Raw genomic sequence first — 55699 nt, 5'->3', positions numbered from 1 at the left:
TCCGGGGAACGGGCGCTTGTTTTCCGTCTGCTTGAAAACTATTGCGCCGGCAAGGGGCTGCGGCTGACGGCGGGCGATCCCCACGGGCATGCAGGCCTCATCGAAGCTCCGTCCGGAAAACGCTGGTTCTTCAAGGGCACCCGGTTCGACATCAATCCACTGGGCGCTTCGGAAATCGCCGGCGACAAGGCCTATACGGGCAAGTTCCTGGCAATGAACGGCATCGCCGTTCCCGCAAGCTATCTCGTTTCGAGCGCAGACATCCGGGACGGCAGAAGGCCGCCTGAAGACGTTCTCGATTTTGCCGAAGAGCAGGAATTTCCACTGTTCGTGAAGCCCAATATCGGCCAGGAGGGCCAGGGCGTCATGCGCGTGGACACCTATCACACCCTGCAGAACGCGCTGCATATCCTGGCAAAGAACCACGGACAGCTCTTGGTTCAGGAAGAAATCAAGGGCAAGGACCTGCGTGTAATTGTTCTGGACGGTGACGTGTTATGCGCGATTGAACGTCAGCCGCCTCAGGTGACCGGCGACGGCGTCCGCAGCCTTGCCCAACTTGTCGATGCCCATGAACGGATCAACGCCGCTGACGGGCGCATCGACTTCGAGCTGTCACAGCAGGGTCTGATGCTTGAAAGCGTTCCGGCCCGCGGCCAGATCGTGTCACTGCTACCGGTCTCGAACCTTTCCTCGGGCGGATCCGCACAAATTGTCACCGACACGCTCGCTCCGGAGATCCACACCATGGCGCGCCTGGCGGCAAAGACCCTGGGCTTGCGCTATTGCGGTGTCGACCTGATTATTCCGGAAGCAAGGCGCCCTGACACCGCCGCCGTGGTGCTCGAAGTCAACGCCTCGCCCGGGCTCAGTGTCCTGGCACGTCGGGGCGACAGCGAAGCGAACCTGGTCCGTGAGATTTACCAGAAGGTTTTCGCAGAATTCTTGTCAGCTTGAGTTCACCGGCCTTAAACGGAAGCCCCTGAACTGCATGTCCTTTTCTGAGTTGCCGTGACCGGCTAACGATCTGAAATGAGCGGGATGGACTTGACCAAGAGCGACCCTCAAAAGGGCGACCATCCGATTTTCGCGTAATCTAAAAGCTGACTTAGTACAGATATTTCACCGGTAAATAAGAATATATTTCAAACGAATTTCAAAATATATTTGTCCTTTTCTTAAAAATATGAAGTAATTCTCGCTTAAATCAAAAAACAGCCATTATTGGTGCATCTCTTTTCTATGCTCCGTCGATCGCGGTCGCAGGTGTCATGCTTCTTGTTCTTCCTCCCACTCAATTGGAGGCATGGCGGCCTGCGGCTGGTGATTGCGCGAGCGAGGTTGGGGTTAGGCGTCAGACCAGAAGGCCGCGCTGCCGGGTCGAGACCGCTCGTCAAGGAGATCAAGATAATGTCGAATGTATTGCCATTCCGGCAAAACAGCTTCGAGCTGCACAAGCAGTATCCAGCGCTGCATTTCCCGAAAGACGGATATGTCTTTGTGGTGGCCTTTGGGCGGTCCGGGTCCACACTGACACAGCATCTGCTGAATTCGATCCCCGGTTACTTCATCCGGGGCGAAAACTCCAATACGCTCATACACTTGAGCAGGTCAATCACCGCGATCCAGAACGAAGTCAATTTCAAGCAGCGCCAGGAGCCGAAACGCTCGGAACTGTCCGCCGAACGGCCCTATTTCGGCAAGATGGTCGGGACCTCGCTCGATCCCTGGTACGGCATGGAAGACGTCGACGTTGATGATTACGCCATGAGCCTGTTCGACACGTTCGTTTCCAAGGTGCTGTGCCCCAAAGGAGCGGCCCGCGTCCTCGGGTTCAAGGAAATCAGGTACCACAATGACCCGCGCTATTTCCCGAGGTTCCTTGATACGATCCGCAAGTACTTCCCGCACAGCCGGTTCATTTTCCAGAACCGCGACTTCGAAAATGTCGTCAAATCTTCCTTCTGGAAAAAAATGGAAGAAGGCGAGGTGAGACGGCGCTGGGACAACTTCGAGCGCATGACCAAGGCCTATGCGGAAGGACACGGAAGCTTCTGTTATCAGCTGCGCTACGAAGATTACCTGCAAGGGCCTGAAAAACTGGCTCCGCTGTTCCGCTTCTTGCGGGAACCTTTCGACGAAAAGCGCGTCAAGGCGATCCTGGACACGAAACTGCACCACTAGGTGCAGGAAAAGAGTGGCCGTGGTTCTGAACTGGCAGAACCGCGGCCGCATTCGTTCTCGGTTTCAATAATCACCGAGTTTCATGTCAGGCGAATACTCGCCTTCAATATCCTTGATGACCGCCTGACCACAGATCGTGGCACCTTTGGCCGCATCATAGGTGAGCGACGGCGGGCCGGAGAGTTCCCAGCCCTTGTTCAATGCCTGTGTCACCCGATGGCAGAATTCACTGTCGTCAACACCGGTGATCAGCCTGTAAAGCCTCATGATTGTCTCTCGTTGTCGTTCGCTGTGCGCGCCGCGACGGCGTTCGCAATCGCAATCACCCGCTTGCCCATCTCCGCATGTAGCCGCTCGACCATCTTGCCGTCCACCTGGATCGCACCCTTTGAGGCGTTTTCCGGAAGATCAAAAGCAGCGTTGATCTTGCGGGCCCATTCAATTTCCTCAGCCGACGGGCTGAAGGCGCCATGGCAGGCGGCAATCTGTTTCGGGTGAATCAGCGTCTTGCCATCCATACCCATGTCGGCGCCTTGTGCGCACTCGGCGGCAAAACCCACTTCATCCTGAAAGGCGTTGTAGACACCGTCCAGGATGTCAATGCCGCCCAGGCGTGCCGCGGCAACACAGGTCATGAGCCACGGCATCATCGCCGCACGTCCCGGCAAGAGGCGCGCACGGGTCTCCTTTGCCAGATCGTTGGTCCCCATGACGAAGCAGGACAGGCGGACCTCCGGATCCTTGCCGCACGCGCCGATCGCACCGGCGTTGAGCATGGCTTCAGGCGTTTCCATCATGGCCCAGAGCTTCAGGGATTCGGGGGCATTGTGGAGCGACAACGTATGCGCAATGCGCTGCAGGTCGGCCGGCGAGTTGACCTTCGGCACCAGGATCGCATCCGGCGCCGCTGTCACTGCCGCCTGAAGATCCGTCTCCCCCCAGGGCGTGTCGAGACCGTTGATGCGGATGACAACCTCCCGGTCGCCATATCCGCCGGCAGTGACCGCTTCAACGATCTGCTTCCGTGCAAGGTCCTTTGCGTCCGGGGCAACGGCATCTTCCAGGTCCAGCAACAGGCAGTCCACATCCAGCGTCCTGGCCTTTTCAAGTGCGCGCGCATTTGACCCCGGCATGTAAAGAGCGGAGCGGCGCGGTCTGAGCGGTACGGTCATCGGCAAATCCTAAGAATTTCACGGCGGTTGGGCGATACCCTAGTGGAATGTGTAACCAAGTAAAATCCGCCGAAGGGGGAAGATCGTTTTCTTGATCTCAGCTGGTCTCGGATTGGCGGCGCGATTTGAAGATCATGTCCTTGGCCGCAATGACGGCACCCAGCGTAATGGCAATGCAGGCAATTCCGACAGACAGTGTAAGGGCGCCGAACCCGAACGCGATCAACAGGAGCGTGGATAGCAACGGCGCCGAATAGGCGGCAGCTCCAAGAACCTGAATGTCGCCGCGCTTGACGCCGATATCCCAGGTGAAGAAGGCAAGTCCGACCGGAAACAGCGCAAGCGCAAGCACAGAACCCCATTCCAGCGACGTGGCCGGCCAGACGGTCGTCTCCAGGAACAGATGGCACGCCCCGGACAAAAGCGCCGTCATCAGGCAAAACCCGGCAACGGCCTCCGTCGGCACCGCGCCGAGCCTGCGGGACAAGACCGAATAGCTGGACCAGAACAGGGAAGACGCGACCGCTGCGCCATAACCGATCGCGTATCCGCCCGAAAACTGGATTCCTTCGCCGCCACTGATAAGAAGCGCCGCACCTGCCAGACCCAGGATCGTTCCGGCCACATGATGGATCCGCAAACGCTCACCCGGCAGAAGCGCGGAAAAGAGCACGATCAGGAGTGGCCAGGTATAATTGATCAGGTTGGCCTCGACCGGCGGCGCGTTCCGGATTGCCGTGAAATAGAAGAGGTGAAAGCCGAACAATCCGAATGTTCCAAAGGCCCATACTCTGAGCGGCTGCTTCAAAAGGGCGAGCTTCCCCGTGACGGCGAGCCAGACCAGGGCAAGTGTTCCCGATATCCCGAAGCACAGCGCATTCAACAGAAAAGGCGGCACTTTGCCTGAACCGGCACCAAAGACACCAAGGGTTGCCCACATCAGCACGGCGCTCAGCCCGATGGCCGTTGCCTTCACCCGTCCGCTATCCGCCATTGCCCCTCGACTGATCCCGTTGATGATCTGCTCATGACATGAAATCGCGGTCTAAGGAAGCCCAACGATCCAGGGTGGGCAGAATTTCATTCAGGTCCTTGATCCCGGCTCCGGTTTCGGGAATGTTGGGGCAACTTGATGTCTAACTATTCATTTCCGGGGACTACATGACCACAGCGGAAATCAGAGCCCTTGGGCAGGATGATGCCCATCAGCTCGCGCCACTTATTGCCGAAAACGCCCAGGCCCTGAAACGCGGAGCGCCCCGCCGTCCGGACGACTATTATGCCGAACGCATCCTGGCCGACAAGACAGCCGAGGTGCTTGGTGCCTTTGTCGGCGAAGACCTGGTTGGATTCGGTGTTTTTTTCGATCTTCCGGAGTTGATCACCGGTCTCAGGATCGGTCAGTTGGACGACATTTACGTTCACCCTGATCACCGGAACGCAGGGATTGGACGATCGATCATCGAAACACTGGTCAGTGAAGGCCAAAGGCGCGGCTGGCTGCACCTGCGCTGGATCGTTCCGGGCAAAAACGCGCCGGAAGTCGCGCTCTACGAAAAGATCGCAGAACCCGACCACCGCAAGAGCTATGTGATTCCGATCGACCGGATTGCCGGTGATTGATCATCCTGGGGGCACGTCGACAGGTCAGCCGACAAATCGACGGAGCCCCTGGTCAGGTGCCCGCTGAAAAGAATGGCGGAACGCGTCCAAGCGTCAGAAACCCGACCCGCACGATCCCCTCGTCGATGACCATCGGCAGCGTGATCGAGGGCACGCCTTCAACATCCGTTTCTGCCGCTTTCAGGCTTTGCACGACACTCTCGACCAGAGAAAAGCTGTTGTCCTGGGGTGGAAACAGCGGCTTGAGCATCTGAAGCAATCCGTCCGCATTTCCGATCGTCACGGCGACGTTCCCGGAAAGCGTCCCGTTTCCGTTGATCACGAGATCGCCCGACGCACCCAGGCGGCTTTCTCCGATGACGGTCTCCATCAGAACCAGTTTCACTGGAAGGCGTCCGTCGTTCATCCGCACCAGCGTTACAAGATCAGCACCCGCCAGCAGCGCGGCGCCACCCGGCACCTGAAGATGGCCGCGCAGATCGATGGTCTCGCCAATTTCCGGCAGTGATTTCAGCTGAAGCGCATCAACCGAGACGAAGCCGTCGACCGCGTCTGCCTGGTCAGGTGTCTTGCGAAGGTGAAGCTCTGCCTTGTCTGCGGAAAAGAGACCTGAGGAGACTGAGTTTTCGACCGCTGCTTCCGGTTTTTGAAGCACGGCGTCCAGCGCACCAAGAGCTGCATCTGAAAATTTGACGCTTGCCCGCGCTGTCTCCCACTTCATTTCACCCAGTAGACCGCTCAGCGGTTCCGCAACGGATGCCGGCGCATGGGCTTCAAAAATGATGTGACGGGGATTGTAGATCAGCGCAACGGCGTTGAGTGCACCAAGAGAACCTGCGGCTCCTGTCTGGTCGCGCGAAACGAGGTCACGGCAATAGACTTCATAGCGGAACGGATATCCGCCGATGGAAAGATCCGCGCAGGAGACGTCCACGCCGCCCCGCGCCATCGCCTGCAATTGCTGATCCAGCTGATCGGACAAAATGGACCTGCCGAACATCCAGGCGCCGGACCAACCGGCAATAACCAGGAAGATGATGCACAGAAGGATAATGTATCGGCGCCTTGAGGATTTGGCTGGTTTGTTCTGGTTTTCTGACACGGCTTCAATAACTCTTGCTTTTGGCGCTCTTGGCTCCGGCTCGGTCGCATACTCGGCGGCATTGCATTGAATAAGACCGCTGGTCTTGCTATCTCCGCTTCCGGTAAGAAAGTAGATAGGGCGATATGAGCGATTTTTGGGTTTTTGGCTACGGGTCTTTGATGTGGAACCCCGGATTTGATCATTTGCGCTCCGCCCCGGCCCTCCTGCGCGGTGCCCATCGGGCGCTTTGCGTCTATTCCTGGGTTCATCGCGGCACCCAGGAGCGCCCGGGTCTCGTGTTTGGCCTCGACAATGGCGGCGCATGCCGGGGCATGGCCTATCAGGTTGCCGAAGATATCTGGCCGAAAACGCTCGACTATCTCCGTGCCCGCGAACAAACCACCATGGTCTACAAGGAACACTGGCACAATATCGAGCTTGATGGTGGCGAAAAGGTCAATGCGCTGGTCTATATGGTCGATCACGGCCATGCGCAATATGCCGGCGCGTTGCCGTTGGAAAAGCAACTTGAAATCGTCGACGGCGCTGTCGGCAAGTCCGGTGAAAATCCGGAATATGTGATTAACACTGCCGCCCACCTGGAAGAAATGGGCATCGCCGACAAAAATCTTGCCTGGTTGGCCGAGCAACTGAAGAAGCTTTAGGGTACGGACCCTGGGGCAGACCGGAGAAAATCCTCAACCGGTTATGCCTGACTGGCCTTGTTGCGCACCTCAACCGATTGCAGAACCGGCGACGGGTCCGGTGCCTGGCGCGCTTCTTCGATCAGCCTGTCGCTGGCGGCCTCGATCTGGTCGACCAACTGCTCATAAAAGACTTCCGGTGCCAGACCGGGCTCGATCGGCGGCAGGATGTCGACAATCACCGTTCCCGGATAAACCTTCCAGGACGAGCGTGGCCAGTACAGCCCCGCATTGTGGGCGATCGGCACAACGGGGCAATTCAGGCCCTTGTAGAGATGCGTGATGCCGTATTTGTATTTCGGCTCCGCGCCGACGGGACGGCGGGTTCCTTCGGGAAAAATCATGATCTGGCGCTCTTCCTCGATGGCTTCCTTTGCGGCTTCCATCATTGCTGCCAACGCCTCGGAGCGCTTTCCGCGGTTGATTGGTATCTGCCTGTATTTGGCCGTGTACCAGCCGAAGATCGGAATCCAGCGCAACTCCCGCTTCAGGATGAATGTCGGGCTGGAAAACAACGGAATGAGGGTAACGGTCTCCCAGGCCGACTGATGCTTCATCGCGGCGATGTACCCGCCGCTTGGCAGATTTTCCCTGCCCCTGATTTCGACCTTGAGGCCCGCAACGACGCGCATCAGCCAAAGCAGCGATCGCGACCAGAAGGGCACGATCGGCCAGCCCCATTTGCGCGGCAGCAGCATGACCGGCGAAAACAGGATCATCTCGATGAATGTCACTGAGTAAAAAAGCACCTGAAACAGGGTAGAACGCAGAAGAACCATGGCACCAGAAAACCGAACGAAGCGAAGCTCACCGCCCGGTCGTGCGCCAATTCAAGTCAGCTTACGGCCTTCACGGTGTTGCGGAGTCGGGCGAGGATATACTTCACATATTCGCGCATGAGAAGCCGCATCGTTGCCGGTTCGCGATACCAGGTGTCCAGATTGAGGTCTTTCGAAAAGACCGGATAGGCAATCAGCTGGACGTCAGGCAGAACCTGGGACAGTTCGACCTGCGCCCGTGGCAGGTGATAAGCACTGGTCACGACAAGCAGGGAAGCAAAGCCGTTTTTCTGAACCCAGCTTGCGGTTTCAGTCGCGTTTCCTGCGGTGTTGAGCGCGACCCGATCCAGATCAACGCTGTTTTCTTCCAACGGCATGGTCGACGACGTGACGGCCGCGAGCTGCTCTCGGGTCGTTCCCGGATGAACGCCGGAAATGAGCAGGCGATCAGCGTGACCTTCCTCGAGCAGCCGGACAGCTTCGTTTATGCGGGCCTGACCACCTGTCAGCACGACGATTGCATCGGCATTGGCGGCGCGCGGGATATCTGCATTCACAATCTGGTGCGCAAAAAACAGAAACTGGCCAACGATGCCGCAGACCAAAGCCGCCAGAACCGCAATGAATGCGATCCGTAATCCGAACCGTTTTTTCCGGGGAGCAGGGCCCTTGGTGCCAGTGCATTCTTCAACCGACATGCCATGGGAGGCACGCACGCCGCGTTGCGCGTCGGCCGAAAGGCCGTCTTCCAAAGCAGGGTCTATGACTGTATCTGCGTGCGACATGGTGCGAATGTGATAGGTGATTCGGCCGATTTCACGGCATTCTACATTAAAATCAATCCACCTTTGCCAAATGAGCCTTGACTGCAAGCCCGGATGTCAATGCGGTGAGGATTGCAACCAGAAACACAACTGCAAAGACGCCGAAGTATCCAGGCAAACTGACGGACATCGTGCCGAAGAGCGCGGAAAGCTGGTCCGAACTTGCCTGCCCCGATCCCTGACGCGTCAGCAAATCCACCAGAACAAAGCACAGGATCGCCGCGACACCGCCGGAAACACCCCCCTTCAGGCCCAGAAGCAGAAAATGCCGTTGAAATTCCCGGGCGATGAAACTGTCTTCCGCGCCGACAAAATGAAGCACCGACACCACGTCCTTGTTGCCCGCCATGGCAGACTGGGTCGCAAAAACAACGCTGAGTACCATCGATCCGAGCACCAGGACCATGATGGCAAAGCCACCGGCCACCACAGCTCCAGCCATGGCAGACAGACGCGACGTCCAAATCGAATGGTCATCCACACTTGCTCCGGTCACTTGCTGTGAAACGGAGTTCCTGAGCTGGGCCAGATTAAGGACGGCGGGGTCACCGACCGTGATCTGGATAAGCCTTGGCACCGGCAGGCCATCGAGTTGAAGGCCTTCACCAAGCCACGGTTCCAGAAGGGCCTTCGTCTCCGCGTCCGACATCGCCCGCACGGAGGCTATGCCGGGAAATTCCTGCGCGAGCGCAACGGCCTTGTCGATCTCCCGCAGCATGTCGACCCCTTCGGTCGGGCGAATCTGGATGGTGATTTCCCTGACCAGGTCATTCTGCCAGGCATCGGCAGCATCCCAGACGATGGAAACGGCACCGACGGTCAGACACGCCAGGAAACTCATGATGGCAACGACGAGGGTAAGGGCCCGTCCGGCGACGGATTGCGGCGGTACGATTGCGGCGGCGGGACGAAGCTTCGCGTCGTCGCCCTGCTCTTGTTTCTTTGTTTTCGGCGCAGGTTTTTTCCTGGGCCGTTTCCCGCGCAGCGGTCGTTTCGGCCTCCCGATATCAACGGCTGGCGCCTGATTCTTGTCGTTGTTGTCGGTCTGGGCCATGTGTTGCCTGGTCGTATGCCTGTCGCTTAGGGTGCGGTCCTGCAAATGAAACCGTCTTTGTTTTGTTTCGTCCGTCTTCGAGAGTCAGGGTCTTAGTCAAAAATCGAGAGACGTCCTTCCGCCAGCACCATGCGCCGGGCATCCACCTGTTCCAGCAAGGCAATATCGTGCGTCGCAATCACAACGGAAGTGCCGAGTTTGTTCAATTCTATGAAAAGACGCAACAGACGGCGGGCGAGTGGCGGATCGACGTTTCCCGTCGGCTCGTCGGCCAGAAGCACTTCAGGCCGCGTGATCAGCGCCCGGGCGATTGCCGCACGCTGTTTCTCACCACCTGACAGAACCGGCGGCAGAACATGCATCCTGTCCCCAAGGCCGACCCATTTGAGGAGATCGATTACGTCGGAGCGATAGTCCGACTCGTTTTTGCCAACCACGCGCAGGGGCAGAGCCACATTTTCATAAGTCGTCAGGTGATCCAGCAAACGGAAGTCCTGAAAGACGACGCCGATCTTGCGCCTCAGCTTGGGCAGTTCCTGCTTTTCAATCACGCTCAGATCGCGATTGAACACCTTGATGAGACCGCGCGTTGGACGAAGGGACATGAACAGGAGCCTGATCAGGCTGGTTTTGCCCGCGCCTGACGGTCCGGTCAGGAACTGGAAAGACTGCGGTTCGATCTGAAAGGTCAGGTCCTGCAGGATCTCCGGTCCCATGCCGTATCTCAATCCGACATTCTCAAAGCGGATCACGAAATTGTCTCCTGTTGATGGACCGACGCTATAGCCAGGCCGTTAACGGTGCATTAATCATATATAGGTCCATTAGGTACCTGTAAGCCCGTCACTGGAATTGTCGGCACTTGTCCAACATTTCGTGCCGCCGTTCGACCGGATCGGTCATCAAAGAATACCGCTTGAGCATGCCATGGCGAAAGGTCTTCACGGATGAAGATCACATGTCCGGACTGCAGTACGTCCTACGAAATCAAGGCGGAAGCCCTCGGCCCGGAAGGGCGCAGTGTGAAATGCGCCAAATGCGGAAACCGCTGGTTCGTCTCGCCCAAGGAAGATGACGATCCCGTCGATTTCAAGGCGATGGAAAGCAGCACCGAAGAGGTTGCTTCCAGCGACGACGGCGACGTTGCCAAGGATGAGGCCGACTGGGCCGCAGACGCCATGGACGACACAGACTCCTCGCAGGAAACGGACAGCGACGCTGATCTTCCGGACGCGGACGAGGACATCGCCGATTTCACCCCACCGCCCGCGACATCGCGCGCCAGCACTGATGAAGACAGGTTCGCCGCCGATCTTGCTGACGATGAGGACGAGGGGAGCCCCGAGGACGACGACAATCAGGCCGATATCGAAAGCCACGCCAAACGGCCGAAAATTATCGTCAACCCCGACAAGTTCCGGCGCAATCACATCGGCGCTGTCCTGAACTGGCTCTCACGGCGCAACTATCGCCGTCTTGGCGGCATGCTGATCTTCACCGTTGCTGCGGCTGCTCTCGTCGGCTTCGTCTTTCTGAGAGACAGCATGGTCAAGCAGTCACCCGACCTGGCCAGCCTGTTCCAGACGATCGGATTTGACGTGAACCTTCGCGGCCTTGAGTTCCGGAACCTGCGCACTTTCACGGAAATCGAGGGCGGCAAGAGTGTTCTTGTGGTCGAGGGATCGATCCGCAATCTGCTCGAAGAAGGAAACTCGGTTCCGGCCGTTCGCCTGTCGCTTCGAAACTCGGACATGCAGGAAGTCTATGCCTGGACAGTAGAGCCCCGGACGAGAGCCCTGACCGGCCTGGATGAAACGCGGTTCAGAACGATATTGGCGGACCCGCCCGCGGAAGCATCGGACATCCAGGTCCGGTTCACTGACCGTGGCAGACGCCAGATAGTACTCGAGTGACCATGACAGCCAATATTCGAACCCTTTTCGACGAAAACACAATCGCCGTTCGTGTCGCGGCCCTGGCAGAAGAAATTGCGGAAGGAAAACCGCAAAACCTTCTTGTCGTGGCCGTTCTGAAAGGCAGTTTCATTTTCGCGGCCGATCTCGTCCGTGCCATGCACCGGGCCGGTCTGGAGCCGGAAATGGAGTTCATTCACCTGTCTTCCTACGGGGCAGGCACCGAGGGATCGGACAACATCCGGATTTTGCGCGATGTTGAAAGTGACGTTAACAACCGCGATATCATTTTAGTGGATGATATTCTGGAGTCCGGGCGCACACTGGCATTCGCGCGCGAGCGGTTGATCGGACGCGGCGCCCGGTCCGTAAAGATTGCAGCGCTTCTGGATAAACCGGAGCGCCGCAAAGCTGCCATATCTGCCGATTATGTCGGGTTTGCCTGTCCTGATAAGTTTGTCGTCGGATACGGTATGGATATGGGCCACGCGTGGCGGCAGTTGCCCTTTATTGGATACGTCGTTGCTTCATCTGATGAGGCGGCGACTGACGGCAAGACAGGAGAGTGAGCATGGCTCGCATTCTTCTCACGGAAGACGATGAAGCGGTTCGCAGCTTTGTAAAGCGCGCGCTGGAACTTGACGGGCATTCGGTAAACGTTGCCGAGGACGGCGGTGAGGCCGTTGAAGTGCTGGCCCACGAAAAGGGCGAATTCGATCTCCTCGTTTCCGATATCAAGATGCCGGTCATGGACGGTATCGCGCTTGCCCTCCACGCTGCACGCGACTTTCCCGACATGCCGATTCTGTTGATGACAGGCTTCGCCGATCAGCGTGAACGCGCTAACGGTCTGGACACTTTGGTTCACGATATCATTACCAAGCCATTCTCCCTGGCCGACATCCGCAAGGCCGTGCGCGATGCCATCGCCGGCGAACTGCCGCAGGACACGCGCCGCTACGCGTGATTGATTGCCGCTATCGGATCAATAAGATCCAGTCCAGGCGACGTGCTTGCGTTCCAAGCACATGAAGCCGCAGCCTAACCCTTCACTCCCAAAAGGATCGACATCAGAGCACTCGGCACGCACGCAGCGTCATGGCGACCTGTCATCAACCCGGTGCGAACGATGAAGTTGTCTTGCAGCGCAGCTGGCAGGGAGGCGAGTTCATGCTGCGCAACCATCCCCTTGATAGCCCCTGCAAAGGCTTTCTCGGCGGGGCTGCCCGGCTCGATCCTATTTCCCCGGTCGGCATTTCGCCGGTAAATCGTCTTGCCTTCTTTGATTGTCTCGGCCACCCGAAGGGTTTCAAGGTCCTCCGGGTCGATTGCCAGGGGATCGCTGGACAGGATCACAAAGTCGGCAAGTTTGCCGGTCTCGATGGATCCTTTCTCGTCTTCCTCGAAGTGTTGATAGGCGGACCAGAGGGTCATCGACTTAAGTGCCGTGATCACATCGACTCGCTGTGCGGGCCCGATAATGTCGCCGCTGCGGGAGCGACGGGTCACGGTCGCATCAAGGACACGCATGGAATCCGGGAAGGCAACCGGTGCATCATGGTGGCTGCCGAATTTCATACCCCGCTGCACCATCCATCCGGTCGGAGAAATATTGTCGGCGCGTGCGGGACCGACCGTGTGGTCGCGGTGCCAATCGCCCCAGTAGAAGGTGTGCATCGGGAAAAGCGACGGAAAGACACCCAGTCTCTTGTAGGAATCCACCTGATCCTCGCGCAGGAACTGGCCGTGGATGAGAACCGGCCGACGATCGGCGTCACCGTGCTTTTTCGTCGCCGCTTCGACGGCAGCGATTAACCGGTCTGACGCTCCTTCGCCGTTTGCGTGTGAAAGGAGTTGGACATTGTTCTCAAAGGCCCAGTCCACCATGTCGATTACCGTTTCCATGGTTTCGTAGGCAATTCCGGTGTAGCCGGGAGGATACTCGCCAACAGGATCGTAATAGGGCCGGTCTCTGAGTGCCGTGAAACCTTGCGGCGAACCGTCAAGGGTGAGTTTCCCACCTGCAATCCTGACCCTGTTGACGTAGTCACGTGATTGGTTGGCGGCCACGAAATCACGATCGACCATGACGTCCGGATAGACTGCCACATCAATCTCGAGTTCTTGCAACTCGGCAAGCTCGTTGAGGACATCGACAACAAGCGGAACAGCACGCCCTTCCTGCGCGGTCGTGAATCCATAGCTGGCCCAAAGCTTCGTGCCCGCCCGGCCAAGTTCGAGGAAGCCAGCCTGCCCAAGCGAACCGAAAAGGTTGCCAAGAGCACTGAAGTGGACGTTGCCTTCAAGGACACCGTCCGGATCGCCTCCCGGACCGCGCCGGATCACACCACCAGGAACATCTTCGGAAGCCGCGTTCAGCTCCAGAACCTCAAGGCCCTTGGTGTTCGTGACGCCGATGTGGCCTGACTGATGCACGATATAGACAGGAAAGTCCGTCGAAACTGCATCCAGGTCTTCCCGGGTCGGGTGCCGCTGTTCTGCAAGTTGAGCCGGATCATATCCAAAACCCACGATCAAGTTCACCGCTTCGACCGTCGACCTGTTGTTGCTGGCCCACTCCTTAAGCTGAACAACCAGACTGGCAATATCCTGAACCGTTCCATCGGGAGGCGCCAGCAGGTTCGCCGACAGTGCCTGAATGCCGCCCATGACGACATGTCCGTGGGAGTCGATGAACCCCGGAACCATGGCCCGTCCATCGAGATCGACAAGCTCGGTGGTATCGCCTTTGTGCTCCATGACGACATCTGCGGAACCAACAAAGAGAATGCGCCCGTCTTTCTCGGCAACGGCTTCCACCGTCATGGCCGCATCATTCATCGTGTGAATGGGACCGCCGAGCCAAATGCGATCGGCGACCTCCTGTGCCAGCGCCTGAGACGCGAACAGACACGCCAAAAGGCCAAGCCGGATGCTTCGGGTCGATTTCACGATGCTCCTCCAACTGTCGCGACTCGTTACGCTCTGCGCCGAATTCGTGTCTGGCGTCCTGAGCGTCGATATCCGTTAGATCTTAAGGCTTTCGCGATCCGTGAAGTAGTTGAGACTATTCCCAATTGACATTGGATCAACCACGGTCGCGGGGCGTTGGGTCAGTGCAGTTTGCTGACGCTACACGCCCATCCTTCGAGACGCGCGCTTCCGCGCACTCCTCAGGATGAAGTGGTTATTGTGGCTACTGATTTTAGCGACTTCTCAGTGTGCTAAATCCTCATCCTGAGGAGGATCGCAAGGTCCGTCTCGAAGAACGGGCAGCAATCACCGACAGCCGAACTCAATACCGCTTCAGGAGACGCTCCAGATAGTCGAGTTCCAGTTGCGGCCGGGACGGGTCGGAGAAGCGGCGGCGCAGCTCTTCGAGGATCCGGCGGGCTCGCTGGACATCGATTTCGTCGGGGATTTGCACCCGGTTGTTGAAATCCGGTCCTTCCGTGCGTCGCGGACGTCCCAGCGGGTCTTCGTCCAGCGGGGATGGTCCGTTCGGGTTTCCGGTTCCTTCGCCCTGACCCATCATCTGCTCGGTCATGCTCTGGGCACCACGACGAAGCGCGTCAAGCGCATCACCCTGCTGACCCAAGGCCTGCTGGCCCTGGCCTTCGCCAAGGGATTCCTGGGCATCTCCCATGGACTCGCCTGCCTGCCCAAGCGCTTCATTCTGGCCCATGCCGTTCTGACCAAGCTGTTCCATGAGTTCCTGCAGCTGCTGCGCCAGATTGCCCTGACCCTGCTGCAATTGCTGCAGCATCTGTTCCAGCTGCTCCTGGGTCATCTGCTGCTGACCTTGACCCTGTTGCTGCTGGCCCTGCTGTTGTTGCTGGTTGCCACGCTGGCGCTGCTGGTCCTGGTTGAACTGGTGGGTCTCGTCCATCAGCTGCTGCTGACGCTGGATCATCTCACCGAGCTGATTGAGCATCTCCATCATCTCGCTGTTCATGCCTTGCGGCATCATCTGCGGGCGCCCGGCCTGCAGGTTCTCCAGCATCTGCTGCATTTGCGCCAGAAGTTCACGGGCAGCATCCCGCGAGCCGGTCCGCGCCAGTTCCTCGATCCGGTCCAGCATCTCGCTCAGGTCTTGCTGGTTCAACGTCTGCTGATTGCCGTCGAACGGCTGCATGGCCTGAGGGTTCTGGCGCATCTGCTCGGCAAGCGCCTGCATATATTCGTTCAGCGCTTCACGAAGTTGCTGTGTGAGCTTGGCGATTTCTTCGTCGCTCGCGCCCTCTTCAAGTGCCTTGCGCAGTGCTTCCTGTGCTTCCCTGAGCTTGCGTTCGGCCGCAGACAGATCGCCATCCTCGATGGAAAGCGCCAGGTCCCAAAGCAGCGGAAGCATCGCCTTGAGGTCGTCATCCGTCTGGGCATTGACGAGCTCACCGTAGGCAAATCGCATGCCGAGATAGTCTCGCGCCTTGAAATCGAACAGCTCCGGCGCAAGCATCAGCGCGTCCATTGCGGTGATGATCTGCGCATGGTTCTGCGCATCCAGTGCCAGGTTCCTGCGCTGCTCGACAATCGCCCTCGCCAAAGGTTTTCCGAAACGGCGCTGCGGCAGCGTGATCCGATAAGCGGGAGAGAAGCCCTCCTGGCCGGCCTGGTCACGGGCCAGCAGCGTCAGGTCGATTTCGGAACCGGCCCAGGGATGCGAGGTCAGGTCACGGATCGTTTCTGCGGTCTTCGCCGTTCCCGTGCGCGGCGGTAGAGACAGCGGGAATTGCGGCGCTTCAACCAGCGGGCGCGGCACGCGGTCCTGATGTTCCGGATTGGGAAGCGGTGTGATCCGTGCTTCCGCAGCAACGACGCCATAGTCGTCATTGACGAGATAAGAGAACTTCAAGGCACCGCTGAGCTGTTCCTCCGGGTCATCCACCAGGCGAATTTCCGGCGTGTCGTCGGGTCTGACGGCGAACACGAAGCTCAGGAAAGGCTCCTCCTCACCGCTGGAAAGCTCGACGACGCCGGTGTTCTCCAGCTTGAGCTTTCTTTCGACCGGCAGCAGCTTGGCAACCTGCGCATCCGTTGATTCTAAAGTTTCTTCCGCTTCAATGAGCTGCGGTTCCGCATCGTCCGGTCCGGCAAAGGTCATTTGCAGGTCGCGCGCGCCTTGTGACCTCACCACCAGGATCGAGCCCTCGGGCACGGAGACCGGAGCACCGGGTTCGCGCAGCTGCGCGCTTTCACCGGTCAAATAGATCGGTGGTTCGCTGGTATAGATCGGAGGCGTTACCCAGGCGTCCAGGCGGCTGGGTGGCTCAACCGTCTTGAACGGGTTCTGGAAGGCTGAGGTCAACCGCCCGAAATGATCGCCGCTGGCCGTCGTAAAGCCGATGACCAGCAAGCTGACCGCAAGAACACGAAGTGCCCAAGGGTCGCGGCGATAGGCTTGCGGATCCGGCGCCTTGGAGCGGATCGACGCAACTGCCTCTGCTGTCCGTCGCTGGTGAACGGCCCAGATCGCCTGGGTGGCCGGATCGTTGGCCCCGACCGAGAGCTCGTCTTCGAGCGTTGTCAGGGGACGGTGCTTGTATCCGGAGGACGCTTCGACACGGTGCAGGGCGTCGTCACGGGAGGGCCATCTCAGATGCAGCAACCCCTTGGCCGACCAGGCAACCGCTGCAACAAATAGAATAACGCCGATCGGTCCGGCGAAAGCGGGCAGAACGAGCCACAGGCCGAGCCAGGACAGGCCGACGAAAATGCCGATGACAACAAGGACTGGCAACAGCGCGCGCCAGAAGCGTTCCACGAACAGGGCAAGTCTGCTTTGACGTACAAGCGTATCGAGCCGCGACTGGATAAATTGCCTCCAGCCGGTCTGATCCGGATTTGTCAGCCGCTCGGGATCATTGTTGCTGTCATTCGGGCTCAAAGGCACCTCCGGTTCATATCCCGCAGATGCCACAAAGGTGCGCACTGGCTGCAGGATCGGCCCACCACCCCATAAGGTGAGGCATCAAAGGCGATCCGGCAACAGTCTGGACCAACTAATTCGGCGCAGATTTCGTCACGAAGCGTTGAGCCAGTCCGGGATATCGTCCAGTTCCAGCAGTTCCTCATAGGTAGGCCGGCGCCGCACCACGGCGAATTGATCAGCGTTTACGAGGACTTCAGGCACCAGGAGACGGGAATTATAGGTGCTCGACTGAACGGCGCCGTAGGCACCGGCCGAGTAGATCGCCAACATATCCCCAGCTTGCACTTTTGCCATGTCCCGGTCCTGCGCCAGAAAATCGCCGGTTTCGCAGACCGGACCGACAATATCCGCCTTGATTCGCTGCGACTGGGCATTCTCCTCAGTGACAGGCCGCACTTCGTGGTGGGCTTCATAAAGCGTTGGGCGGATCAGGTCGTTCATCGCCCCGTCCACGATCACGAATGTCTTGTCGGCCCCATCCTTCACATAGATGACCTCGGTCACCAGAATGCCCGCATTGCCCGCAATCAGCCGTCCGGGTTCAAACATGACCGTGCAATCGAGTTCACGGACGTGCTTCTTGACCACTTCGGCATAGGCGTCCGGATGCGGTGGCGGGTCATTATCCGTGACATAGGGAATGCCGAGACCGCCTCCGAGATCGACGTGATCGATTGTGTGGCCGTCTGCGCGCAATTCGGAAATCAGGTCACCGAGCCGAGCGAAGGCATCGTCGAACGGCTCCAGTTCCGTGATCTGGGACCCGATATGCATATCGATGCCGGTTACCTTGATCCCGGGCAGTCTGGCAGCTTCCGCGTAGACTTCCTTTGCCCGCTGCCAGGGAATTCCGAACTTGTTCTCCGCCTTGCCCGTGGCAATCTTGGCATGGGTCTTGGCGTCGACATCCGGGTTGATGCGCATGGAGACCCGCGCGGACCGGCCAACCTCACCTGCAACGCGCGAGAGCTGATGCAGTTCCGGCTCGGATTCCACATTGAAGCAGAGAATGTCCTCTTCGAGCGCGTATTTCTGCTCGGCTTCGGTTTTGCCGACGCCTGAGAAAACAATCTTGTCCGCCGGCACGCCGGCTGCACGGGCGCGGCGCAATTCCCCTTCGGAAACAACATCCATGCCGGCGCCCAGCTGCGCCAGCGTCTTCAGAACCGCCTGGTTGGAGTTGGCTTTCATGGCATAGCAGACCAGCGACGGAATGTCGTCGAAGGCGCCCGAAAACACCTGATAATGCCGCGTCAGAGTGGCGGTTGAATAACAGTAAAACGGCGTACCGACTTCACGCGCGATTGTTTCGATCGCCACATCTTCGGCATGAAGCGCGCCGTTTTTATAATCGAAGTGATGCAAGACGTGCCTCGCAAAGCTATTGCGTGAACATTGGGCCAAGGGCCGTCCCCGGCCGGGTGCGCAATGACCTCAGTTGATCAGGAAGTCCAGGAAGAAGGACTCTTTTTCGCTCTCCGGCTCAAGCTGGGGCGGCGGCGGTGCATCGGCCGGATCGACCGCGCCGGTTTCAGCCGCTTCCGGGGTTCCTGGAACATCAAGGGCGCCCTTGCGCCCGCAGCCCGCCAGGGTCAGGCTGAGGCAAAGGCCGATCAGCGCCAAAATCTTGAAGCGGGTTGTCATTCGAAAGCTGCCCTTCTCGGAATTCGTTTCTCAAGACTTCTCCTCGCATGACAGGCGCATTTCGGCAAGGCCAGTTGCGCCTGTCAGGCCAAGTTAGAGGTCTCAGGCCCTTTCCTTTGCCAGATCCTTCAACCAGCGCCGCGCCTGTTTGCGGACATTGACAGGCGACGTCCCGCCGTAACTGGTCCGGCTGCGTACCGACTTGTCCACGGACAGCACCGAGAACACTTCGTCAGTGATTTTCGGATCGACCTTTTGCATGTCTTCAAGTGGCACCTTGTGCAGCTCAATACCCTTTTCAACGGCAATGCCGACAATGCGGCCGGTTACATGGTGTGCATCGCGAAACGGCATGCCGAGCACCCGCACAAGCCAGTCCGCGAGATCGGTCGCAGTGGAATAACCCGACCCGGCAGCCTTTTTCATCGCTTTTGTCACCGGCTCCAGATCGCGCACCATTCCGGTCATGGCCGCAAGCGCAAGGGAAACGCTCGCAAGACCGTCAAAGGCCTGTTCCTTGTCCTCCTGCATGTCCTTGGAATACGCCAGCGGAAGCCCTTTCATCATCACCAGAAGCGCCTGCAGCGATCCGTAGATGCGCCCGGTCTTGGCACGCACCAACTCGGCCGCATCCGGGTTCTTTTTCTGCGGCATGATGGAAGAGCCGGTCGAGAACTTGTCCGACAGTTTGACAAATCCGAACTGGGCGGAGCACCAGACGACGATTTCCTCGGCAAGACGGGAGAGATGCATCGCCGTCAGCGAAGCTGCCGAAAGCGCCTCGATCACAAAATCCCGGTCGGAAACAGCATCCAGCGAATTCGCGGTCGGCCGGTCAAAACCGAGCGCCTGTGCCGTCATTTTCCGATCGATCGGAAAGGAGGTTCCGGCAAGCGCTGCCGCGCCGAGAGGACATTCGTTCATGCGTTTGCGTGCATCGCGGACCCGGCCGCGGTCGCGTGAAAACATTTCAACATATGCCAGAAGATGATGACCGAAGGTCACTGGCTGAGCCGACTGCAGATGCGTGAAGCCGGGCATAACGTCGGATGCGTGCAACTCCGCCTTTTCCGAGAGCACCTGCATCAGGTCGCCGAGCTGATCGTCCAATGTGTCCAGGGTGTCGCGCACCCAAAGACGGAAATCCGTCGCCACCTGATCGTTTCTGGAGCGTGCGGTATGCAATCTCCCGGCAGCCGGACCAATCAATTCCGCCAGGCGCGCTTCCACATTCATGTGAATGTCTTCAAGAGCCCGGGAGAACTTGAAGTCGCCCTTTTCGATCTCTGACAGAATTGTGTCTAGACCCCCGACGATCTTGTCGGCATCGTCGCGCGTGACGATCTCTTTTTCAGCGAGCATGCGCACATGGGCTTTCGAGCCATCGATGTCTTGCCTATATAGCTTTCGGTCGTAGTCGATGGAGGCATTGATTTCCTCCATGATGGCGTCCGGTCCTTCAGCGAACCGGCCTCCCCACATGCGATTGCTCATGTCCTGTCCCTTAAGAGGCGCCCCTTGCGAGGTGTGAACGAATGAATAAGCCGACCGAACCTTCAAAGAGCTCCAGACGCGGTCTGATTGCCGCAGGACTCGCAGGCGCGGTGGCCGCCGTAGCGGCTCTATACGTGATCGCTGGTCCGAATGGCAATATTGCCAGTGCCCAAAGCTGTTCTGCCGCACTCACCGCGGCCGCATCCGCCAAACCTTTCGCCAAAGGCGAGGTGGCTGCCTTCATTCCGGCCAGCCAGCCGCTCGATCTGACAGAACTCTCATTCAAGGGTCCTGATGGCGAACCAATCACGCTTGCAGATTTCAAGGACAAGACAGTACTGCTTAATCTGTGGGCGACCTGGTGCGCCCCTTGCCGCAAGGAAATGCCTGCTCTCGACCAGCTTCAGGCCGATCTGGGCGACCAGTCTTTCGAAGTGGTTGCGGTCAGTCTTGATCGCGGCGGCCCTGGAAAGCCCAAGGACTTTCTGGAGGAAATAAACGTCACCAACCTGACATTCTATCAGGACAGCTCAAACGACCTGCTGCAGGACCTGCGGAAAGTCAGCCGGGCAACCGGCCTACCGACAACCATTCTCCTGGATCCGGAAGGCTGCGAAATCGGCACGATGTATGGTCCTGCCGAATGGGCGTCCGGCGAGGCGAAAAAACTGATTCAAAGCGCAAGAGGCAAGGACGGGGCGTGAGCAGCAACCGGTCTCTCCCACCGGCGGAACCAGACAGGACGGCTAGTTTCAAAGGGAGGTCTGCAAAAAAAGCGGCTTCATCCTGAGGAGGACCGTCAGGTCCGTCTCGAAGGATAGGCGGCATACTCCGAGGCAAGCGGCCCATCCTTCGAGATAGCGCAGGCGCGCTTCCTCAGGATGAGGTCCGGGTAAAGATTATTGATTGGGACTCTGCGACATCCCGTCCGCGGAAACCACTAAACGGTGATGTCGACCGCTTCACCGAGGCCCGGGATCTTGCGGCTTTCGCGGCGATCTTCTTCGCGGGTTTCCTGGGCGTCCTCGATCCTGTCAGCGACCTGGCGCTCTTGTTCGGCCTGATCCCGGACTGCATTGATCGCGAATTCATTGCGGATCTTCGCAACGTCGTAGGATGCTGAAGTACTGTCCGTAACACTCGTCATGTCTGCTTATCTCCCTTGGCGCCTGCCGGAGGCGCGCCTAAAGCGTGATATCCAACCGGCTGCCTAGCCCGTTCTCGGTGCTGCGCGCCTGTGCCCGGTTTTCAAGCGTTTGTGCCTGCTCACTCAGGAATTCGGCGCGGCGCGAACTGAATTGAGCCTGACGCTGGACCGCTTCTGCGGCAGCTTCGGACTGGCGGGCACGCAACTCCTTGACCTGGTCCGCGACCTGCTCGGTACGCGGTGTTCCAAGCGAGGGCTGGAATACCTGATATGATGTACTTGCTATTGCTTCAGACATCGTCGCTTCAGATTCACACTAAGACTTGATTGTTATTGTGACGTAGATAGGTGAATTGAAGTGTAAATACGCTCAATTAACTTCACGATTGCTCTACGTCCGGCTAATGTATTCGAGAGTTTTTATTTAAAAATGTAATGGATAATCTTCAAGTATCTGATTTTTCAGTACATAATATCTAACGCGCTGCCAGACCGGCAGGCGGGCGCAGGAACGCCTTTGGCCCGCACGACGGTACATCCACCGGTAAGGCAGGCGACTGAATGGAGACTTTTAAAGAAAAACCGGTCAGGCCGTGACGTCGACCTTGGTTCCCAGACCCGGAGGTGGTGCTGCTTGCGCAGATTGGAGATTGGCCGCGCCTTCCTCAAGCAGCGCAACAAGTCCAGCGTCCTGTTGAGCAGCCATCTTCAGCATTTCAGACTGAAGCGCCTGGCTTGTCTGCGCCTGCGTCGTCGCGGCGTATGTGCTGGCAATTCCAACGCTGTCCATTTCAGGCTCCCGGATCTCGGAAGACGTTAGCGTCTTCGCCCTTAAGCAAGCGTTAACAAAGGCTTACTCAAAAAAGAAAACTTGGAGTCTTCTTACGGACGCTAAACCGCGTGCTTCAGATCCTTGCGGCGGATTTTGCCGGACGGTGTGCGGGGGAGTTGATCCAGCACCTTGTATGCCTTTGGGCGTTTGTAATCCGCAAGGTAGCTTGCCGCTCGTTCGGCAAGTGCGTCCGTATCAAAACCATCCGGGTCACGGGGCACAACGAAAGCTGTGATCAGGCTGACCCCCGGCCGCACCTGCGTTTCAGTGACGGCAACTTCATGGACCTCGGGATGCCCCGAAAGAACCCGCTCGACCTCCTCTGGAGCGACACGGTAACCGAAAGAATTCATCAGGTCGTCCGCGCGTCCCTCGTACCAGTAATATCCGTCAGCGTCGGTGCGCATGCGATCGCCTGTCAGAAACCAGTCGCCCCGGAACGCTGCCTGCGTCTCCTCCGGGCGTTGCCAGTAGCCGAGCATCAATCCCGGCTCGTCGCGGTGGACTGAAAGCAAGCCGGCCTGCTCAGGCAGAGCAAAGACCTCGCCATCGGCGTTTTCGTCAAGAAGCGCCACTTTTCTGCCGGGTTGCGGCTTGCCAGTCGCGCCAGGTTTCACTGGAACATCCGGACCGCTGGAGAGATAGGTGGAGATTTCGCTCATGCCCAGCGCTTCATATAGCTCGCGCCCGGTCTGGTCCTTCCAGAGGTGGTACAATTCAGCCGGCAGACCTTCACCTGCCGTCAGGCCGTGCCGCAATTGCGGAAACGACGTCTTGGTCACGTTTCCGTATTTCAACAGCCTGCGATAAAGACTTGGGACGGCCGCAAATAAGGTCGCCCTGCTGGTTTCCAGAATATCTGGCCAGACGGTGGGGTCGCGCGGCCCTTCATAGATGACACTGGTTGCGCCCCGGATCCACGGGTCCATCAGCCCGACCGTCAGCGTATAACTCCAGTTGAATGCACCGGCATGAAGCAGCCGGTCGTCCCGGGTCAATCCGATCCAGCCCGTATGGGCCGGCAAGCGCGCCAACGCCGCGCGATGCGCGTGGAGGACGCCTTTCGGCGTTCCGCTGGTTCCGGATGTGTAGATCAGGTAAGCCGGGTCGTTCCGATTTGTGTCAGCGAAATCTTCTGGTGCAACTTTTTTCAGGTCCGCAAGTCCCGACGGTCCGACACACGGCACGGCGTCGCTGTCGGGCAAAGTGGTCGACCCGTCATGAAGCACGAGTTTTGCACCGCTGTCGGCAAGAATTCCGGTCGTTTCGGTGGCAGTCAGCTGATCGGAGGTTGGTATGGGCACAAATCCGCCCGCAATGGCCCCGAAATACATCAGCGGAAAATCGCTGCTGTGGCCGATCCGCAGCAAAACGCGATCGCCGGCCATTAGACCAGCCTGCCTGAGACCGGCCGCTACGGAAAGGACAGTTTCGGTGAGTTGTCCGTAGGTCCAGACCTCACGAACCTCACCACCTGGACCAACAACTTCCAACGCGGTCTTTTCCGGATCCGTGTCGGCACCTGCCAGACAGTAGCGGGCCAGATTCATGAGCGTTACCGGGTCGGTACGGGAGTCTCCCCGCGGTAGTCATAAAACCCGCGCTGCGTTTTGCGCCCGAGCCAGCCTGCCTCGACATATTTCACCAGAAGCGGGCAGGGACGATATTTCGTATCGGCGAGCCCTTCGTAGAGGACCTGCATGATTGACAGACAGGTATCAAGACCAATGAAATCGGCAAGCTGCAGCGGCCCCATCGGATGATTGGCGCCCAGACGCATGGCCTTGTCGATGGATTCCACGGATCCGACGCCTTCATAAAGCGTATAGATCGCCTCGTTGATCATTGGCAGGAGAATGCGGTTGACCATGAAGGCGGGAAAATCTTCGGCAACTGCGATCTGTTTGCCGAGACGGTCGCAAAAGGTCTTGGATGCCTCGAACGTCTCGTCTTCGGTCGCAATTCCGCGCACAAGCTCAACAAGCTCCATCAACGGAACCGGATTCATGAAGTGAATTCCGATAAACCGCTCCGGACGGTCCGTGGTAGCGGCCAGTCTCGTGATGGAAATCGAAGAGGTATTCGTCGCCAGAATGGCTTCGGGCTTCAGGATCGGGCAAAGCTGCGCAAAAATCTTGCGCTTGACCTGCTCGTTTTCCACAGCGGATTCAATGACAAGATCAGCGTCTGCAAGAAGATCGAGTTCTTCGATCGGCTTGATCCGGTCGAGCGCGGACGTCCGCTGGTCTTCGGTGATCAGCGATTTACTGACCTGGCGCGCCAGATTGCCGTTAATCGAAGCGAGCCCCGATTCGATCCGCTCCATCGAAATGTCGCTCAGTCCAACGTCGAAGCCGGCGAGTGCACACACATGTGCAATACCGCTGCCCATCTGGCCTGAGCCAATCACGCCGATTTTTTTGATTTCGACTGCCATCCTGAACTTCCATTTATGAGAACACACCGGCAGGACCGGTTGTGGCTATTTTTGGCAAGTCTTGAGCCGAACAGCAAGAACCCCGGAGCGAAAACTCGCATTCACCCCAGGGTCCGTGATCAATTTGCCGCAGGTGTTACTCGACGGCAGCCTTCAAATCCGGCAAAACTTCGAAGAGATCGGCAACAAGACCGTAATCGGCAACTTGGAAGATGGGCGCCTCTTCATCCTTGTTGATCGCAACGATCACCTTGGAATCCTTCATGCCGGCAAGGTGCTGAATCGCACCGGAAATGCCGCAGGCAATATAGAGATCCGGTGCCACGACCTTACCCGTCTGACCAACCTGCCAGTCGTTTGGCGCGTAACCGGCGTCAACGGCAGCACGGGATGCGCCCACCGCAGCGCCAAGCGCATCAGCGACCGGCATGATGACTTCCTGGAACTTTTCCTCCGAGCCGAGCGCGCGGCCACCGGAGATAATGATCTTTGCGGAGGTGAGTTCCGGACGGTCGGACTTGGACAATTCCTCTCCAACGAATTCCGAAAGACCGGTTCCGTCCGTTCCGGCAATGCTTTCAACGGCGGCCGATCCGCCTTCTTCAGCAGCTGCAAAGGTGGACGTACGCACGGTGATCACTTTCTTCGGATCACCGGACTTGACGGTCTGGATTGCGTTGCCCGCGTAGATCGGACGCTCGAAGGTTTCCGCATCGATGACGGCTGTGATGTCGGAGATCTGCATCACGTCGAGAAGTGCGGCGACGCGCGGCAGGGTGTTCTTGCCGTTTGCCGTTGCCGGCGCGACGATCGCATCGTAGTCGCCAGCCATTCCGACGATCAGGTCTGCCATCGGCTCGGCAAGCTGATGCTCAAGCGCGTCGCTCTCGGCAACAAGGACCTTCGCCGCTCCGCTGAGCTTTGCAGCTTCTTCAGCAGCGCCTTGAACGCCTTTGCCGGCAACCAGAATGTGAACGTCGGATCCGAGCGCCACAGCAGCCGTCAGGGCCTTTGATGTCGCATCATTGAGAACGCCGCCGGCGTGTTCCGCCACAAGAAGTGTTGTCATGGTCTTATCCTCCTGCAGGCCGCCTTAAAGGACACCGGCTTCGTTTTTCAGTTTTTCGACGAGTTCTGCGATGGACCCCACCTTGATGCCAGCCTCGCGTGCCGGCGGTTCGGTGGTTGTGACCACAGTAAGCCTCGGCGTGACGTCAACGCCGAAATCTTCGGGCGTCTTTTCGTCGATCGGCTTTTTCTTCGCCTTCATGATGTTCGGCAGGGACGCGTAGCGCGGCTCATTGAGGCGCAGGTCCGTGGTGATGATGGCCGGCAATGTCAGCTTTACGGTCTGCAGACCGCCATCGACTTCACGCGTTACATCAATCGAGCCTTCCGCGACATCGATTTTGGATGCGAATGTGCCCTGGCTCCAGCCCAGAAGCGCTGACAACATCTGGCCGGTCTGGTTGCAGTCGTCATCGATCGCCTGCTTGCCGACGATCACGAGACCCGGCTCTTCGGCATCCACGATTGCTTTCAAGATCTTTGCGACGGCCAGCGGCTCGGTGATTTCATCCGTTTTCACGAGGATGCCCCGGTCCGCCCCCATCGCAAGACCTGTGCGCAGGGTCTCTGTTGCCTGCTGCGGGCCGACGGAGACGACGATGACTTCGCTCGCCTTGCCGGCTTCCTTCAGTCTCAGGGCTTCTTCGACGGAGATCTCGTCAAACGGATTCATGGACATCTTGACGTTCGCAAGATCGACGCCCGAACCGTCGGGTTTGACACGGACTTTAACGTTGTAATCGATGACCCGCTTCACGGGTACGAGGATTTTCATTTGGTCTCAACCTCTTCCAGGGCCGGTTTTCACCGCACTGCATTTCCAGGCTCACCCGGCGACATGACCTTGGGTCACAAACGGCGGAAACAAGCCAATCGTGGCGCATGGCGCGCGACCGTACTGACCAGCACGTCAGCTGTCAATCGCGCGATAGCGCGCAAGGGCGGAATTTGCCGGGCGTGGAAAAAGATGCGTCGCAATGATGATAGTTTGCAAAAAAACAGGCGGCTGAAAACCGCCTGTTTTTCGAAAGTGTGCCGGGAAAACTCTAGGTCAGATACCTGCTTCGCTCGTTTCCGGCGAAAAATTGTCCGAGACAGGTTCGGCGAACACCGTGGTCCAGGTCCCGTTTTCATCACGGCAGGCCGTGCCGCGGATCGTCAGGTCCATACGGCTGAAGGTCGACTGTCGAAGATATTCCCGGCACCAATGACCACTTTTGCTCTTGTACGTCTTGATAGGCGTCAGAACTTCGGTCCAATTGCCTTCCTGCCCAATATAAACAGGCTCTCCGCTGACCTTGGTCTCAAGTGCTTCCTGAACGGTTTGCGCCAGCAACATCCGTTCAGTTTCCATATGAGCGGCCAGCGATGCAACGGCTTGATCCATGCGCGACTGCATCCAGAACGCGGTTGACATGAAGGTCCCCGCAACGAGGACCAGGACTGCCGCAATCTGCACCATCGGGCTTGTCCAGAACGTATGCGCCCGAGGGGCCGCGATCACGCCGCGCTTCTCGAACTCCTTGTCGATGACCGACCTGAATCTTGCCATGCTGTCGTCGGGCACATCGGCAGGCAGCGCATTTTGGAGCAAGGCATTGTCTGCGGCCATTCCGCGCATGAGCAGCGCGCCGTCGCCGGTCTCCTTGATATCCTGCAACAGCTCGTTCCGCTCGGCGGCACTTCCTTCGCCGTCGAGAATCTTGCCGATGTTTTCCGCCAACAGGATCTGTTCGCGTTTCTCGTCAAACGTCATGACACACCTCCTGGCATGCTGCGTAGCGTGACCCCTGGCGCGGTTTCCTTCGCCTCCAGGAATTCTCTGAGTTTCAATCTCGCCCGGGCGAGGCGGCTGGTCACGGTTCCAATCGGAACGCCGAGTTCGGCCGCAACGTCCTTGTAACTTTGTCCTTCGATCGCGATTTTCAGAAGAACCTCGCGATTATCCTCTTCAAGCTGTCCTATGAACGCCTGAACTTTCTGCAGTTCCAGACTGCTGGCAGCCGCTTTCGCGCCATCATAACTTTCTTCAAAATCCATCATAGCCAAATCAAACAAACGGGCCCGGTTGGCGCCGTCCCTCACAGAATTAAAATATAAATTTTGCAGAATGCGGAACATCCAGCTGTCGAGGCGGGTCGCGGGGTCGAACTGATCCAAGGACCGAATGGCACGCTCGCACGTTGTCTGGACCAGGTCGTCAGCCTGATCCGGATTCCGGCACAGTCTCAGTGCGAAACTCCTTAGCTTCGGCAGCAAACGGATCATCTCCGTTTTCAGGGATTCATCAGACAAGGAGTTCTCCGCAAAACCGCTCTCGAAAAAACAACACGTGAAACGACCTTTTCATCCTTTTATTTTTTCATTAATGGTGCGGAAGAAATGAGACCACCGTGTGTTATGTGTGCAAGGGAATAGGGCATCCGTTCCCGTACGTCGCAACAAAGCAACTTACTGAATAGCCGGAACCCGATGAAACGCACTCGCCAGAATTCATTGCAAGACCGCCTCTCTGCGATGTTCCGCATTCTGCCGAGTGTTGCGGCCTCGGCGTTGGTGTTCTCTCTCGTCTACTTTAGCCCCTTGATTGACTTGAAGGATTCCAACGCCGCGGCTGCACAATCGGGCGACGGCGGCGGTGGCGGCAGCAGTGGGGGCGGCAAAGGCGGCGGCGGTGACGGCGGCGGCGGTGGCCGCTCAGGTGGCGACGGCGGAGGCCGGTCAGGTGGCGATGGCGGCGGCCGGTCGTCAGACGGGCGCGAAGGCTGGAACTCTGAACAAGAGAAACGCGCTGCTGCAAGTCCCAGCCAAAATTCCGGACAATCTGCCTCAGAAAAGTCTAACTCTGGCGGTCTGCTTAAAGGCGTTGTTAAGGGCAGCCAGTTCAGTGGCGACAGCGAACCTTCCGGCGGCATTCTGTCGAGAAACCAGGAACGGGAGGCGATCGCAAACGGCTGGAAGTAGATCCAAGAGGCGGGATCAACGTTGGGACGTTACAGGAATTTGCTCTCCGCAAGAGTTGTACTTGCGGCCTCGAGCCTAGCAGCTCTATCGGCGTGCACGATGATATCGACGCAAGAGCAGAACGAGGCTGTCGCAGCGTCTTTACCGGCAGCGCTCGAAACCACCGACAAATCGATGGCAGATTCAAATCTCCAGATTGCCTTGGAAAACAAGCTGTCTGGTGAGTCGACGCGTTGGAAAAGCCCGTCCAGCGGCACCAGCGGGTCCGTTACGCCACTGCGCACCTGGAAAACGACCGAAGGCACCTATTGCCGTTCCTACAGCGAGCGCATAACCCTGGCATCCGGAAAGTCGGTCAACCGCCGCGGCGTCGCCTGCCGCAATCCGAACGCCGTATGGGAGACAACCTGACGTTCCTCGTCAGGCCAGGTTGCGGTCAAACAGGGCAACTCCCTTGCGCCTGAAAAAAATCACCAGAACGGCGCCCGCGGCCAATCCCCCGACATGCGCAATCCAGGCCACCTGACTGTCAGCGGCTATCACGGCATTGACGATCTGGAAGATCACCCAGGCTCCAAGCAACCATTGTGCTGTCAGGCGCAGTGGTATTCGCCCAAATGCAAGGACCCACACTTTGACGCGCGGGTGCAACATCAGATAAGCGGCGACCACGCCTGAAACCGCGCCAGACGCACCGATCAGCGGTACCTGTGAGTTGTGATCCAGGATGGCATAGGCAAATCCACCCGCAGCCGCGCATATCAGGTAAAACAACAAGTAACGGACGTGCCCCATGGCATCTTCGACGTTGTCGCCAAACACCCACAGGAAAAGCATATTGCCGATCAGATGCATGAAACTGCCGTGCAGAAAGGCGTAAGTAATCAAAGACATCCAGTCCGGCAGCACCTGAACGTGTGGCGCAAGATCGCGGATATCAAAAAGGACAACCGGTATAAGACCGTGTGAAACCGACGACGCGCCCACGGCTTGCTGTTCGCCCGCGCCCTGCAGGGCAAGGAACACCAGGATATTCAGGGCGATGATCGTGAGGTTCACGAATGGCCATGGCACGTGCTCAAGGCGGTTTTGATCATGAATCGGAATGAACATTCAGCGATCGGCCCCCGTAAATCGCTCTCGTCAAGTTTTCATCGGTTCTGACCGGGTACCCACAAGACGTCGCTTTCGCCTTTGCCGTTCAGATACCGGGACGCGACAAAAAAATAATCGGACAGGCGGTTCATGTATCGCACAGCTGCAGGGTTGATCTTCTCGCTGGAGGCAAGATCCACCATCAGCCGCTCGGCACGTCGCGACACGGTCCGGGCAAGGTGAAGGTAGGCGGATGCACCGCTCCCGCCGGGCAAAACGAAAGACCGCAAAGGCGAAAGCTCGGAATTCAGTTCGTCAATCGCGCTTTCGATTGCAGAGACCTGAGCGTCGGTCATGCGCAACGGCTCATAGCCGAGATCCTGATCCGTTTCCGGTGTGGCAAGGTCTGCGCCCAGGTCGAACAAATCGTTCTGAATCCGGCCGAGAACCGTATCGATTACGGGAGCGTCCGCTGCTGTATGCAAGCGCACAAGCCCGACAACCGCATTTGTCTCGTCAACTGTCCCGTAGGCCTCGATCCTGAGATCGCTCTTCGGGCGTCTTTCTCCGGTTCCGAGCGCGGTCGTGCCGTCGTCACCGGTTTTTGTATAAATCTTGTTCAAGACAACCATATCGTCCCGTTCCCCATCTGTGCCCGCTCGCGGGTGCTACACGCCGGACCCGAAGAAATAGAGCCCGCCCATGACGAGGACAATGACCAGAAACTGCAATCCGACGCGCCAGCGCATCAGCATCTGCGACCGGTTCGCCGGGCCGTTTCTGAACATGTTCCAGATCCCGAGCAGGAGAACGATGGCGACTGCAGCCATGCCGACCGGAATTAGAATGCGTACAATTTCAGCCATTATCTTTCCCTGTTGGACCGTTTCTTCGAATGGTTCGCCTATTCTTCGGCGTCTGCGGCCCTGATACAAAATTTGTCCAGAAGAACGGTCGGCAAAACACGTTTCGCCGCCGCCATCACGGTGGTGGGTATTGTGACATGATACCGCGCTTTCGGGCGTTTGGCTTCAAGCGCATGTACCAGCCGCTTGACCACCGCGCCCGGTGGAAGTTTGAAGGGTCCCGGCTCGCCGGATTCCATACGGATGCGCCGTTTTTCATATGTTTCCCGAAACACCGAAGACCTGAGTCCTTCTTCGCCGATCCACTTGTCGAAATTGGCAAGCGTATTTTGCGTGAACCGGGTGTCGATCGGACCCGGCTCGATGAGAGACACATGCAATCCGCTGCCTTTGAGTTCTTGCCGCAAAGTGTCCGTATACGCTTCCAGCGCAAATTTGGACGCAGTGTAGGCGCCCCGAAACTTTAGCGCCACGAAGCCAAGTACAGAAGAACATTGCACGATCCGCCCCGATCTGTTGGAGCGCATCGCCGGAATAAGCTGGCGTGTCAGGTCGTGCCAGCCGATAAAGTTGGCGTCAAACAGGGCGCGAAGCGCTTCTGGCGGAATATCTTCAAGGGCGCCAGGCACAGCATAGGCACCATTGTTGAAAACCGCACTCAATCTGCCGTCGGTGAGATCCAGGACGGTCTCCGCCGTCTCGCGGATAGTCGTTGGGTCTTCATAGTCCAGCCGGTAGGCTTCGAAACCCTGGGCGGCGAGCCGGTCGACATCCTCCTGCTTGCGCGCGGTCGGAAAGACCCGCCAGTTTCGGCCACGCAATATATGCGCCGCTTCCGCGCCAATTCCCGAGGAACACCCGGTGATCAGAATTGAGCGGTGCAATGCGTCACCCTCTTGGAGGTCGTTCATTCAAGGCAGATCCGAATCAAGCAGGCCCCTGTGAGATGGCGGCTGTCACCATCAATCCGGCAAGTCCTATCAGATTGGTTCCCCGGAAAGCAATTTCGGAACAGGCCCGGCAAATCCCGCAGCTTCCTTGATGAAGTGACTTTTCAACCCCGGCATACGGTCCACAAGACCCAATCCGAAGTCGCGGGCCGCCCGAAGAATGTCGTTATCATTGGAGAACAGCCGGTTCAGCACGTCAGTGACGACGCCCATCTGGAACGTATCGAACCGCCGCCAGCGCTGATACCGCTCCAGCACATCAAACGCGCCCGGATCCTGACCGAGGCGGCGCGCATCGACCAGCACCTCCGCAAGCGCCGCGACATCCTTGAACCCGAGATTGAGACCTTGCCCGGCAATCGGGTGAATGCCGTGGGCGGCATCACCGATCAGGGCGAACCTGGGTTTGACAAAGTCACGCGCCAGTTTCAGTCCAAGCGGATAGGCGCGCGGCTTACCCTCGACCTCCAGTTTGCCCAGATGATGGCCGAAGCGGCGTTCAAGCTCGAGTTCGAAGGTGAATTCGTCGGACCGCACCAGCCGGTCTGCATCCAGCGTCTTTTCCGTCCACACAAGAGACGATCTGTTGCCGGGAAGAGGCAGGATCGCAAACGGCCCGGCCGGCAGGAAATGCTCTTCCGCACGTCCATTGTGTGGTCGCTCGTGTTTGACGGTGGTGACGATCCCGGATTGTCCATAGTCCCAGTTCACTGTCCGGATACCTGCAAGTTCCCGCAGTTTGGACCTGACCCCGTCTGCCGCGACCAGCAAGCGGCCTTTCAAAACCTTGCCACCCTCCAGTTCTAGTTCGGCATGATCAGAGAACGTGCGAAACGTCTCGGCGGTTCCGGGTGCGAAGAAAGAGACATCAAGAGACTTGGCGGCTTTGTAAAGCGCCGGCATCATGACGCCATTCGGCACCATATGGGCAAACGGTTCGCCTTCGGTCGCCTCCCCATCAAATGTCAGAAAGACGGGACGGACCGCATCCCGCAGCTTGCTGTCCGTGACGATCATCTCGTTGATCGGCTGGGCGTCCGCTTCAATTTTCTGCCAGATACCGAGTTGTGCGAGCATGCGCGATGCCGCAGCTGCAATTGCCGATGCCCGCGGGTCCCTGTGGAGCTGATCCATGGGTTTCGGATCAACAACGGCACATTTCAAGCTGGAATCACCCTGTTTCAGTGCCACCGCGAGAGACAGGCCGACATATCCGCCGCCTGCTATCAGGACATCGAACATCTCCGCGGTTTCTTTTTTCTTCGCCAATGCTTTTCTCCCGGCCTCCGGCTTCCCCAAAGGCATCTTGACTTTAACGTCAGGTCCCGTCCAAGAGTGCATTTCTCGACAAGCACGTCCAGCCACCTTCTGTGCTGCACTCTCTAACAGGGATCACGCCGATGAACACGGCCATCGACAATCTTCTGCAGATACTTGATCTGGAGCCGCTGGAAAGCAATCTGTTCCGTGGTCGCAGCCCCCAGGTCGGCTGGCAACGGGTTTTTGGTGGTCAGGTCATCGGGCAGGCGCTAGTCGCTGCCTCCCGGACCGTGGTCGAAGAACGCCATATTCATTCGCTGCACGGTTATTTCCTGCGGCCCGGAGATCCGCAGGTTCCCATCATCTACGAGGTGGACCGGATCCGGGACGGCGGCAGCTTTACCACCCGGCGCGTCATCGCCATTCAGCATGGCGAAGCAATATTTTCCATGTCGGCGTCGTTTCAGGTGCATGAAGACGGTCTTGAACATCAGGCCGACATGCCGGATGTGCCGAAGCCAGACGAACTGCCAAGCGATCAGGAATTGAAGGAAAAGTTTCTCTCTGTGGCACCGGAAAACGTGCGCCGCTATTGGGAACGCGAACGGCCGATCGAGATGCGTCCTGTTGAACTGACGCACTACTTCAGCAAAAAGCCGCTGCCACCTCAACAATATGTCTGGGTAAGGGCAACCGGCCGGCTGCCTGACGATGAACGCATCCATCAGTGCGTTCTGGCCTATGCATCGGACATGACGCTGCTCGATACTTCACTTTTCCCGCATGGCACGTCGGTTTTCAGCCCGAAAATCCAGGCTGCGAGCCTTGATCACTCAATGTGGTTCCACCGACCCTTTCGTGCCGACGAGTGGTTGCTCTACGCCACCGACAGCACGTCATCCTCTGGCTCGCGCGGCATGAACAGAGGGTCCCTGTTCACCCTCGACGGCAAACTGGTCGCCTCAACGGCACAGGAAGGCCTGATCCGGCTGCGGCGGAAGGACTGATCCCTTTCTTGGAACCGTGTTTCCGTCCTGAAAAGATCAGCCAACTGCTCTTGAAGATACCGCCCATCCTTCGAGACGCCGCTCACGCGGCTCCTCAGGATGAAGGCTGTGATCGTGACATCATTCTGCCCGCCAGGCCGACCGCGCCATTTGGCAGAGGTGATGGTCTATTAGGTAGCCAATCCCCAATCACGACCTCATCTTGTGGAAGCGCGCAGCACTGTCTCGGAGGGTGGCCGCCTGCAACCAGCCCTCGGAAAGCAGGATCTTCGATATGAGGGCTTGTCTAAAAACGCAAGTCGGCTCCGAAACTCAACGCACAGGGCTGGTGAACCCGGACACCGCCAGTGGATTGTCACTCAAGGCCTGATGATCGGGTGTATCCGGCAACAATGCCCCGGAAAAGGCCTCGAACATCTTTCGCACGAAACCTTCCGGCAGATCCTTGGTGATAAACACCATGCGTGTGCGCCGGTCGTCGTCCGGCCAAGCATCCAGCGTCTCCGGCGGATGGAAGACGTGCTGAACCCCGTGAACGACAACCGGGCGGTCGCGGTCTTCGGCGAGTTGCACGATGCCTTTCACGCGCAGAAGCTTGGGACCATGGGCCGAGCGCAGCAGATCGAGAAACATTTCAAGCGCAGAGGCTGGAACCGGCCGGTCCGTGGCGAGCGTGAAGGCACGAATGGTTTCGCTGTGGCGATTGACGTCATGCGGGTGATGGTGCCCATGATGATGATCGTGACCATGGTGATGCCCGTGACTGTGGCCGTGAAAATGCCCATGATCGTGATCGTGAGACGCTTCGGCATAAGCCTCCTCGTTCAACCAGGCCGCAACATCGGGGATCTTGCTCTGCGGGTCATAGAGGCCGGCATTGAACAGTTGACCCGCTTGCGCCTCTCCGGATGAGGCATCAAGCCGACGAGCTCCGGGATTGAGCGCGGCGAGGCGGTTTTCCAGCTGCGCAAAGTTTCCGCGCTCGGCTTCCGTCTTCAGAAGGTCCGTTTTGGTGAACACGATCCGGTCGGCAACAGCCGCCTGTTTGCGTGCCTCTTCATGGTTTTCAAGCGTGGACAGGCCGTTGATCGCATCGACGAGAGTAATCACGCTGTCGAGCCGGTACCGCATGGCGAGATAGGGGTGCAGCATGATCGTATGCAGGATTGGCGCCGGGTCTGCCAACCCGGTTGTTTCAATAACGACCCTGTTGAGCCGGTCCATGCGCCCATTGTCCAGATGGCGCAAAAGATCTTCCAGCGTCGTCACCAGATCGCCCCTGATCGTGCAGCAAAGGCACCCTGAGGAAAGTTCCACGATGCCGTCACCCGCCTGATCGACAAAAAGATGATCGAGACCAATCTCGCCGAACTCGTTGATGATCACAGCCGTGTCCGCCATGACCGGATCTTTCAGGACCCGGTTCAGCAGGGACGTCTTTCCGGACCCCAGAAATCCTGTCAGGACGGATAGGGGGATCGGGGTTTTTGGCCCTCCGCGCCCAGTGTCTTCGGAAGCCTTATTTGACCCCATAAACCGTAACTCCCGTCATTGTACCGCAGGCTCTTGGCCCAGCTGATGGGAGATAGACACCATCTGCCCGGCAAAAATTCGAACGAAACGGCTATCACCTTTTCCAGCCGGACGTCAAAGGGAACAACGACCGTCATCCTGATCGAGATTGCAATGAATATACGAAACGTATATGTTTTATATAAACAAGCAACGGAGGACCTCGTGGGGATCGTGAAAATCGGCGATGAATTGCATGAAGACATCCGGCGGGCCAGCTCCGTGATGTGCAGGTCCATCAATGCGCAGGCAGAATTTTGGATGAAGATCGGCATGCTCGCCGAAGCCAACCCGACCCTCTCCTTCAACGAAATCATCCAGATGCAATTGGAGGCGGCACAAGAGTTCCCTTCGGACGCTGCGGTGGCGTGAGGTGGTCAAAACCCCCGACGAACTCTCGCTGATGCGCGTGTCCGGCAGATTGCTGGCATCGGTCTTTGAGATGCTGGACGCGGAAGACCTTGTCGGCAGGTCAACTCTGGACATCAACGATCTGGTAAATTCCTTTATTGTCGACGTTCTTGCTGCGCGTCCTGCGAGCAGGGGGCAATACGGCTTTGAACATGTTCTGAATTGTTCAGTTAATCATGTGGTTTGTCACGGCGTTCCCGATTCCGGGGAAATCATCTGCGACGGCGACATCGTCAATCTCGACATCACGCTGGAAAAAAACGGCTACATCGCGGATTCGAGCAAGACCTACGTCGTTGGAAATGCCACGCCCGCGGCCCGCCGACTTGTGCGCGTTGCGCAAGGGGCAATGTGGCAGGGGATAAAACAGGTGCGTCCTGGCAATCACATTGGCGATATCGGCTTCGCGATTGAACGGTTCGCCAAGAATAACGGCTATTCGGTTGTGCGGGAATATTGCGGACACGGGATCGGGCGCGCCATGCACGAAGAGCCACAGATCCTGAATTTCGGGCGGCGTGGAACCGGATTGAAACTGCGCGAGGGGATGGTTTTCACGATTGAACCGATGATCAATCAAGGATCTCGCAAGGTGACAACCGAATGCGACGGCTGGAAGGTCGTGACAAGGGATGGAAAACTGTCCGCACAATTCGAGCACACGGTTGCGGTCACCGGCACAGGCGCCGAGGTCCTCACTCTGCGCCGCGGTGAAACGCCGGTTGTCAGCCTGCAGTCGTGACGCGATCACATGCAGTCGCCGCGGCAACTTTTTCAGAGTTGGAAGGACATTTGAGCCGTCAGGTGTGACGGGTCAGCCAGCGTTCAGGACGACCTCTTCGGAGTCGTCTTCTTCGGCGGTATCTTCTGCATCCGCCTCTTCACCGGAAAGATCCATGGGCGTGAGGTCCTGAACGAGATCGATCTCGGATGCGTCCTCATCACATTCTTCGTCGGTGTCAATCACCATGCGCACAGCTTCGGCTGCCTTTCGAAGGGTCGTGATGACTTCCTCGATCGAAACACCGTCTTCCAGCTGATCGGCAGACAGTTCCGCAAGGCTCGCAAGTGCCCGGATAGTCGCAGTGGATCTCGGTTCAATCATCATGTGATTTCTCGACCTAATTCGTGTCCGCGCGTCCAACGCCCATCTGATCCGCCGGTCTTCGGTGCAATCCTTGCCTTGGACCACCTTCGTCAGATGAATGCTTACTGGAGTGTTAAGCAGTACCGTAAATAAACGGTTAACCTTCGCGGTCTGACCCGCCTTCAACGAGGAAAATCTGACCGCCTGAAGGCTTATTTTCGCGGGCTTGGCGTCGGAACCGGTACGGTGAAATCCAAACCTTGCCGGAATATCGAGCCCGGCGCTGCCTGGGCTGTCCCTGTATCCGGTTGCGGAGACACAGCGGAGGCTTGCGCAATTGCGCCCGTCGTGCTGCCTTGCTCCGAGGTCTGCAGTTGGGCCCGGATCTTTATCTCTGCAAGTCTCACCGGATTGGCGACCGGTACCGGAATACCGTCGGCCGGAACAGGCACTCCGGCAACCGACCCTGCCGCAGACGGCGATCCCGTCGGGTTCCCGAGACCCACCTGCAGCGGACGATAGGCGAGCTGCCGCGGCCCGAGTGTCCGGTCCAGGATCTTTGCCCAGTCAGGCTTGCCGTTCGCGAGCGTAAATCCGCTTTCGTCGACATTCTTCAGTTGTCTGTCATTTGCCTTCTTGAAGAACAGGAACCCACCGTTCGACTTATTCTCCATATCGAAACGCGCCATGTACTCCTTGGCGCCTGGGCTTCTGTTGCGCCGGCAATAGCCGTCCGCAGGCGGACCAGCGGACGAACCGGTCAGGCTCGTAACTTTCTGCCCGCCCTTGCGCTTCCTGAAGCCGTTGTCGAAGAGTTGTCGCGCAAAGGCGGTTCGTTCCAAGCCGGACCCGGCGCCCAGGATGATGGCGATCAACGTCCGCCCGCGCCGGGTGACGGAAGCAGCGACATTGTAGCCGGAGTTGCAGATATAGCCGGTCTTCATGCCGTTTGCCCCGGGCACCCGCAGGAGAAACTCGCGGTTCGCCGAGCGCAAAGTTTTCTTGCCGAACCGGATACCGGGATGATTGTAAAAGTCCCGTGCCTCGGGAAAATCGCGCCTCAAGGCCATTGCCAGAATAGCCATGTCGCGTGCAGTGGTGACCTGCCGGTTATCCGGCAAACCGTGCGGATTGGTAAACCGCGTGTTGGTCATGCCAAGACGTTTGGCTTCGCTGTTCATTGCGGCAATAAAGGCTGCTTCGGACCCGGACACCGCTTCGCCCAGCGCGACGGCCACGTCATTCGCCGATTTGATCAGGATAATCTTGAGCGCCGTGTCGATCGTGAATCGCGTTCCGACCTTGAACCCCATCTTGCTCGGCGGCTCGGAGAGAGAATTTTTCGATTGCACCACGGCCGAATTCAGCGCGGCCCGCCCTTCCCGGATCGCCTTGAAGGTCACATAGGCGGTCATCATCTTGGTGAGCGATGCAGGATACCATTTGCGGGTCGCATTCTTTTGCTCGACCACCGCGCCGGTCTTGGCATCAACAAGAATGAACGCGCCAATATCTGCTCGCGCAGGCCCCGCCGCCAGACTCGCAACGAGAACCAAAAAAGCAAAAGAAAAGATTGTCAGGCGGCCAAATGGGCTTGAGAACACGTGTATCCCTCGCTGGTCACACCGCTTAAGAAAACGCACACTGGTTAAAGACTGATTGCCTTGCTTTCTGTGTCTATAAAAAACCGGAACATTTCGCCTAGGGCAACCCCCCGCAGGGATTCCACTTATGCCAAACATTTCAGCAGCCGCCTTCTTTTTGGGCAGTTGCCGGCGACGATCTGACTTATCGCCTGAAATCTCAACCGCTTTTCCCGTCGCGACAGGTGCCAGCGATTGGTCATTTGATTTGGCCCGCCTCTTGCTAAGATCGACGAAACAAGAACTGATGCGCGTAGACAGGCGAGCCGCAGAGCGGCAAAGCGGCAGCGCGGACTGGAAAAAGCGAATGATACCGGGGCGGAAGCAATATGTATGATGCTGCCACAGCATCGCAATTTCACTTGCGGGCAGCAAAATTGCAGCGCGTCGAGGGCATCTCGCGCGTAGGCTTTGAGGTTTCCGGTGGACGAACAAGACTTGCCGATCTCTATCAGCAGGGCTCTGCCAAAATTCGCCTTCCCAAGGTTTATGACAGCGCGTCGACGGCCGTCCTGATCAACACGGCGGGCGGGCTGACAGGCGGCGATTCACTCACCCATGACGCGGCGATCGGCGACAATGCACACGCAATTGTGACCAGCCAGACCGCAGAGCGCGCTTATCGCAGCAATGATGGCTCCGCAAAAATAACAGGACGTTTGAAGGTCGGTGCCGGTGCCACGCTGGAATGGCTGCCGCAGGAAACGATCCTGTTTGATCGCTCCAGTCTTGCGCGCAGGATCGATGCAGACCTTGCCGCAGACGCGCGGCTCATGCTTCTGGAGACAGTCGTGCTGGGCCGCCGGGCAATGGGTGAAGAAGTCCGGTCGGTGGCTTTCAAGGACAGCTGGCGCATTCGGCGCAAAGGCCGGCTGGTCTTTGCCGACGACATCCGCCTTAACGGCAATCCGAACCAGGTGCTGGGCGGATCCGCGACAGCAGCTGGAGGCCACGTGCTTGCAACCTTTGCCGATTGCGCCATCGATGCCGAAGACAGGTTGCCGTTCGCTCGATCCCTTCTCGACGCAGAGCCTGCGAATACCGTGCAATCGGCGGCAAGCGCCTGGAACGGCGTCCTGGTTGCCCGTTTCGTATCCTGTGACAGCCGCGATCTGCGCGACGCCTTGATTTCCTTTCTGACCGGCTATCGCGCTGCCGACTTGCCGCGCGTCTGGTATTGCTGATGCCCCTTTGGAGAAAACGGAGGACTTTCCTGTGAACCTCACGCCCCGCGAGAAGGACAAGCTGCTCGTCTCAATGGCCGCGATGGTCGCCCGCCGACGTCTTGAACGCGGCGTGAAACTCAACCATCCCGAAGCAATCGCGCTCATTACCGACTTCGTTGTGGAGGGCGCGCGCGATGGCCGCTCCGTCGCCGACCTGATGGCGGCAGGCGCTACGGTGCTGACACGCGATCAGGTGATGGAAGGCGTCGCGGAAATGATCCATGATGTTCAGGTCGAGGCGACGTTTCCCGACGGTACGAAACTCGTCACAGTGCACGAACCGATCCGCTGAACCATTGGGAGAATGACGTGATACCCGGAGAACTCTTCCCCGCAGAGGGCACCATTGAGCTGAATGCCGGTCTTGAAACCGTGGAGCTGGACGTTTCCAATACCGGTGACCGGCCCATTCAGGTCGGCAGCCACTACCACTTTGCCGAAACCAATGAAGGATTGTCCTTCGATCGCGAAAAGGCCAGGGGCATGCGGCTGGACATTCCGGCCGGAACGGCGGTTCGTTTCGAACCGGGCCAGACCCGCTCTGTGACGCTGGTGCCCTACCGCGGCAGTAGGACCGTTTACGGCTTCAATCAGAAGGTCATGGGTGAACTATGAACCGCCTTCGCGCCCTGTCCGCAAATGCTTGCCTGACGTTGGGCTTGTTCGGATTCCCGGGCGCTCAGGCAATGGCGCAAAACAGTGTCGACTGTACCGAGCCTCAGACACAGATCGAGATGACATATTGCGCCGAGCAGGACTGGAACGCGGCAGATGCTGACCTGAACGCGGTTTACAAGACGGCCATGGGCAAGATGCGCGAGGTCGATTCCTACCTCTCCGACAGCCTGAAGGGCGCGGCCGACGCCTTGCGGGACGCCCAGCGCGCCTGGATCACCTACCGCGACAAGGCCTGCGCCGCCTACGGGTATCTTGCCCGGGGCGGAACCATGGAACCGCAGCTCATCTATATCTGCCGGGCCAACCTGACGCGTGAGCGTACCAAAGAACTGAAAGATCTTGCAGAAGGACTTGGAAACTGATGCGAAACCGGCTTCCGTTCGTCCTGACGGCCTGTGCGATGCTGATGACAGCAGCGGCTCAGGCACAGGATCAAAATCAAAACCAGAGTCTGGAAAACATCGACTGCGGCTATCCGCTGAACAACAACGAGCGCACCTACTGTGCAGAAAAGGCGCTCAAGGACGCCAATTCCAAGATGGAGGCCGCCTACGAAAAGCTGCACGCCAAGGTGGTCGAGATGGACGATGCCTTGCCGGAGCACCTGAAGGGCAGTCCAGCGGCACTCGAAACCGCGCAAGCAGCCTGGAAGGACTACAGCGAAAAGGACTGCAAAGCCTACAGCTTTCCCTTCATGGGCGGAACGCGTGGCAATGCCCTTTATCGGAATTGCATGATCGTCCTGACGATGCATCGCACGGAAGATCTGGAAGCAACGCTCGAAGACTACGACAACTGATCGAATGATAGTCTTCTCCCCCATACATATTCTTGTTCTAACCGGCTTGGTGCTGCTGGTCGGCGGTCTTTGTATAGGTCTGTTTTTGCAGTTCTCGAAGTCCCATGGTCTTCGCATTGCAGTCCCGTCAGTTATTGTTTCCCTCTTTTTGCTTTTCGTACCGCTCACCAATGTCAACTTGGCCGGATATCGCGGATATCACATAACTGCGCTCACGGTGCTGTTGGTTGCTTCGGTTGCGATTTGGCGAAACCTCAAAAAGCCCATCATGCTTCTTCTGCCGGTCACGACTATCGCCGCCATGGCATATGTCTGGGCGAGTTGGCCTCCAAGCACGCCTGCCGTCTTCAGCTCGCGCGGTCCCGAAGGCTTACCCGGATTATTGTTCCTGGCATTTAACCTTGGAGGGGCTGCGATCCTGGCATTCGTCCTTCTGGTTCATTGCTCCACCTCCCTTACCAAAAAAACGGAGACGTAAGACATGCCGTATCAAATGTCGCGCGCCGCCTATGCGGACATGTTCGGACCGACCACGGGCGACAGACTGCGCCTTGCCGATACGGATCTCGTCATCGAGGTCGAAAAGGACTTCACCACCTATGGTGAGGAAGTGAAATTCGGTGGGGGCAAGGTTATTCGAGACGGCATGGGCCAGTCCCAGGCACCACGGTCGGCAGGTGCCGTCGACACGGTCATCACCAACGCGCTGATCGTTGACCACTGGGGCATCGTCAAGGCCGATGTCGGGTTGAGGGACGGCCGCATCGTCGGCATCGGAAAGGCCGGTAACCCGGACGTACAGCCCGATGTCGACATTGTTGTCGGACCTGGAACCGAGGCGATTGCCGGTGAGGGCAAGATCCTGACCGCAGGCGCATTGGACGTTCACATCCACTTCATCTGCCCACAGCAGATCGACGAAGCGCTCATGTCGGGTGTCACGACGATGCTCGGCGGCGGCACGGGACCGGCGACGGGCACCAACGCGACCACCTGCACACCCGGTCCCTGGCATATCACCCGGATGCTGCAATCCGCCGACAGTTTCCCGATGAACCTTGCCTTTGCGGGCAAGGGCAATGCCTCGCTTCCGGCGGCACTCGAGGAACAGGTGATGGCAGGAGCGTCAGCCCTGAAGCTGCACGAGGACTGGGGCACCACTCCCGCCGCCATCGACACCTGTCTTTCGGTTGCCGATGAATATGACGTTCAGGTGATGATCCACACCGACACGCTCAACGAATCCGGCTTCGTCGAAAACACCACGGCATCCTTCAAGGACCGCACGATCCACGCCTTCCACACGGAAGGCGCCGGCGGCGGCCATGCCCCCGACATCATCAAGGTCTGCGGCGAGTTGAACGTACTGCCATCGTCGACCAATCCGACTAGGCCCTACACGGTCAACACGCTTGAAGAACATCTCGACATGCTCATGGTCTGTCACCATCTCGACAGTTCCATTCCGGAGGATGTCGCCTTTGCCGAGAGCCGCATCCGCAAGGAAACGATAGCCGCCGAAGACATCCTGCATGACATCGGGGCTTTTTCGATCATCGCCTCTGATAGTCAGGCCATGGGCCGGGTCGGCGAAGTCATCATCCGGACCCTGCAGACCGCCCACAAGATGAAGGTCCAGCGGGGCCGCCTGCCGGAAGAAGCCGGCGAAAACGACAATTTCCGCGTTAAGCGCTACATGGCCAAGATGACCATCAACCCGGCGATCGCTCACGGGCTCGACCAGCATGTCGGCTCGATCGAAATCGGCAAGCTGGCGGATCTGGTTCTCTGGGACCCGAAATTCTTCGGTGTGAAGCCGGATATGGTTTTGAAACTCGGCACGATCGCCGCGGCTCCCATGGGCGATCCGAATGCTTCGATCCCGACACCTCAGCCGGTGCATTACAGGCCGATGTTCGGAGCCTTCGGCAAGGCAATGACCGAAAGCCGCGTCACCTTTGTTTCCCAGGCCGCCTATGACACCGGCGTGAAGGACAAGGCAGGCCTCACCAGCATGGTGCTGCCGGTCAAGAATGTACGCGGTGGCATTTCCAAGAAATCCATGGTGCACAACGATGCAACGCCAGACATTGAGGTCCACCCGGAGACCTACGAGGTGCGTGCGGACGGTGAGCTGCTCACCTGCGAACCCGCCGAAGTCCTTCCCATGGCGCAGCGTTACTTCCTGTTTTAGGGTACGGATCGTCGATTGGGAAAGAAAGACATGTACAAGATCGTCGGATTTCCGCGCACCAGGGCGATGCGGGTGATGTGGCTGCTGGAAGAACTGGGCGAGCCTTATGAGATCGACCCGGCGATGCCGCAGTCCGAGACCGTGCGAAAACTCGACCCGGGTGGCAAGGTGCCGATCCTCCTGGACCATGGCAATGTGATCACTGAATCCGTCGCGATCTGCACCTATCTTGCCGACAAGCACGGACAGTTCACTTTTCCCGCCGGCACGCTGGAGCGGGCGCGTCAGGACAGCTTTACCCAGTTTGCCGTTGATGTCCTGGAGGGCGCTCTTTGGACCGCCTCAAAGAACACTTTCATTCTTCCTGAAGACATCAGGGTTCCCGAGATCAAGGACACCTGCAGGAAGGAATTCCGGCATGGTCTCGATATTCTGCAGCAAAAGCTCGGCGATGGGCCCTACGCCATGGGCGAGACCTTCACGCTTGCCGACATCATTATCGGTCATTGTTCGGGATGGGCGGTCGTCGCCAAGTTCGACCTGCCGCAGGACGGACCGGTTTATGACTATTTCAAACGCTTGCGCGAGCGCCCGGCTTTCAAGGCGATGAAGGCAAAGGTCGACGCAGCGCAATGATCCGTGTCCAGACAATCCACCCCGCCAAGACCTGGCAAAACGCTCCGGCTGACCGGATCACGCTGGACCTCGATGACAGGTACCGGCGCCGTGCAGTCCTGACCGGCGAGAGCGGTTTGAGCTTCCTGCTGGATCAACCAAGCGTGGTTCATCTCCAGCACGGCGATGGCCTGGAGCTGGAGGATGGACGCATTGTCGAGGTCCTGGCAGAGCCGGAAGAGCTGGTCGAGATCGAAGCCGACGATGCGGCGCATCTCGTACGCATCGCCTGGCATCTGGGCAACCGCCACCTGCCAACCCAGTTGATGGGCGCGACACTTCGGATCCGGCGAGATCACGTCATTGAGGACATGGTCGAAAAGCTCGGAGGCCGGCTGACACCTCTTACCGCACCGTTTGATCCCGAAGGCGGAGCCTACGGGCACGGCAGAACACATGGCCACCATCATCATCATGGGCACGGGCATTCCCATGACTGACTCCATATCCGCGTCCGCGCTTTACCGGTTGATGACCTTTCTGTCGCCCGCCTTTCCGATCGGCGCTTTCACCTACAGCCATGGTCTGGAGCAGGTTATCGAGCGGGGTGACGTCACGAATGCCGCCGACCTCGAAGCATGGCTGACCGATATTCTGCGCTACGGCACAGGGCGAAACGACGCGATCTTGCTGCAGGAAGCCCATCGTGCCTGCGTGGAAGGAGATCGGGAAACGCTTCTGGATCTTCGCGAACTCGGTCTTGCGCTTCAGCCCTCCAGGGAGAGGCACCTTGAGACCAGCGCTCAGGGCACGGCGTTTCTGGAAACCGCGGCAAAAAGTTGGGCTCCCGGAACGGTTACACCGGCGGAAACCCTGTTTCACGGCGTCGCCAATGCTGACCGCGACCCCTGGCCCTATCCGGTCGCGCTCGGTCTCGTCTGCGCTGCCCACGCAATTCCGGCGGAGGCCGCAACCACATCCTTCCTTCAGGCCTTCGCCGCCAACATTGTTTCGGCGGCGATCCGCGCTGTTCCGCTCGGCCAGAATGATGGCCAGAAGGTTCTGGCGCATCTCGAGCCGGTGATTTTCGAGGTCAGCCAGACGGCTGCGAGCTCCGGACTTGAAGATCTCGGCAGTTCCACCTTTTTGGCTGACATCGCCTCCATGGCACATGAAACCCAGTATTCGAGGCTGTTTCGCTCATGACATCCCCAAATGGTCCCTTGCGTGTCGGTATCGGCGGTCCGGTCGGCTCCGGCAAGACCACGCTGACCGACCGGCTGTGCAAGGCAATGCGCGAGCGCTTTTCACTCGCGGTCATCACAAACGACATTTACACCAGCGAAGACGCTGAAGCGCTGATGCGCTCCCAGGCGCTCACAAGCGATCGCATTCGCGGTGTCGAAACCGGTGGCTGCCCGCACACGGCAATCCGGGAAGACGCATCGATAAATCTGGCGGCGGTCGATGACCTCTCCCGCTCCATTCCGGACCTCGATCTGATCCTGATCGAGTCGGGCGGCGACAATCTTGCAGCGACTTTCTCACCGGAGCTCGCCGACCTGACGATCTATGTGATCGATGTCGCAGCGGGTGAGGAAATTCCGCGCAAGGGAGGCCCGGGAATCACTCGGTCCGATCTTCTGATCATCAACAAGACCGACCTTGCGCCTCATGTCGGTGCCAACCTTGATGTCATGGACCGGGACGCCAAAAAGATGCGCAAAACCAGACCCTTCGTCTTTGCGAACACACGCGCAGGCGAGGGGCTCGAGACGGTCGTGAATTTCATCGTCGAGAAAGGCGGGCTTGAATCCGGCGCCGGCTGAACTTGTCCGCGACGGAACAACTCCTGCTTGATCTTTCATCCGTTTCCTCCCACCCTGCACCCGCAGGAATACGGAGGGGCTGAACCATGATGTTTGACGGTGTGAATCTGATCGCGGTTGCAGTTGCGGCCATCGGATCCTTTGTGTTCGGGTCAATCTGGTACGGCATTCTGGGAAAAGCCTGGATGAGGGCGGCCAGCCTGACGGAAGAGCAGACAAAGCCGGACCCGGTAACACTCGGCATCGCATTCGTCTGCCAGATCGTGATGGCCTTCGTCTTTGCCGGCGTCATTTACCACACGGGTGAAACCAGCATCCGCACCGGCATCATCTCTGCCCTGATGATCTGGGTCGGCATCATCATGACCACGCAGATCATCAATCATCGCTTCCAGGGCCGTCCCTGGAGTCTCACCTTCATTGATGGCGGTCACTGGCTCGGTGTCATTGTGGTCCAGGGCATAATTATCGGCTGGTTCGGCTCCTAGGTGACGGGGCACAAACGTGTCTACGCCTAATTCACTACGTATTTGAACGCATTAGACCAAGGACTCGGCGACTAAAGCACTAATGTTTGGTTCTGGACGCCAAAGGGGGGCATACGCATAATGGCCCCCGGAAAATAAGCCGGTGGAGGTAGGATGTGACCCAACACCGGCCAATTTCGGTTTCGGGAGGTTCTCAAAAATGTCTGACTCTGTTTTTCCCGTTCCCGCGGAGGTCGCCGCGCGGGCGTATGTCGACAATGACAAGTATCTGGAAATGTACCAGCGCTCCGTGGAGGATCCGGAAGGCTTCTGGGGTGAACATGGCAAGCGGGTGGATTGGATCAAGCCTTACACCAAGGTGAAAAACACCTCCTACGATTATCACAACGTTTCCATTAAGTGGTTCGAGGACGGCTCGCTTAATGTCTCTGCCAATTGCATTGACAGGCACCTGGAAAAGCGCGGCGCTCAGCCGGCAATCATCTGGGAAGGCGATGACCCGAGCGAGCACAAGGTCATCACCTACAACGAACTGTCCAAGGAAGTGAACAAATTCGCCAACGTTCTGCACGCACAGGGCGTCAAGAAGGGCGATCGTGTCACCATCTACCTGCCGATGATCCCGGAAGCCGCCTATGCGATGCTCGCATGCGCCCGGATCGGCGCCATCCATTCGATCGTCTTTGGCGGCTTTTCCCCAGACAGCCTGGCCCAGCGCATTGAAGGCTGTAAGTCGGAATGCATCATTACCGCAGATGAAGGCTTGCGCGGCGGCCGGAAGGTGCCGCTGAAGGCCAATGTCGACAAGGCCTGCGAAAAGGCACCCGTCAGCTCCGTGATCGTCGTGAAACGCACGGGTGGCGACATCGACATGCAGAGCGGTCGCGACGTCTGGTATCACGACGAAGCCGGCCGCGTGTCCGACCAATGCGATCCGGTCGAGATGAATGCGGAAGACCCGCTCTTCATCCTCTACACCTCCGGATCGACGGGCCAGCCAAAAGGGGTGCTGCACACCACCGGTGGCTACCTGGTCTATGCGTCCATGACCCATCAGTACGTCTTCGACTATCATGACGGTGACGTTTACTGGTGCACGGCCGACGTCGGCTGGGTGACGGGTCACAGCTATATCGTCTACGGACCGCTCGCGAACGGCGCCACCACGCTGATGTTCGAAGGCGTACCGACCTACCCGGGTCCGGGCCGGTTCTGGGAAGTGTGCGACAAGCACAACGTCAACATCTTCTACACCGCACCGACGGCCATTCGCGCGCTGATGGGGGCCGGAGACGAGCACGTCACGAATACTTCGCGCAAATCCTTGCGCCTGCTCGGCTCAGTGGGTGAACCGATCAACCCGGAAGCCTGGACCTGGTATTACAACGTGGTCGGCGAAGGACGCTGCCCGATCGTCGACACCTGGTGGCAGACCGAGACCGGCGGCATCCTGATCACGCCGCTTCCAGGTGCGACCGCGCTGAAACCGGGATCTGCAACCCGTCCGTTCTTCGGCGTACAGCCCGCCATTGTCGACGCGGAAGGCAACTTCCAGGATGGGGCGACAGAAGGCAATCTCGTTATCAAGGACAGCTGGCCGGGTCAGATGCGAACCGTCTATGGCGACCATGAACGCTTCGTTCAGACCTACTTTGCGACCTACAAGGGACTTTACTTCACCGGTGACGGCTGCCGGCGTGACGAAGACGGCTACTACTGGATTACCGGTCGTGTCGACGACGTCATCAACGTGTCCGGCCACCGCATGGGCACGGCGGAAGTCGAGAGTGCCCTTGTTGCACACCCGCAAGTCTCCGAGGCTGCCGTGGTCGGCTATCCGCACGACATCAAGGGGCAGGGCATCTACGCCTATGTCACGCTGATGGAAGGCGAAGAACCGACAGACGAGCTGAAGAAGGAATTGGTCAAGCATGTTCGTGCCGAGATCGGTCCGATCGCTTCGCCGGATCTGATCCAGTTTGCGCCGGGCCTGCCGAAAACCCGGTCCGGCAAGATCATGCGCCGCATCCTGCGCAAGATTGCCGAAGACAGTTTCGATAACCTTGGTGACACCTCGACCCTGGCCGACCCGGCCGTGGTCGACGACCTGATCGACAACCGCCAAAACCGCGGCTGATCACGGCATCACAATAAAAAAGCCCGCCAAACGGCGGGCTTTTCTTTATTCTGAGCAAGGTCCTCACTGCGACAGGAAGACCTGCTGGATCTTCTTGGCGATGTTGGAAAACGCCGAGACCAGATCATCCGCGGACGTAGCGACGTAATACTTGTCCGGATCCGCGCAGTCTTCCATCACTCTTGCACCATCGGACCCCGTCGCGGTTCCGAAATAAACCGTATAGATCGTGATACCAGCATCCTGCATGGCGGAGCACATCGAAAGAGCCCGCTGTGAAGACTTCCCGGAATATCCCCATTGGGACTTTTCCAGCCAGTAGTCGTTTGTGCCGTTGTAACAGGTGCCGTCATATTGGCCGTTGTTTTTCTTGTTTTGGCACTGGTTCTTGGTCAGGCTCTGTTTGTCATAGTGCGTATTGAAATCACCATCAGTCATTATCAAGGCAAACTTCAACACTTCGGTATTGGAGTAAGCGGCAGGCGCAGACTCTGTCGGCCAAAGATCTGACCAGTTGGGAGAAAGGGTGTACCAACCGATCCCAATGCCGGTTTGTCCTGCCGTGTAACCGTCTGTCGTAAGACCAGAGATCGCTGACATGAGCGTCGTACGATTGTCCGTAAGTGGCTGAATGACAGAGTCGGAACAATCCTGCGAGCGGTAGGTCCCTGATCCGTCGCCGAGAGGTTCGACGGTAAAGCTCGCGTCGGTGTATTTTTCGTCGCCGTCGCGTTCAGTTGCGCAACGCGTGCTCAAACCGTCGGTCGCCGAGGACGCATAAGAATCCAAGTTGACGCCGACGCTGTAAGGCACAATCGAAATCTTGACCTTGCTCTCTGTGGTGCCATCCGGAATGAGAATGTTGACCACCGATTCCGCGGCGTCCTTAAGGTCTTCGATCTCGCCGGACATCGATCCGGTCACGTCGACAACCATCGCCATTTCAACATCGAAGCGCGAGTAGGTCACCTGCGAACTGGTGCCGAAGGTGAATGCCTCCGGGCCGAAAGCCTCTTGTCCGTATCCGCCCATGTCGATGAACAGGTTGTCCATGGTGGCGGCTGAGCTGACGGTGATCAAACCGTTTTCGCTATCGACGGTAAAGGACAGATTTTCAATGGCCTCGGTCAGGAACGTGTCGTCCGCCAGGTTGGCATTGAAGGAATCTGTAATGATCTCCTGGATCTCGGAGTCCGTCAGCTCCTGTGTTGACAGGTCCGTGGCCGCGGCAAGTGCGGCTGCATCAAGCGCATAGGAGAGCTTCTCGCGCGCATTGACGACCCTCGACACATCCACTGCGGCACCCGCCATAACGACGATGATGACCAGCATGAGACCGAAGAGCGGAATGATCGCCCCGTTACGGTCTTTAAGGAACCGTGTTTTAAGATTTTTGATAGTCGAAATTCGATGTTTGATCATGACTGCCTCACAGCTTTCATGAGACAGTTACTACAGAAAAGTACCTAAATTCTTAAATGAACTCTTTAAAGGGAGTTAAATAAGTCTTAACGCGCATAAATAAAGTCTGCCCGACCACTCTGGCGGGCGGCACAACCGATACCGAAGCCTTGATTGCTTTACGGTTCCAGTTCGGTATCCCAATAGAGGAAATCCATCCAGCTTTCGTGCAGATAATTCGGCGGAAAGCCGCGGCCGTTGTTGTGCAGGTCCTGGATCGTCGGCTGAAACGGCATGTGCATGGGCCACATGTTCAGCTGCTCACAGGACTTGTTGGATTTGCGGAGATTGCAGGGGGAGCAGGCGGTGATCACGTTATCCCATGTGGTCAGGCCACCTTTGGAACGGGGAACGAGGTGATCAAAAGTCAGCTCCTCTTTGGAGCCGCAATACTGGCACTGGAATTTGTCGCGGAGAAAGACGTTAAAGCGGGTGAAGGCGGGGTATCGGCTGGGTTTGACAAAGGTTTTGAGCGAGACGACGCTCGGCAATCGGAACTCGAAGCTCGGACTTCGGACCGCCGCATCATACTCCGCAACAATGTTTACCCGATCCAGAAACACTGCCTTGATGGTGTCCTGCCAAGACCACAAAGACAATGGATAGTAGCTCAATGGCCGGTAATCCGCATTGAGCACCAACGCCGGATGGGCTCCCGACGAAACCGCTACTGTCACCTTCCGCTCCTCACACCTAGCCGGAATGTCCGGTGTCCGGTCAATCGGACAGCGGAACATGTCCTTTTGTGACGCGAACATTGTAGTGCCGAGGTGACAGTCTTGTGAAGCCCGTCAATTTCAATTCTGAAAGCGCTTGTTGAAAGGTGCTTTCTGGCAAAGGATTTTTCGTAAATGTATGAATCATTTGCGCAAAAAGGAAAAACTTCTGCGTCATTTTGACGGATTTGCGATCCTGACGGAAAAGGGCGCCACCAGGGCGCCCTTTCACATTCGGATTCGATTGACGAAGCGACAATCGAATCAATTGACCGTCCAGTCGCGGATATCCACGAAATGTCCGGCAATCGCTGCGGCGGCGGCCATGGCTGGTGAAACCAGGTGCGTGCGGCCCTTGTGACCCTGCCGGCCCTCGAAATTCCGGTTCGACGTGGAAGCGCACCGTTCACCCGGCTTGAGCTTGTCCGCGTTCATGGCAAGGCACATGGAACAACCGGGCTCGCGCCAGTCAAATCCGGCTTCCTTGAAGATCACATCAAGACCTTCTTCCTCGGCCTGCTCCTTCACCAGTCCGGACCCGGGAACCACCATGGCATCGACATGCGGGGCTACTTTGTGGTTTCCGATAACAGCGGCGGCAGCGCGCAGATCCTCGATACGGCCGTTGGTGCAAGACCCGATAAACGCCCGGTCGATCTTGATGTCGGTGATCTTCGTGCCCGGTTCCAGTCCCATGTAATCGAGGGCACGCTTTTTTGAATCCCGGCGGTTTTCGTCTTCGATTTCGTCGGGATTTGGCACAACCCCTTCAACGGAAACCACGTCTTCCGGAGACGAACCCCAGGAAACGATCGGCGGTAGATTGGCAGCGTCCAGTTCCACGACCTTGTCGAAATCCGCATCTGCATCGGAATGCAGGGTGCGCCAGTGGGCCATCGCCATGTCCCAGGCTTCGCCTGTCGGCGCCTTGGGCCGGCCTTTGACGTAGTTGAACGTGGTTTCGTCAGGCGCGATCAGTCCTGCGCGCGCGCCGGCTTCGATCGACATGTTGCAGACAGTCATCCGGCCTTCCATGGACAGCGACCGGATCGCGTCACCGGCATACTCGATCACGTAACCGGTTCCGCCTGCAGTCCCGATCTTGCCGATAATCGCAAGCACAATGTCTTTCGCCGTCACGCCGGCCGGGATGTCGCCATTCACCTTCACCAGCATGTTCTTGGCTTTTTTCTGGATCAGGGTTTGTGTGGCCAGGACGTGTTCAACTTCCGACGTACCGATACCGTGCGCCAGCGATCCGAAGGCGCCGTGCGTCGAGGTATGGCTGTCGCCACAGACAATGGTCATGCCCGGCAGGGTGAAACCCTGTTCCGGACCGACGATGTGAACGACACCCTGGCGCATGTCGAGTTCGGAATAGTATTCAACACCGAACTCAGAGGCGTTCTTGGCAAGCGTTTCGACCTGCAAAGCAGATTCAGGGTCGTCGATCCCGTGGCGGCGGTCGGTCGTCGGCACGTTATGGTCGACAACAGCGAGGGTTTTCTGCGGGCTACGTACCTTGCGACCATGCATGCGCAGACCTTCAAAGGCCTGCGGGCTGGTAACTTCATGCACCAGGTGGCGGTCAATATAGAGCAGTCCGGTCCCGTCCGGCTGCATGTCGACCAGATGGTCGTCCCAGATCTTGTCGTAAAGCGTGCGTGCTTTCGCCATGGGTCTCTCCTCAAATGCGTCCGGTTCCAGGCGGTGCTAGCGTCCGGGCGCTCGCCTCCGGCATCGTTGTCCTTGGCCGTCAGATGCGGCACAGAGTGTCCGTTAATTCTGGCTAGTGAATGACGCAGCGCCGCTTAAACGTCAAGTTCTGACGGGTTGAGCTGAATTCAACTGAGATTGATTGACGGGCGGGCTGCGTCAAAGCCGGCCAAATCAAAAAAGGCGGTCACCAGGACCGCCTTTCAAAATGTCATGCCGGACGGGCTTATTCAGCAGCGCTTTCGGCAGCTTCCTGCTCAGCCTTCTTGGCTTCCGCCTTGGCGGCCTTGACCGCAGCCGCTTCAGCGCGCGCTTCTTCGTTGAGGCGCTTGGAGCGGACATTGGTGTTTTCGGTGATACGAGCGGACTTACCGCGGCGATCGCGCAGGTAGTAGAGCTTCGCGCGGCGGACCTTGCCGCGACGCACAACTTCAACGCCTTCCAGCATCGGAGAATAAATCGGGAAGACACGCTCGACGCCTTCACCATAGGAAATTTTACGGACGGTGAAGCTCTCGTTGATGCCGCCGCCTGAACGGGCAATGCAAACACCTTCGTAAGCCTGCGTACGGGTCCGGTTGCCTTCGGTGACCTTCACGTTGACGCGAACCGTGTCACCTGGAGAAAATTCAGGAAGCTTCCGTTGCGCTTCGATTTTCTCCATTTCTTCAGCATTCAGCTGCTCGATGATATTCATGGCATTTTTCCCTTTTCAATTACAAAGCGGTCAAAGCGTTTCCTCGCATAGGCCGGAAACGAATCCACCAGCTCTGGGCCATGTTGCATATCTGCCGGTTTGTGTTTGGGTTCAAACCGTTACCGGTATTCCCCGCAAGCCATATCAGTTGAAATTGACCTGACTCTGTCCAGCTTCGCGGGCGTATACAGGAATTTCCCCGCTTTGTCATTCGGTTTTTAGCCCTGCAAGGTAGACGAGTCAGGCCAAAAGGGAATGCGCTGAAAACAAAAGCAGCGGCACAAGTGCCGCTGCTGATGTTCAGCATAACCTAAAGTAACTTAGCATATTTGCTTAAAATAAATACAACTACTAAAATAAATTGGGTTGCAACACAAATTATATAGCACATATTAAAAAAAATGTCACCCTGGCATTTACGGGAAATTAAAAATAAAGTTTATTGCAGAGCAGCAAACGTCCGCGCAATGTTTACGGATTTCAACATATGGTAGCAGATCAGGCTGGTTTACTACATAAACTCTACTCTTCTGCTGTACTGGAAGGTGGCATATCTGGTGTGTTGTCAGATCTTGCGGCCATATATCCTGATCTTCCGATCTCTTATCAGGCGCAATGCGTCTATGAAAACTCAGTCTATGACTGCGCCATGTTCAATCATGGCAGCGATGCTGAAACCAGGCTGTGCGAGGCGATTTCGCCCAATCCGTTTCCCCCGATCGCCCTGAAGTGCAATCCTTCCGACGTTGTCTTTACAGGTGACTACGTCGCCCCCGCAGATGTTGAACATATGGATTTCTATCATGAATTCCTGAAAGACCATGGTGAGATCAATCGCGCTTTCGGCGTCATCTTGCACCGCCATGGTCAGGACTCGGCATTCGTCGCGGCCAATCTGCCCAAGAACATGGGCATGCGCGAAGAGCAGCACGTCCGCGATCTGTTCGGCTTTCTGAGGCCTCATCTGCAAAACGCTTTCAGCCTTCTTCTTGAGGTCGCCAAGCGGGAGGCGGTGCCGGCAAACCCTCAATTCTGGCTCGATCGCATTCCGACAGCAGCCTTGCTTGTCTCGCCAACCGGCAAGATCAGGCATTTGAACCAGATGGCAAGGAGAACTCTTGCCGGCGGTGGAATGATCCACTCCGACCGGATGCTCCGACTGACCGCACGCAAGTCCAGCGTTCAGACCTCCCTTCAGGCCGCAATTGAAAAAGCGTCACGCACATCCATGCCTGTTGGACCGGTTGCTTTGACCGAGGAACGGCAGGCCGGGTCCTTCTGTTTTGTCATGCCGATACAGCACAAGGACGAGATCCATCCGGGTTTCGCGCCTTTCCTCGCGCCCGCGCTACCGCTTCTGGTTACGATTTTCGACCCCGCCGACGTGCCAAGGCCGTCCGAGAAGATCCTGTCCGCTGCTTTTGGTCTGACGGAACGCGAAAGCCTGCTCGTGCAACAGCTTGTTCTCGGCTCTTCTCTGAGAGAAGCGGCAGATACCCTGCAGATTTCCTACAACACAGCCAGGAACCACCTGGCGAGCGCAACGTCCAAGACCGGCGCCCGTTCACAGGCCGACATCGTCCGGCGGGGTGTGCAGGTTCTGGCGAAGCTGGGAGAGACTGAAGCCGGACAGATTCAGGGTCCGTGACACGCATTATGTGCGGCAGTTTCAGTCGACGTCGTCCTCATCGGCCATGTAAGCATCCCATAGATCCGGACGCCGCTCCCGGGTCAATCGCTCGGCCTCGGCCATGCGCCAGTCATGGATTTTCTGGTGATTGCCGGAGGTCAGCACATCGGGAATGGCATGACCTTCAAACAGGGCCGGGCGGGTATAGTGCGGGTGTTCCAGGAGACCTGTTTCAAAACTCTCCGCTTCGGCACTTTCCATATTCCCCATGACACCTGGCAGAAGCCGGATCACCGCGTCCAGCATGGCAATCGCGCCGATTTCACCACCTGACAGGATGTAGTCACCAATGGAAACTTCCTCCAGCTCTCTGGCGTCGATGACCCGCTGGTCGATACCCTCAAAACGGCCGCAGACAATGATCGCGCCCGGCCCTTCGGCAAGTTCATGGGCGTAATCCTGCGTAAAGGGTCGCCCGCGCGGGCTCATGAGAAGCTTCGGGCGCGGATCGGTTGAAGGTGCCGCCGCATCGATCGCCTTTGCCAGAATATCTGCGCGCAAGATCATACCGGCCCCACCGCCGGCGGGCGTATCGTCAACACTGCGGTGCTTGTCGCTCGCAAAGTCCCGGATCTGACTGGTTTCGAGCTGCCACAAGCTCTTCTCAAGTGCGCGCCCCGACAGGCTGTGCCCCAGTGGCCCCGGAAACATGTCCGGGTATAGCGTCAAAATGGTGGCTCTAAATGGCATCAGGCGTCCAAGCGAAGGCG

At 57.9% G+C, this 55699-nt stretch carries 62 protein-coding genes (1 of these 62 running past the window's edge); 27 read left to right on the top strand and 35 right to left on the bottom strand.

The window, feature by feature from the left end:
• Positions 1 to 957, top strand: the 3' portion of a protein-coding gene (locus tag RBB47_RS15325; RefSeq protein ID WP_305986696.1) for an ATP-grasp domain-containing protein. Its footprint begins 33 nt before the window's first position; the window shows 957 of its 990 coding nt (coding positions 34-990); the start codon falls outside the window, past its left edge; the stop codon is at positions 955 to 957.
• Positions 958 to 1410: 453 nt separating this feature from the next.
• Positions 1411 to 2184 carry a sulfotransferase gene (locus RBB47_RS15320; RefSeq protein WP_305986695.1) on the top strand — a complete coding sequence of 258 codons (774 nt, stop codon included), beginning with the start codon at positions 1411 to 1413 and terminating at the stop codon, positions 2182 to 2184.
• Positions 2185 to 2247: 63 nt separating this feature from the next.
• Here RBB47_RS15320 and RBB47_RS15315 read toward each other — a convergent pair whose 3' ends face one another.
• The 3 genes from RBB47_RS15315 to RBB47_RS15305 all read right to left on the bottom strand — a co-directional run bounded on the left by RBB47_RS15315 (position 2248) and on the right by RBB47_RS15305 (position 4350).
• A complete protein-coding gene (locus RBB47_RS15315) occupies positions 2248 to 2451 on the bottom strand; it encodes a DUF1737 domain-containing protein (protein WP_305986694.1) in 204 nt (67 codons plus the stop codon).
• Positions 2448 to 3356 (bottom strand): CoA ester lyase, encoded by a 909-nt coding sequence (locus tag RBB47_RS15310; protein WP_305986693.1) that lies wholly within the window; start codon positions 3354 to 3356, stop codon positions 2448 to 2450. Before RBB47_RS15310 ends, RBB47_RS15315 begins: the two co-directional genes overlap by 4 nt.
• A 97-nt stretch (positions 3357 to 3453) precedes the next feature.
• Entirely contained in the window at positions 3454 to 4350 is an 897-nt protein-coding gene (locus RBB47_RS15305; RefSeq protein ID WP_305986692.1) for a DMT family transporter, read from the bottom strand.
• 167 nt (positions 4351 to 4517) lie between these two features.
• Here RBB47_RS15305 and RBB47_RS15300 point away from each other — a divergent pair, with 167 nt between their 5' ends.
• Complete coding sequence (locus RBB47_RS15300; RefSeq protein WP_305986691.1) at positions 4518 to 4979, top strand: GNAT family N-acetyltransferase; 462 nt, start codon at positions 4518 to 4520, stop codon at positions 4977 to 4979.
• Positions 4980 to 5031: 52 nt separating this feature from the next.
• Here the strand turns inward: RBB47_RS15300 and RBB47_RS15295 are convergent, their stop codons facing one another.
• Positions 5032 to 6081 (bottom strand): DUF2125 domain-containing protein, encoded by a 1050-nt coding sequence (locus RBB47_RS15295; protein WP_305986690.1) that lies wholly within the window; start codon positions 6079 to 6081, stop codon positions 5032 to 5034.
• A 125-nt stretch (positions 6082 to 6206) separates the two neighbouring features.
• Between RBB47_RS15295 and RBB47_RS15290 the strand changes: the two genes are divergently transcribed.
• Positions 6207 to 6728: a gamma-glutamylcyclotransferase gene (locus RBB47_RS15290; protein ID WP_305986689.1), complete on the top strand. Its 522-nt coding sequence runs from the start codon at positions 6207 to 6209 to the stop codon at positions 6726 to 6728.
• A gap of 41 nt (positions 6729 to 6769) precedes the next feature.
• Here the strand turns inward: RBB47_RS15290 and RBB47_RS15285 are convergent, their stop codons facing one another.
• The 4 genes from RBB47_RS15285 to ftsE form a co-directional block, all read right to left on the bottom strand.
• Entirely contained in the window at positions 6770 to 7546 is a 777-nt protein-coding gene (locus tag RBB47_RS15285; protein WP_305986688.1) for a 1-acyl-sn-glycerol-3-phosphate acyltransferase, read from the bottom strand.
• A 56-nt stretch (positions 7547 to 7602) separates the two neighbouring features.
• Positions 7603 to 8331, bottom strand: coding sequence for a YdcF family protein (locus RBB47_RS15280; protein WP_305986687.1), 729 nt, complete (start codon positions 8329 to 8331; stop codon positions 7603 to 7605).
• A gap of 52 nt (positions 8332 to 8383) precedes the next feature.
• Positions 8384 to 9424 (bottom strand): ABC transporter permease, encoded by a 1041-nt coding sequence (locus tag RBB47_RS15275; RefSeq protein WP_305986686.1) that lies wholly within the window; start codon positions 9422 to 9424, stop codon positions 8384 to 8386.
• Positions 9425 to 9516: 92 nt separating this feature from the next.
• Positions 9517 to 10176 carry a cell division ATP-binding protein FtsE gene (gene ftsE / locus RBB47_RS15270; RefSeq protein WP_305986685.1) on the bottom strand — a complete coding sequence of 220 codons (660 nt, stop codon included), beginning with the start codon at positions 10174 to 10176 and terminating at the stop codon, positions 9517 to 9519.
• Positions 10177 to 10371: 195 nt separating this feature from the next.
• Here ftsE and RBB47_RS15265 point away from each other — a divergent pair, with 195 nt between their 5' ends.
• From RBB47_RS15265 to RBB47_RS15255, 3 genes are read left to right on the top strand one after another with little or no spacing between them, the layout of a single operon-like run.
• Positions 10372 to 11337, top strand: a complete 966-nt coding sequence (locus tag RBB47_RS15265) for a zinc-ribbon domain-containing protein (protein ID WP_305986684.1) — start codon at positions 10372 to 10374, stop codon at positions 11335 to 11337.
• Positions 11338 to 11339: 2 nt separating this feature from the next.
• The gene (gene hpt / locus RBB47_RS15260) at positions 11340 to 11906 is read left to right on the top strand and encodes a hypoxanthine phosphoribosyltransferase (RefSeq protein ID WP_305986683.1); all 567 of its coding nucleotides are present in this window, start codon (positions 11340 to 11342) and stop codon (positions 11904 to 11906) included.
• 2 nt (positions 11907 to 11908) lie between these two features.
• Positions 11909 to 12304, top strand: coding sequence for a response regulator (locus tag RBB47_RS15255; RefSeq protein WP_305986682.1), 396 nt, complete (start codon positions 11909 to 11911; stop codon positions 12302 to 12304).
• 74 nt (positions 12305 to 12378) lie between these two features.
• On the opposite strand, the gene RBB47_RS15250 is transcribed toward RBB47_RS15255, so the two are convergent.
• The 5 genes from RBB47_RS15250 to argH all read right to left on the bottom strand — a co-directional run bounded on the left by RBB47_RS15250 (position 12379) and on the right by argH (position 20404).
• Entirely contained in the window at positions 12379 to 14289 is a 1911-nt protein-coding gene (locus RBB47_RS15250) for an amidohydrolase (RefSeq protein ID WP_305986681.1), read from the bottom strand.
• Between the two features lie 343 nt (positions 14290 to 14632).
• The gene (locus RBB47_RS15245) at positions 14633 to 17221 is read right to left on the bottom strand and encodes a TIGR02302 family protein (protein ID WP_305986680.1); all 2589 of its coding nucleotides are present in this window, start codon (positions 17219 to 17221) and stop codon (positions 14633 to 14635) included.
• Between the two features lie 135 nt (positions 17222 to 17356).
• Entirely contained in the window at positions 17357 to 18631 is a 1275-nt protein-coding gene (lysA, locus tag RBB47_RS15240; protein WP_305986679.1) for a diaminopimelate decarboxylase, read from the bottom strand.
• 69 nt (positions 18632 to 18700) lie between these two features.
• On the bottom strand, positions 18701 to 18910 hold the full coding sequence (locus RBB47_RS15235) for a lipoprotein (RefSeq protein WP_305986678.1): 210 nt from the start codon (positions 18908 to 18910) through the stop codon (positions 18701 to 18703).
• A gap of 102 nt (positions 18911 to 19012) precedes the next feature.
• On the bottom strand, positions 19013 to 20404 hold the full coding sequence (gene argH / locus RBB47_RS15230; RefSeq protein WP_305986677.1) for an argininosuccinate lyase: 1392 nt from the start codon (positions 20402 to 20404) through the stop codon (positions 19013 to 19015).
• Between the two features lie 41 nt (positions 20405 to 20445).
• On the opposite strand from argH, the gene RBB47_RS15225 reads away from it, so the two are divergent.
• Positions 20446 to 21108: a TlpA disulfide reductase family protein gene (locus RBB47_RS15225; RefSeq protein WP_305986676.1), complete on the top strand. Its 663-nt coding sequence runs from the start codon at positions 20446 to 20448 to the stop codon at positions 21106 to 21108.
• A 236-nt stretch (positions 21109 to 21344) separates the two neighbouring features.
• On the opposite strand, the gene RBB47_RS15220 is transcribed toward RBB47_RS15225, so the two are convergent.
• From RBB47_RS15220 to RBB47_RS15180, 9 genes are all read right to left on the bottom strand, one after another.
• Positions 21345 to 21551: a hypothetical protein gene (locus RBB47_RS15220; RefSeq protein ID WP_305986675.1), complete on the bottom strand. Its 207-nt coding sequence runs from the start codon at positions 21549 to 21551 to the stop codon at positions 21345 to 21347.
• Positions 21552 to 21588: 37 nt separating this feature from the next.
• Positions 21589 to 21849: a hypothetical protein gene (locus RBB47_RS15215; RefSeq protein WP_305986674.1), complete on the bottom strand. Its 261-nt coding sequence runs from the start codon at positions 21847 to 21849 to the stop codon at positions 21589 to 21591.
• Between the two features lie 288 nt (positions 21850 to 22137).
• Positions 22138 to 22341, bottom strand: a complete 204-nt coding sequence (locus tag RBB47_RS15210; RefSeq protein ID WP_305986673.1) for a hypothetical protein — start codon at positions 22339 to 22341, stop codon at positions 22138 to 22140.
• 101 nt (positions 22342 to 22442) lie between these two features.
• Complete coding sequence (locus RBB47_RS15205; RefSeq protein WP_305986672.1) at positions 22443 to 23933, bottom strand: class I adenylate-forming enzyme family protein; 1491 nt, start codon at positions 23931 to 23933, stop codon at positions 22443 to 22445.
• A 5-nt stretch (positions 23934 to 23938) separates the two neighbouring features.
• Positions 23939 to 24820, bottom strand: a complete 882-nt coding sequence (locus RBB47_RS15200) for a 3-hydroxybutyryl-CoA dehydrogenase (RefSeq protein WP_305986671.1) — start codon at positions 24818 to 24820, stop codon at positions 23939 to 23941.
• Positions 24821 to 24956: 136 nt separating this feature from the next.
• Entirely contained in the window at positions 24957 to 25889 is a 933-nt protein-coding gene (locus RBB47_RS15195) for an electron transfer flavoprotein subunit alpha/FixB family protein (RefSeq protein ID WP_305986670.1), read from the bottom strand.
• A gap of 24 nt (positions 25890 to 25913) precedes the next feature.
• Positions 25914 to 26663: an electron transfer flavoprotein subunit beta/FixA family protein gene (locus RBB47_RS15190; protein ID WP_305986669.1), complete on the bottom strand. Its 750-nt coding sequence runs from the start codon at positions 26661 to 26663 to the stop codon at positions 25914 to 25916.
• 276 nt (positions 26664 to 26939) lie between these two features.
• The gene (locus RBB47_RS15185; protein ID WP_305986668.1) at positions 26940 to 27644 is read right to left on the bottom strand and encodes a hypothetical protein; all 705 of its coding nucleotides are present in this window, start codon (positions 27642 to 27644) and stop codon (positions 26940 to 26942) included.
• Positions 27641 to 28156, bottom strand: coding sequence for an RNA polymerase sigma factor (locus RBB47_RS15180; RefSeq protein ID WP_305986738.1), 516 nt, complete (start codon positions 28154 to 28156; stop codon positions 27641 to 27643). The genes RBB47_RS15185 and RBB47_RS15180 overlap by 4 nt, the downstream gene beginning before the upstream one ends.
• A gap of 204 nt (positions 28157 to 28360) precedes the next feature.
• Here RBB47_RS15180 and RBB47_RS15175 point away from each other — a divergent pair, with 204 nt between their 5' ends.
• Together RBB47_RS15175 and RBB47_RS15170 are read left to right on the top strand one after the other, a co-directional pair.
• Entirely contained in the window at positions 28361 to 28852 is a 492-nt protein-coding gene (locus tag RBB47_RS15175) for a hypothetical protein (RefSeq protein ID WP_305986667.1), read from the top strand.
• Positions 28853 to 28951: 99 nt separating this feature from the next.
• Positions 28952 to 29263: an RT0821/Lpp0805 family surface protein gene (locus RBB47_RS15170; protein ID WP_305986666.1), complete on the top strand. Its 312-nt coding sequence runs from the start codon at positions 28952 to 28954 to the stop codon at positions 29261 to 29263.
• Between the two features lie 9 nt (positions 29264 to 29272).
• On the opposite strand, the gene RBB47_RS15165 is transcribed toward RBB47_RS15170, so the two are convergent.
• The 5 genes from RBB47_RS15165 to RBB47_RS15145 form a co-directional block, all read right to left on the bottom strand.
• Positions 29273 to 29965, bottom strand: coding sequence for a rhomboid family intramembrane serine protease (locus RBB47_RS15165; RefSeq protein WP_305986665.1), 693 nt, complete (start codon positions 29963 to 29965; stop codon positions 29273 to 29275).
• 38 nt (positions 29966 to 30003) lie between these two features.
• Positions 30004 to 30579 (bottom strand): cob(I)yrinic acid a,c-diamide adenosyltransferase, encoded by a 576-nt coding sequence (locus RBB47_RS15160; RefSeq protein ID WP_305986664.1) that lies wholly within the window; start codon positions 30577 to 30579, stop codon positions 30004 to 30006.
• A gap of 36 nt (positions 30580 to 30615) precedes the next feature.
• Complete coding sequence (locus tag RBB47_RS15155; protein ID WP_305986663.1) at positions 30616 to 30813, bottom strand: twin transmembrane helix small protein; 198 nt, start codon at positions 30811 to 30813, stop codon at positions 30616 to 30618.
• A gap of 38 nt (positions 30814 to 30851) precedes the next feature.
• Positions 30852 to 31724, bottom strand: coding sequence for an SDR family NAD(P)-dependent oxidoreductase (locus RBB47_RS15150; protein WP_305986662.1), 873 nt, complete (start codon positions 31722 to 31724; stop codon positions 30852 to 30854).
• A 69-nt stretch (positions 31725 to 31793) separates the two neighbouring features.
• Entirely contained in the window at positions 31794 to 33068 is a 1275-nt protein-coding gene (locus RBB47_RS15145; RefSeq protein ID WP_371932793.1) for a ubiquinone biosynthesis hydroxylase, read from the bottom strand.
• 95 nt (positions 33069 to 33163) lie between these two features.
• Here RBB47_RS15145 and tesB point away from each other — a divergent pair, with 95 nt between their 5' ends.
• Positions 33164 to 34030 carry an acyl-CoA thioesterase II gene (tesB, locus tag RBB47_RS15140; protein ID WP_305986660.1) on the top strand — a complete coding sequence of 289 codons (867 nt, stop codon included), beginning with the start codon at positions 33164 to 33166 and terminating at the stop codon, positions 34028 to 34030.
• Between the two features lie 312 nt (positions 34031 to 34342).
• On the opposite strand, the gene RBB47_RS15135 is transcribed toward tesB, so the two are convergent.
• On the bottom strand, positions 34343 to 35563 hold the full coding sequence (locus tag RBB47_RS15135; RefSeq protein WP_305986659.1) for a GTP-binding protein: 1221 nt from the start codon (positions 35561 to 35563) through the stop codon (positions 34343 to 34345).
• A gap of 204 nt (positions 35564 to 35767) precedes the next feature.
• On the opposite strand from RBB47_RS15135, the gene RBB47_RS15130 reads away from it, so the two are divergent.
• Positions 35768 to 35974, top strand: coding sequence for a ParD-like family protein (locus RBB47_RS15130; protein ID WP_305986737.1), 207 nt, complete (start codon positions 35768 to 35770; stop codon positions 35972 to 35974).
• Between the two features lies 1 nt (position 35975).
• Entirely contained in the window at positions 35976 to 36755 is a 780-nt protein-coding gene (map, locus tag RBB47_RS15125) for a type I methionyl aminopeptidase (RefSeq protein WP_305986658.1), read from the top strand.
• Positions 36756 to 36827: 72 nt separating this feature from the next.
• On the opposite strand, the gene RBB47_RS15120 is transcribed toward map, so the two are convergent.
• Both RBB47_RS15120 and RBB47_RS15115 read right to left on the bottom strand, forming a co-directional pair.
• Positions 36828 to 37121 carry a hypothetical protein gene (locus RBB47_RS15120; RefSeq protein WP_305986657.1) on the bottom strand — a complete coding sequence of 98 codons (294 nt, stop codon included), beginning with the start codon at positions 37119 to 37121 and terminating at the stop codon, positions 36828 to 36830.
• Positions 37122 to 37312: 191 nt separating this feature from the next.
• A complete protein-coding gene (locus RBB47_RS15115) occupies positions 37313 to 38704 on the bottom strand; it encodes a D-alanyl-D-alanine carboxypeptidase family protein (protein WP_305986656.1) in 1392 nt (463 codons plus the stop codon).
• A 368-nt stretch (positions 38705 to 39072) separates the two neighbouring features.
• On the opposite strand from RBB47_RS15115, the gene RBB47_RS15110 reads away from it, so the two are divergent.
• From RBB47_RS15110 to acs, 13 genes are all read left to right on the top strand, one after another.
• Positions 39073 to 39927 (top strand): urease accessory protein UreD, encoded by an 855-nt coding sequence (locus tag RBB47_RS15110; protein ID WP_305986655.1) that lies wholly within the window; start codon positions 39073 to 39075, stop codon positions 39925 to 39927.
• 31 nt (positions 39928 to 39958) lie between these two features.
• On the top strand, positions 39959 to 40261 hold the full coding sequence (locus tag RBB47_RS15105; RefSeq protein ID WP_305986654.1) for an urease subunit gamma: 303 nt from the start codon (positions 39959 to 39961) through the stop codon (positions 40259 to 40261).
• A 17-nt stretch (positions 40262 to 40278) separates the two neighbouring features.
• A complete protein-coding gene (locus RBB47_RS15100; RefSeq protein WP_305986653.1) occupies positions 40279 to 40584 on the top strand; it encodes an urease subunit beta in 306 nt (101 codons plus the stop codon).
• The gene (locus RBB47_RS15095; RefSeq protein ID WP_305986652.1) at positions 40581 to 41009 is read left to right on the top strand and encodes a lysozyme inhibitor LprI family protein; all 429 of its coding nucleotides are present in this window, start codon (positions 40581 to 40583) and stop codon (positions 41007 to 41009) included. Before RBB47_RS15100 ends, RBB47_RS15095 begins: the two co-directional genes overlap by 4 nt.
• The gene (locus tag RBB47_RS15090) at positions 41009 to 41446 is read left to right on the top strand and encodes a lysozyme inhibitor LprI family protein (RefSeq protein ID WP_305986651.1); all 438 of its coding nucleotides are present in this window, start codon (positions 41009 to 41011) and stop codon (positions 41444 to 41446) included. The genes RBB47_RS15095 and RBB47_RS15090 overlap by 1 nt, the downstream gene beginning before the upstream one ends.
• Before the next feature lie 268 nt (positions 41447 to 41714).
• The gene (locus RBB47_RS15085; RefSeq protein WP_305986650.1) at positions 41715 to 41924 is read left to right on the top strand and encodes a hypothetical protein; all 210 of its coding nucleotides are present in this window, start codon (positions 41715 to 41717) and stop codon (positions 41922 to 41924) included.
• Positions 41925 to 41927: 3 nt separating this feature from the next.
• Positions 41928 to 43640 carry an urease subunit alpha gene (ureC, locus tag RBB47_RS15080; protein ID WP_305986649.1) on the top strand — a complete coding sequence of 571 codons (1713 nt, stop codon included), beginning with the start codon at positions 41928 to 41930 and terminating at the stop codon, positions 43638 to 43640.
• A 30-nt stretch (positions 43641 to 43670) separates the two neighbouring features.
• The gene (locus tag RBB47_RS15075; RefSeq protein ID WP_305986648.1) at positions 43671 to 44276 is read left to right on the top strand and encodes a glutathione S-transferase family protein; all 606 of its coding nucleotides are present in this window, start codon (positions 43671 to 43673) and stop codon (positions 44274 to 44276) included.
• Positions 44273 to 44755 carry an urease accessory protein UreE gene (locus RBB47_RS15070; protein WP_305986647.1) on the top strand — a complete coding sequence of 161 codons (483 nt, stop codon included), beginning with the start codon at positions 44273 to 44275 and terminating at the stop codon, positions 44753 to 44755. The genes RBB47_RS15075 and RBB47_RS15070 overlap by 4 nt, the downstream gene beginning before the upstream one ends.
• Positions 44712 to 45461: an urease accessory protein UreF gene (locus RBB47_RS15065; protein WP_305986646.1), complete on the top strand. Its 750-nt coding sequence runs from the start codon at positions 44712 to 44714 to the stop codon at positions 45459 to 45461. Before RBB47_RS15070 ends, RBB47_RS15065 begins: the two co-directional genes overlap by 44 nt.
• Complete coding sequence (ureG, locus tag RBB47_RS15060) at positions 45458 to 46084, top strand: urease accessory protein UreG (RefSeq protein ID WP_305986645.1); 627 nt, start codon at positions 45458 to 45460, stop codon at positions 46082 to 46084. The genes RBB47_RS15065 and ureG overlap by 4 nt, the downstream gene beginning before the upstream one ends.
• A gap of 86 nt (positions 46085 to 46170) precedes the next feature.
• Positions 46171 to 46572, top strand: a complete 402-nt coding sequence (locus RBB47_RS15055; protein WP_305986644.1) for a DUF1761 domain-containing protein — start codon at positions 46171 to 46173, stop codon at positions 46570 to 46572.
• A gap of 199 nt (positions 46573 to 46771) precedes the next feature.
• Positions 46772 to 48709, top strand: coding sequence for an acetate--CoA ligase (gene acs, locus RBB47_RS15050; protein ID WP_305986643.1), 1938 nt, complete (start codon positions 46772 to 46774; stop codon positions 48707 to 48709).
• A 63-nt stretch (positions 48710 to 48772) separates the two neighbouring features.
• Here acs and RBB47_RS15045 read toward each other — a convergent pair whose 3' ends face one another.
• The 4 genes from RBB47_RS15045 to rplS all read right to left on the bottom strand — a co-directional run bounded on the left by RBB47_RS15045 (position 48773) and on the right by rplS (position 53299).
• The gene (locus RBB47_RS15045) at positions 48773 to 50131 is read right to left on the bottom strand and encodes a TadE/TadG family type IV pilus assembly protein (protein WP_305986642.1); all 1359 of its coding nucleotides are present in this window, start codon (positions 50129 to 50131) and stop codon (positions 48773 to 48775) included.
• 158 nt (positions 50132 to 50289) lie between these two features.
• Positions 50290 to 50847 (bottom strand): HNH endonuclease, encoded by a 558-nt coding sequence (locus RBB47_RS15040; RefSeq protein ID WP_305986641.1) that lies wholly within the window; start codon positions 50845 to 50847, stop codon positions 50290 to 50292.
• 303 nt (positions 50848 to 51150) lie between these two features.
• Positions 51151 to 52563, bottom strand: coding sequence for a 3-isopropylmalate dehydratase large subunit (gene leuC, locus RBB47_RS15035; RefSeq protein ID WP_305986640.1), 1413 nt, complete (start codon positions 52561 to 52563; stop codon positions 51151 to 51153).
• A 265-nt stretch (positions 52564 to 52828) separates the two neighbouring features.
• The gene (gene rplS, locus RBB47_RS15030; RefSeq protein WP_305986639.1) at positions 52829 to 53299 is read right to left on the bottom strand and encodes a 50S ribosomal protein L19; all 471 of its coding nucleotides are present in this window, start codon (positions 53297 to 53299) and stop codon (positions 52829 to 52831) included.
• A 487-nt stretch (positions 53300 to 53786) separates the two neighbouring features.
• Here rplS and RBB47_RS15025 point away from each other — a divergent pair, with 487 nt between their 5' ends.
• Entirely contained in the window at positions 53787 to 54947 is a 1161-nt protein-coding gene (locus tag RBB47_RS15025; RefSeq protein WP_305986638.1) for a helix-turn-helix transcriptional regulator, read from the top strand.
• 21 nt (positions 54948 to 54968) lie between these two features.
• Here the strand turns inward: RBB47_RS15025 and trmD are convergent, their stop codons facing one another.
• On the bottom strand, positions 54969 to 55679 hold the full coding sequence (gene trmD / locus RBB47_RS15020; RefSeq protein ID WP_305986637.1) for a tRNA (guanosine(37)-N1)-methyltransferase TrmD: 711 nt from the start codon (positions 55677 to 55679) through the stop codon (positions 54969 to 54971).
• Between the last annotated feature and the right edge of the window lie 20 nt (positions 55680 to 55699).

The sequence above is a fragment of the Roseibium sp. MMSF_3544 genome, from assembly GCF_030732845.1.
In the GTDB taxonomy this organism is placed as follows: domain Bacteria; phylum Pseudomonadota; class Alphaproteobacteria; order Rhizobiales; family Stappiaceae; genus Roseibium.
The sequence above is the reverse complement of the archived record's forward strand: the minus strand, read 5'-3'. Positions and strand labels throughout refer to the sequence as shown.

Bases quoted from the DNA above. Each gene is read 5' to 3' on its own strand.
- RBB47_RS15320 (WP_305986695.1), top strand. From the start codon at position 1,411: ATGTCGAATGTATTGCCATTCCGGCAAAACAGCTTCGAGCTGCACAAG.
- RBB47_RS15315 (WP_305986694.1), bottom strand. From the start codon at position 2,451: ATGAGGCTTTACAGGCTGATCACCGGTGTTGACGACAGTGAATTCTGC.
- RBB47_RS15310 (WP_305986693.1), bottom strand. From the start codon at position 3,356: ATGACCGTACCGCTCAGACCGCGCCGCTCCGCTCTTTACATGCCGGGG.
- RBB47_RS15305 (WP_305986692.1), bottom strand. From the start codon at position 4,350: ATGGCGGATAGCGGACGGGTGAAGGCAACGGCCATCGGGCTGAGCGCC.
- RBB47_RS15300 (WP_305986691.1), top strand. From the start codon at position 4,518: ATGACCACAGCGGAAATCAGAGCCCTTGGGCAGGATGATGCCCATCAG.
- RBB47_RS15290 (WP_305986689.1), top strand. From the start codon at position 6,207: ATGAGCGATTTTTGGGTTTTTGGCTACGGGTCTTTGATGTGGAACCCC.
- RBB47_RS15285 (WP_305986688.1), bottom strand. From the start codon at position 7,546: ATGGTTCTTCTGCGTTCTACCCTGTTTCAGGTGCTTTTTTACTCAGTG.
- RBB47_RS15280 (WP_305986687.1), bottom strand. From the start codon at position 8,331: ATGTCGCACGCAGATACAGTCATAGACCCTGCTTTGGAAGACGGCCTT.
- RBB47_RS15275 (WP_305986686.1), bottom strand. From the start codon at position 9,424: ATGGCCCAGACCGACAACAACGACAAGAATCAGGCGCCAGCCGTTGAT.
- RBB47_RS15265 (WP_305986684.1), top strand. From the start codon at position 10,372: ATGAAGATCACATGTCCGGACTGCAGTACGTCCTACGAAATCAAGGCG.
- hpt (WP_305986683.1), top strand. From the start codon at position 11,340: ATGACAGCCAATATTCGAACCCTTTTCGACGAAAACACAATCGCCGTT.
- RBB47_RS15255 (WP_305986682.1), top strand. From the start codon at position 11,909: ATGGCTCGCATTCTTCTCACGGAAGACGATGAAGCGGTTCGCAGCTTT.
- RBB47_RS15235 (WP_305986678.1), bottom strand. From the start codon at position 18,910: ATGACAACCCGCTTCAAGATTTTGGCGCTGATCGGCCTTTGCCTCAGC.
- argH (WP_305986677.1), bottom strand. From the start codon at position 20,404: ATGAGCAATCGCATGTGGGGAGGCCGGTTCGCTGAAGGACCGGACGCC.
- RBB47_RS15225 (WP_305986676.1), top strand. From the start codon at position 20,446: ATGAATAAGCCGACCGAACCTTCAAAGAGCTCCAGACGCGGTCTGATT.
- RBB47_RS15220 (WP_305986675.1), bottom strand. From the start codon at position 21,551: ATGACGAGTGTTACGGACAGTACTTCAGCATCCTACGACGTTGCGAAG.
- RBB47_RS15215 (WP_305986674.1), bottom strand. From the start codon at position 21,849: ATGTCTGAAGCAATAGCAAGTACATCATATCAGGTATTCCAGCCCTCG.
- RBB47_RS15210 (WP_305986673.1), bottom strand. From the start codon at position 22,341: ATGGACAGCGTTGGAATTGCCAGCACATACGCCGCGACGACGCAGGCG.
- RBB47_RS15205 (WP_305986672.1), bottom strand. From the start codon at position 23,933: ATGAATCTGGCCCGCTACTGTCTGGCAGGTGCCGACACGGATCCGGAA.
- RBB47_RS15200 (WP_305986671.1), bottom strand. From the start codon at position 24,820: ATGGCAGTCGAAATCAAAAAAATCGGCGTGATTGGCTCAGGCCAGATG.
- RBB47_RS15195 (WP_305986670.1), bottom strand. From the start codon at position 25,889: ATGACAACACTTCTTGTGGCGGAACACGCCGGCGGCGTTCTCAATGAT.
- RBB47_RS15190 (WP_305986669.1), bottom strand. From the start codon at position 26,663: ATGAAAATCCTCGTACCCGTGAAGCGGGTCATCGATTACAACGTTAAA.
- RBB47_RS15185 (WP_305986668.1), bottom strand. From the start codon at position 27,644: ATGACGTTTGACGAGAAACGCGAACAGATCCTGTTGGCGGAAAACATC.
- RBB47_RS15180 (WP_305986738.1), bottom strand. From the start codon at position 28,156: ATGATCCGTTTGCTGCCGAAGCTAAGGAGTTTCGCACTGAGACTGTGC.
- RBB47_RS15175 (WP_305986667.1), top strand. From the start codon at position 28,361: ATGAAACGCACTCGCCAGAATTCATTGCAAGACCGCCTCTCTGCGATG.
- RBB47_RS15170 (WP_305986666.1), top strand. From the start codon at position 28,952: ATGATATCGACGCAAGAGCAGAACGAGGCTGTCGCAGCGTCTTTACCG.
- RBB47_RS15165 (WP_305986665.1), bottom strand. From the start codon at position 29,965: ATGTTCATTCCGATTCATGATCAAAACCGCCTTGAGCACGTGCCATGG.
- RBB47_RS15160 (WP_305986664.1), bottom strand. From the start codon at position 30,579: ATGGTTGTCTTGAACAAGATTTATACAAAAACCGGTGACGACGGCACG.
- RBB47_RS15155 (WP_305986663.1), bottom strand. From the start codon at position 30,813: ATGGCTGAAATTGTACGCATTCTAATTCCGGTCGGCATGGCTGCAGTC.
- RBB47_RS15150 (WP_305986662.1), bottom strand. From the start codon at position 31,724: ATGAACGACCTCCAAGAGGGTGACGCATTGCACCGCTCAATTCTGATC.
- RBB47_RS15145 (WP_371932793.1), bottom strand. From the start codon at position 33,068: ATGCCTTTGGGGAAGCCGGAGGCCGGGAGAAAAGCATTGGCGAAGAAA.
- tesB (WP_305986660.1), top strand. From the start codon at position 33,164: ATGAACACGGCCATCGACAATCTTCTGCAGATACTTGATCTGGAGCCG.
- RBB47_RS15135 (WP_305986659.1), bottom strand. From the start codon at position 35,563: ATGGGGTCAAATAAGGCTTCCGAAGACACTGGGCGCGGAGGGCCAAAA.
- RBB47_RS15120 (WP_305986657.1), bottom strand. From the start codon at position 37,121: ATGATGATTGAACCGAGATCCACTGCGACTATCCGGGCACTTGCGAGC.
- RBB47_RS15110 (WP_305986655.1), top strand. From the start codon at position 39,073: ATGTATGATGCTGCCACAGCATCGCAATTTCACTTGCGGGCAGCAAAA.
- RBB47_RS15095 (WP_305986652.1), top strand. From the start codon at position 40,581: ATGAACCGCCTTCGCGCCCTGTCCGCAAATGCTTGCCTGACGTTGGGC.
- RBB47_RS15090 (WP_305986651.1), top strand. From the start codon at position 41,009: ATGCGAAACCGGCTTCCGTTCGTCCTGACGGCCTGTGCGATGCTGATG.
- RBB47_RS15085 (WP_305986650.1), top strand. From the start codon at position 41,715: ATGCTTCTTCTGCCGGTCACGACTATCGCCGCCATGGCATATGTCTGG.
- ureC (WP_305986649.1), top strand. From the start codon at position 41,928: ATGCCGTATCAAATGTCGCGCGCCGCCTATGCGGACATGTTCGGACCG.
- RBB47_RS15075 (WP_305986648.1), top strand. From the start codon at position 43,671: ATGTACAAGATCGTCGGATTTCCGCGCACCAGGGCGATGCGGGTGATG.
- RBB47_RS15070 (WP_305986647.1), top strand. From the start codon at position 44,273: ATGATCCGTGTCCAGACAATCCACCCCGCCAAGACCTGGCAAAACGCT.
- RBB47_RS15065 (WP_305986646.1), top strand. From the start codon at position 44,712: ATGGCCACCATCATCATCATGGGCACGGGCATTCCCATGACTGACTCC.
- ureG (WP_305986645.1), top strand. From the start codon at position 45,458: ATGACATCCCCAAATGGTCCCTTGCGTGTCGGTATCGGCGGTCCGGTC.
- RBB47_RS15055 (WP_305986644.1), top strand. From the start codon at position 46,171: ATGATGTTTGACGGTGTGAATCTGATCGCGGTTGCAGTTGCGGCCATC.
- acs (WP_305986643.1), top strand. From the start codon at position 46,772: ATGTCTGACTCTGTTTTTCCCGTTCCCGCGGAGGTCGCCGCGCGGGCG.
- RBB47_RS15045 (WP_305986642.1), bottom strand. From the start codon at position 50,131: ATGATCAAACATCGAATTTCGACTATCAAAAATCTTAAAACACGGTTC.
- leuC (WP_305986640.1), bottom strand. From the start codon at position 52,563: ATGGCGAAAGCACGCACGCTTTACGACAAGATCTGGGACGACCATCTG.
- rplS (WP_305986639.1), bottom strand. From the start codon at position 53,299: ATGAATATCATCGAGCAGCTGAATGCTGAAGAAATGGAGAAAATCGAA.
- RBB47_RS15025 (WP_305986638.1), top strand. From the start codon at position 53,787: ATGGTAGCAGATCAGGCTGGTTTACTACATAAACTCTACTCTTCTGCT.
- trmD (WP_305986637.1), bottom strand. From the start codon at position 55,679: ATGCCATTTAGAGCCACCATTTTGACGCTATACCCGGACATGTTTCCG.